The 54,968-nt window shown below is 60.3% G+C and carries 62 protein-coding genes and 2 riboswitches (1 of these 64 running past the window's edge); of the genes, 14 read left to right on the forward strand and 48 right to left on the reverse strand.

The features are described from left to right. The first annotated feature begins 339 nt into the window (after positions 1 to 339). Positions 340 to 1,788: a UDP-N-acetylmuramoyl-L-alanyl-D-glutamate--2,6-diaminopimelate ligase gene (locus B5F98_RS08480; protein WP_087371442.1), complete on the forward strand. Its 1,449-nt coding sequence runs from the start codon at positions 340 to 342 to the stop codon at positions 1,786 to 1,788. A gap of 73 nt (positions 1,789 to 1,861) precedes the next feature. Here B5F98_RS08480 and B5F98_RS08485 read toward each other — a convergent pair whose 3' ends face one another. From B5F98_RS08485 to B5F98_RS08650, 34 genes are all read right to left on the reverse strand, one after another. Then, positions 1,862 to 2,575, reverse strand: a complete 714-nt coding sequence (locus B5F98_RS08485) for a hypothetical protein (RefSeq protein ID WP_087371446.1) — start codon at positions 2,573 to 2,575, stop codon at positions 1,862 to 1,864. A 170-nt stretch (positions 2,576 to 2,745) separates the two neighbouring features. Next, positions 2,746 to 3,087, reverse strand: coding sequence for a 50S ribosomal protein L17 (rplQ, locus tag B5F98_RS08490; protein WP_087230477.1), 342 nt, complete (start codon positions 3,085 to 3,087; stop codon positions 2,746 to 2,748). Positions 3,088 to 3,247: 160 nt separating this feature from the next. Further along, positions 3,248 to 4,195 carry a DNA-directed RNA polymerase subunit alpha gene (locus B5F98_RS08495; protein WP_087230480.1) on the reverse strand — a complete coding sequence of 316 codons (948 nt, stop codon included), beginning with the start codon at positions 4,193 to 4,195 and terminating at the stop codon, positions 3,248 to 3,250. A 73-nt stretch (positions 4,196 to 4,268) separates the two neighbouring features. Beyond that, entirely contained in the window at positions 4,269 to 4,868 is a 600-nt protein-coding gene (gene rpsD, locus B5F98_RS08500) for a 30S ribosomal protein S4 (RefSeq protein WP_087230483.1), read from the reverse strand. 21 nt (positions 4,869 to 4,889) lie between these two features. Then, positions 4,890 to 5,285, reverse strand: a complete 396-nt coding sequence (rpsK, locus tag B5F98_RS08505) for a 30S ribosomal protein S11 (RefSeq protein WP_087230488.1) — start codon at positions 5,283 to 5,285, stop codon at positions 4,890 to 4,892. A gap of 15 nt (positions 5,286 to 5,300) precedes the next feature. After that, complete coding sequence (gene rpsM / locus B5F98_RS08510; protein ID WP_087230492.1) at positions 5,301 to 5,669, reverse strand: 30S ribosomal protein S13; 369 nt, start codon at positions 5,667 to 5,669, stop codon at positions 5,301 to 5,303. An 18-nt stretch (positions 5,670 to 5,687) separates the two neighbouring features. Further along, positions 5,688 to 5,801, reverse strand: coding sequence for a 50S ribosomal protein L36 (rpmJ, locus tag B5F98_RS08515; RefSeq protein ID WP_006573428.1), 114 nt, complete (start codon positions 5,799 to 5,801; stop codon positions 5,688 to 5,690). 81 nt (positions 5,802 to 5,882) lie between these two features. Next, the gene (gene infA, locus B5F98_RS08520; protein ID WP_087230495.1) at positions 5,883 to 6,101 is read right to left on the reverse strand and encodes a translation initiation factor IF-1; all 219 of its coding nucleotides are present in this window, start codon (positions 6,099 to 6,101) and stop codon (positions 5,883 to 5,885) included. Positions 6,102 to 6,105: 4 nt separating this feature from the next. Beyond that, the gene (locus B5F98_RS08525; protein ID WP_087371449.1) at positions 6,106 to 6,378 is read right to left on the reverse strand and encodes a KOW domain-containing RNA-binding protein; all 273 of its coding nucleotides are present in this window, start codon (positions 6,376 to 6,378) and stop codon (positions 6,106 to 6,108) included. Between the two features lies 1 nt (position 6,379). Then, positions 6,380 to 7,138 (reverse strand): type I methionyl aminopeptidase, encoded by a 759-nt coding sequence (gene map / locus B5F98_RS08530; protein ID WP_087371532.1) that lies wholly within the window; start codon positions 7,136 to 7,138, stop codon positions 6,380 to 6,382. A gap of 9 nt (positions 7,139 to 7,147) precedes the next feature. Continuing rightward, entirely contained in the window at positions 7,148 to 7,780 is a 633-nt protein-coding gene (locus tag B5F98_RS08535; protein ID WP_087230746.1) for an adenylate kinase, read from the reverse strand. Between the two features lie 18 nt (positions 7,781 to 7,798). Then, a complete protein-coding gene (gene secY, locus B5F98_RS08540; RefSeq protein WP_087371451.1) occupies positions 7,799 to 9,130 on the reverse strand; it encodes a preprotein translocase subunit SecY in 1,332 nt (443 codons plus the stop codon). 1 nt (position 9,131) lies between these two features. Next, positions 9,132 to 9,572: a 50S ribosomal protein L15 gene (gene rplO, locus B5F98_RS08545; protein ID WP_087371454.1), complete on the reverse strand. Its 441-nt coding sequence runs from the start codon at positions 9,570 to 9,572 to the stop codon at positions 9,132 to 9,134. Between the two features lie 13 nt (positions 9,573 to 9,585). Further along, positions 9,586 to 9,768, reverse strand: coding sequence for a 50S ribosomal protein L30 (gene rpmD, locus B5F98_RS08550; RefSeq protein ID WP_087230507.1), 183 nt, complete (start codon positions 9,766 to 9,768; stop codon positions 9,586 to 9,588). 14 nt (positions 9,769 to 9,782) lie between these two features. Further along, a complete protein-coding gene (gene rpsE, locus B5F98_RS08555) occupies positions 9,783 to 10,283 on the reverse strand; it encodes a 30S ribosomal protein S5 (RefSeq protein ID WP_087230510.1) in 501 nt (166 codons plus the stop codon). A gap of 17 nt (positions 10,284 to 10,300) precedes the next feature. Then, positions 10,301 to 10,660, reverse strand: coding sequence for a 50S ribosomal protein L18 (gene rplR, locus B5F98_RS08560; RefSeq protein WP_087230513.1), 360 nt, complete (start codon positions 10,658 to 10,660; stop codon positions 10,301 to 10,303). Positions 10,661 to 10,679: 19 nt separating this feature from the next. After that, positions 10,680 to 11,225 (reverse strand): 50S ribosomal protein L6, encoded by a 546-nt coding sequence (rplF, locus tag B5F98_RS08565; protein WP_087230516.1) that lies wholly within the window; start codon positions 11,223 to 11,225, stop codon positions 10,680 to 10,682. Positions 11,226 to 11,238: 13 nt separating this feature from the next. Then, positions 11,239 to 11,640 carry a 30S ribosomal protein S8 gene (gene rpsH / locus B5F98_RS08570; protein ID WP_087230519.1) on the reverse strand — a complete coding sequence of 134 codons (402 nt, stop codon included), beginning with the start codon at positions 11,638 to 11,640 and terminating at the stop codon, positions 11,239 to 11,241. A 234-nt stretch (positions 11,641 to 11,874) separates the two neighbouring features. Then, positions 11,875 to 12,060: a type Z 30S ribosomal protein S14 gene (locus B5F98_RS08575; RefSeq protein ID WP_080906393.1), complete on the reverse strand. Its 186-nt coding sequence runs from the start codon at positions 12,058 to 12,060 to the stop codon at positions 11,875 to 11,877. An 18-nt stretch (positions 12,061 to 12,078) separates the two neighbouring features. Then, a complete protein-coding gene (rplE, locus tag B5F98_RS08580; RefSeq protein ID WP_087230521.1) occupies positions 12,079 to 12,630 on the reverse strand; it encodes a 50S ribosomal protein L5 in 552 nt (183 codons plus the stop codon). A 21-nt stretch (positions 12,631 to 12,651) separates the two neighbouring features. Beyond that, positions 12,652 to 12,963, reverse strand: coding sequence for a 50S ribosomal protein L24 (rplX, locus tag B5F98_RS08585; RefSeq protein WP_087230524.1), 312 nt, complete (start codon positions 12,961 to 12,963; stop codon positions 12,652 to 12,654). 17 nt (positions 12,964 to 12,980) lie between these two features. After that, on the reverse strand, positions 12,981 to 13,349 hold the full coding sequence (rplN, locus tag B5F98_RS08590; protein WP_087230527.1) for a 50S ribosomal protein L14: 369 nt from the start codon (positions 13,347 to 13,349) through the stop codon (positions 12,981 to 12,983). Between the two features lie 15 nt (positions 13,350 to 13,364). Then, a complete protein-coding gene (gene rpsQ / locus B5F98_RS08595) occupies positions 13,365 to 13,628 on the reverse strand; it encodes a 30S ribosomal protein S17 (RefSeq protein WP_087230530.1) in 264 nt (87 codons plus the stop codon). Positions 13,629 to 13,641: 13 nt separating this feature from the next. After that, entirely contained in the window at positions 13,642 to 13,833 is a 192-nt protein-coding gene (gene rpmC / locus B5F98_RS08600) for a 50S ribosomal protein L29 (protein ID WP_143482197.1), read from the reverse strand. A 2-nt stretch (positions 13,834 to 13,835) separates the two neighbouring features. After that, positions 13,836 to 14,258 (reverse strand): 50S ribosomal protein L16, encoded by a 423-nt coding sequence (gene rplP, locus B5F98_RS08605; RefSeq protein ID WP_087230536.1) that lies wholly within the window; start codon positions 14,256 to 14,258, stop codon positions 13,836 to 13,838. Continuing rightward, a complete protein-coding gene (gene rpsC, locus B5F98_RS08610; protein WP_087230539.1) occupies positions 14,258 to 15,070 on the reverse strand; it encodes a 30S ribosomal protein S3 in 813 nt (270 codons plus the stop codon). Before rpsC ends, rplP begins: the two co-directional genes overlap by 1 nt. A 19-nt stretch (positions 15,071 to 15,089) precedes the next feature. Further along, positions 15,090 to 15,422, reverse strand: coding sequence for a 50S ribosomal protein L22 (rplV, locus tag B5F98_RS08615; RefSeq protein WP_087230542.1), 333 nt, complete (start codon positions 15,420 to 15,422; stop codon positions 15,090 to 15,092). 14 nt (positions 15,423 to 15,436) lie between these two features. Beyond that, on the reverse strand, positions 15,437 to 15,709 hold the full coding sequence (rpsS, locus tag B5F98_RS08620; protein WP_087230545.1) for a 30S ribosomal protein S19: 273 nt from the start codon (positions 15,707 to 15,709) through the stop codon (positions 15,437 to 15,439). 14 nt (positions 15,710 to 15,723) lie between these two features. Next, complete coding sequence (gene rplB / locus B5F98_RS08625; protein ID WP_087371457.1) at positions 15,724 to 16,557, reverse strand: 50S ribosomal protein L2; 834 nt, start codon at positions 16,555 to 16,557, stop codon at positions 15,724 to 15,726. 17 nt (positions 16,558 to 16,574) lie between these two features. Next, a complete protein-coding gene (rplW, locus tag B5F98_RS08630; protein WP_087371460.1) occupies positions 16,575 to 16,871 on the reverse strand; it encodes a 50S ribosomal protein L23 in 297 nt (98 codons plus the stop codon). After that, positions 16,871 to 17,485, reverse strand: a complete 615-nt coding sequence (gene rplD / locus B5F98_RS08635) for a 50S ribosomal protein L4 (protein WP_087230553.1) — start codon at positions 17,483 to 17,485, stop codon at positions 16,871 to 16,873. The genes rplW and rplD overlap by 1 nt, the downstream gene beginning before the upstream one ends. A gap of 18 nt (positions 17,486 to 17,503) precedes the next feature. Then, positions 17,504 to 18,226 carry a 50S ribosomal protein L3 gene (rplC, locus tag B5F98_RS08640; RefSeq protein ID WP_087230556.1) on the reverse strand — a complete coding sequence of 241 codons (723 nt, stop codon included), beginning with the start codon at positions 18,224 to 18,226 and terminating at the stop codon, positions 17,504 to 17,506. Between the two features lie 273 nt (positions 18,227 to 18,499). Further along, positions 18,500 to 18,814, reverse strand: coding sequence for a 30S ribosomal protein S10 (rpsJ, locus tag B5F98_RS08645; RefSeq protein WP_087230559.1), 315 nt, complete (start codon positions 18,812 to 18,814; stop codon positions 18,500 to 18,502). 763 nt (positions 18,815 to 19,577) lie between these two features. After that, the gene (locus B5F98_RS08650) at positions 19,578 to 20,111 is read right to left on the reverse strand and encodes a dCMP deaminase family protein (RefSeq protein ID WP_087371463.1); all 534 of its coding nucleotides are present in this window, start codon (positions 20,109 to 20,111) and stop codon (positions 19,578 to 19,580) included. A gap of 174 nt (positions 20,112 to 20,285) precedes the next feature. Between B5F98_RS08650 and B5F98_RS08655 the strand changes: the two genes are divergently transcribed. Further along, positions 20,286 to 20,681 (forward strand): hypothetical protein, encoded by a 396-nt coding sequence (locus B5F98_RS08655; RefSeq protein ID WP_087371466.1) that lies wholly within the window; start codon positions 20,286 to 20,288, stop codon positions 20,679 to 20,681. A 41-nt stretch (positions 20,682 to 20,722) separates the two neighbouring features. On the opposite strand, the gene B5F98_RS08660 is transcribed toward B5F98_RS08655, so the two are convergent. Next, positions 20,723 to 21,136 (reverse strand): protein-export chaperone SecB, encoded by a 414-nt coding sequence (locus tag B5F98_RS08660; RefSeq protein ID WP_158096737.1) that lies wholly within the window; start codon positions 21,134 to 21,136, stop codon positions 20,723 to 20,725. Positions 21,137 to 21,336: 200 nt separating this feature from the next. Between B5F98_RS08660 and mnmE the strand changes: the two genes are divergently transcribed. Both mnmE and B5F98_RS08670 read left to right on the forward strand, forming a co-directional pair. Then, entirely contained in the window at positions 21,337 to 22,704 is a 1,368-nt protein-coding gene (gene mnmE / locus B5F98_RS08665; protein ID WP_087371469.1) for a tRNA uridine-5-carboxymethylaminomethyl(34) synthesis GTPase MnmE, read from the forward strand. Positions 22,705 to 23,144: 440 nt separating this feature from the next. Continuing rightward, complete coding sequence (locus tag B5F98_RS08670; RefSeq protein ID WP_087371472.1) at positions 23,145 to 24,098, forward strand: hypothetical protein; 954 nt, start codon at positions 23,145 to 23,147, stop codon at positions 24,096 to 24,098. A gap of 40 nt (positions 24,099 to 24,138) precedes the next feature. On the opposite strand, the gene B5F98_RS08675 is transcribed toward B5F98_RS08670, so the two are convergent. Together B5F98_RS08675 and B5F98_RS08680 are read right to left on the reverse strand one after the other, a co-directional pair. Then, a complete protein-coding gene (locus B5F98_RS08675; protein WP_087371475.1) occupies positions 24,139 to 25,542 on the reverse strand; it encodes an NAD(P)/FAD-dependent oxidoreductase in 1,404 nt (467 codons plus the stop codon). 158 nt (positions 25,543 to 25,700) lie between these two features. Beyond that, positions 25,701 to 26,813 (reverse strand): metallophosphoesterase, encoded by a 1,113-nt coding sequence (locus B5F98_RS08680; protein ID WP_087371478.1) that lies wholly within the window; start codon positions 26,811 to 26,813, stop codon positions 25,701 to 25,703. Between the two features lie 166 nt (positions 26,814 to 26,979). Between B5F98_RS08680 and B5F98_RS08685 the strand changes: the two genes are divergently transcribed. Continuing rightward, the gene (locus B5F98_RS08685; protein WP_087230582.1) at positions 26,980 to 27,285 is read left to right on the forward strand and encodes a YerC/YecD family TrpR-related protein; all 306 of its coding nucleotides are present in this window, start codon (positions 26,980 to 26,982) and stop codon (positions 27,283 to 27,285) included. 439 nt (positions 27,286 to 27,724) lie between these two features. On the opposite strand, the gene B5F98_RS08690 is transcribed toward B5F98_RS08685, so the two are convergent. The 6 genes from B5F98_RS08690 to secA form a co-directional block, all read right to left on the reverse strand. Then, on the reverse strand, positions 27,725 to 28,330 hold the full coding sequence (locus B5F98_RS08690) for an N-acetyltransferase (RefSeq protein ID WP_087371483.1): 606 nt from the start codon (positions 28,328 to 28,330) through the stop codon (positions 27,725 to 27,727). A gap of 3 nt (positions 28,331 to 28,333) precedes the next feature. Continuing rightward, a complete protein-coding gene (locus B5F98_RS13065) occupies positions 28,334 to 28,504 on the reverse strand; it encodes a hypothetical protein (RefSeq protein ID WP_164488798.1) in 171 nt (56 codons plus the stop codon). A 208-nt stretch (positions 28,505 to 28,712) separates the two neighbouring features. Beyond that, the gene (locus B5F98_RS08695; RefSeq protein WP_087371486.1) at positions 28,713 to 32,411 is read right to left on the reverse strand and encodes a phosphoribosylformylglycinamidine synthase; all 3,699 of its coding nucleotides are present in this window, start codon (positions 32,409 to 32,411) and stop codon (positions 28,713 to 28,715) included. 14 nt (positions 32,412 to 32,425) lie between these two features. Continuing rightward, positions 32,426 to 33,913 carry an ABC transporter substrate-binding protein gene (locus B5F98_RS08700; protein ID WP_087371489.1) on the reverse strand — a complete coding sequence of 496 codons (1,488 nt, stop codon included), beginning with the start codon at positions 33,911 to 33,913 and terminating at the stop codon, positions 32,426 to 32,428. After that, positions 33,910 to 34,722, reverse strand: coding sequence for a peptidoglycan editing factor PgeF (gene pgeF / locus B5F98_RS08705; protein ID WP_087371493.1), 813 nt, complete (start codon positions 34,720 to 34,722; stop codon positions 33,910 to 33,912). Before pgeF ends, B5F98_RS08700 begins: the two co-directional genes overlap by 4 nt. Positions 34,723 to 34,756: 34 nt before the next feature. Beyond that, positions 34,757 to 37,546 (reverse strand): preprotein translocase subunit SecA, encoded by a 2,790-nt coding sequence (gene secA / locus B5F98_RS08710; RefSeq protein ID WP_087371495.1) that lies wholly within the window; start codon positions 37,544 to 37,546, stop codon positions 34,757 to 34,759. Between the two features lie 975 nt (positions 37,547 to 38,521). Further along, positions 38,522 to 38,621: riboswitch (glycine riboswitch) on the forward strand. A gap of 125 nt (positions 38,622 to 38,746) precedes the next feature. Here secA and B5F98_RS08715 point away from each other — a divergent pair. From B5F98_RS08715 to B5F98_RS08750, 8 genes are all read left to right on the forward strand, one after another. Further along, positions 38,747 to 40,156, forward strand: a complete 1,410-nt coding sequence (locus tag B5F98_RS08715; RefSeq protein ID WP_087371498.1) for a sodium:alanine symporter family protein — start codon at positions 38,747 to 38,749, stop codon at positions 40,154 to 40,156. A gap of 115 nt (positions 40,157 to 40,271) precedes the next feature. After that, a riboswitch (Lysine riboswitch) is annotated at positions 40,272 to 40,442 on the forward strand. Between the two features lie 109 nt (positions 40,443 to 40,551). Continuing rightward, positions 40,552 to 42,372, forward strand: coding sequence for an ABC transporter substrate-binding protein/permease (locus B5F98_RS13340; protein ID WP_242955067.1), 1,821 nt, complete (start codon positions 40,552 to 40,554; stop codon positions 42,370 to 42,372). Position 42,373: 1 nt separating this feature from the next. Next, on the forward strand, positions 42,374 to 43,114 hold the full coding sequence (locus tag B5F98_RS08725) for an amino acid ABC transporter ATP-binding protein (protein WP_087371501.1): 741 nt from the start codon (positions 42,374 to 42,376) through the stop codon (positions 43,112 to 43,114). 210 nt (positions 43,115 to 43,324) lie between these two features. Continuing rightward, complete coding sequence (locus B5F98_RS08730; protein ID WP_087230607.1) at positions 43,325 to 43,963, forward strand: helix-turn-helix transcriptional regulator; 639 nt, start codon at positions 43,325 to 43,327, stop codon at positions 43,961 to 43,963. Positions 43,964 to 44,050: 87 nt separating this feature from the next. Next, the gene (locus tag B5F98_RS08735) at positions 44,051 to 45,454 is read left to right on the forward strand and encodes a Sapep family Mn(2+)-dependent dipeptidase (RefSeq protein WP_087371504.1); all 1,404 of its coding nucleotides are present in this window, start codon (positions 44,051 to 44,053) and stop codon (positions 45,452 to 45,454) included. Between the two features lie 779 nt (positions 45,455 to 46,233). Next, the gene (locus B5F98_RS08740; RefSeq protein ID WP_087371507.1) at positions 46,234 to 46,764 is read left to right on the forward strand and encodes a DUF308 domain-containing protein; all 531 of its coding nucleotides are present in this window, start codon (positions 46,234 to 46,236) and stop codon (positions 46,762 to 46,764) included. A 19-nt stretch (positions 46,765 to 46,783) separates the two neighbouring features. Beyond that, positions 46,784 to 47,728, forward strand: coding sequence for an alpha/beta hydrolase (locus B5F98_RS08745; protein WP_087371510.1), 945 nt, complete (start codon positions 46,784 to 46,786; stop codon positions 47,726 to 47,728). A gap of 515 nt (positions 47,729 to 48,243) precedes the next feature. Continuing rightward, a complete protein-coding gene (locus B5F98_RS08750; protein ID WP_087371513.1) occupies positions 48,244 to 48,564 on the forward strand; it encodes a hypothetical protein in 321 nt (106 codons plus the stop codon). A 47-nt stretch (positions 48,565 to 48,611) separates the two neighbouring features. On the opposite strand, the gene B5F98_RS08755 is transcribed toward B5F98_RS08750, so the two are convergent. The 4 genes from B5F98_RS08755 to B5F98_RS08770 all read right to left on the reverse strand — a co-directional run bounded on the left by B5F98_RS08755 (position 48,612) and on the right by B5F98_RS08770 (position 54,109). Next, positions 48,612 to 49,937 carry a hypothetical protein gene (locus B5F98_RS08755; RefSeq protein ID WP_087371517.1) on the reverse strand — a complete coding sequence of 442 codons (1,326 nt, stop codon included), beginning with the start codon at positions 49,935 to 49,937 and terminating at the stop codon, positions 48,612 to 48,614. Beyond that, complete coding sequence (locus tag B5F98_RS08760) at positions 49,918 to 51,858, reverse strand: AAA family ATPase (protein WP_242961638.1); 1,941 nt, start codon at positions 51,856 to 51,858, stop codon at positions 49,918 to 49,920. Before B5F98_RS08760 ends, B5F98_RS08755 begins: the two co-directional genes overlap by 20 nt. Before the next feature lie 256 nt (positions 51,859 to 52,114). Then, positions 52,115 to 52,813, reverse strand: a complete 699-nt coding sequence (locus B5F98_RS08765; protein ID WP_087371523.1) for a DUF6320 domain-containing protein — start codon at positions 52,811 to 52,813, stop codon at positions 52,115 to 52,117. Between the two features lie 9 nt (positions 52,814 to 52,822). Further along, positions 52,823 to 54,109 (reverse strand): hypothetical protein, encoded by a 1,287-nt coding sequence (locus B5F98_RS08770; protein ID WP_087371526.1) that lies wholly within the window; start codon positions 54,107 to 54,109, stop codon positions 52,823 to 52,825. Between the two features lie 160 nt (positions 54,110 to 54,269). Here B5F98_RS08770 and B5F98_RS08775 point away from each other — a divergent pair, with 160 nt between their 5' ends. Continuing rightward, positions 54,270 to 54,722: a PH domain-containing protein gene (locus B5F98_RS08775; protein ID WP_087230627.1), complete on the forward strand. Its 453-nt coding sequence runs from the start codon at positions 54,270 to 54,272 to the stop codon at positions 54,720 to 54,722. 59 nt (positions 54,723 to 54,781) lie between these two features. Here B5F98_RS08775 and B5F98_RS08780 read toward each other — a convergent pair whose 3' ends face one another. Then, positions 54,782 to 54,968, reverse strand: the 3' end of a protein-coding gene (locus B5F98_RS08780; protein ID WP_087371529.1) for an Hsp20/alpha crystallin family protein. 260 nt of this gene lie beyond the right edge of the window; 187 of the gene's 447 nt are visible here — the last part of the coding sequence; the start codon falls outside the window, past its right edge — the gene reads right to left on this strand; the stop codon is at positions 54,782 to 54,784.

Genomic DNA, 54,968 nt, shown 5'->3' on the forward strand with positions numbered 1-54,968 from the left:
CAGAAAGGGCCGAAACCTGGAGAAACGTGCACTATCCCGGCAGTAATAGAGAAAATCAGAGCTTTTTACTCCCTTGGTATGGTACTTGCTTTTCGGCCCGGCCTGAGAACCACCGCAGGGACAGCCTCGTACCCCAGGGGGGTACTTAGGGGGGAACGCCCTAAGCGGGTTTTGGTTTCTTTTGACCGGGCAAAAGAAACCCCCAGCGGGTAGCGTCCCCACCAGGCTGGCAAGCCTGAACTAATCTATGGGAAAACGGGGTTTCCCTCCCCAGAAGGAACCCCCTTTTTCACCCCCGCATAGACTGGGTCAAAATCTCTCATCCAGAGGTGTTGACCCATGAAACTTGCCCCTTTGCTGGCCGTGCTCGGCCACTCCTGTGACCAGGATGTGGACATTTCCTCCCTCTCCTGCGACTCCCGTACCGTCACCCCCGGCGCCCTCTTCGTGGCCATTCCCGGCGAACACGCCGACGGCACCCAGTACATCCCCCAGGCCGTGGACCGGGGGGCCGCCGCCGTGGTCTCCCCCGTGTCCCTGCCCTGTCCCGCCCCCCTCTTTGTGGTGGAGGACCCCCGGGACGCCCTGGCCCACCTGGCCGCCGCCTTCTACGGCCACCCCGCCAAGAGCCTCACCCTCATCGGCATCACCGGCACCAAGGGCAAGACCACCACCGCCCACATGGTGCGGGACATTCTTCTAGCTGCCGGGCACACAGCGGGGATGATCGGCACCATGGGGGCATACATAGGGCGGGAGACGTGGGCCGACTGCCCCAACACCACCCCGGACCCCCTGCTCCTCCACCGCCTGCTCCATGATATGGTGGAACAGGGGTGCACCCATGTGGTGATGGAGGTGTCCTCCCAGGCCATGAAACACCGCCGGGTGGCGGGGCTCACCTTCGCCGCCGGGGTCTTCCTCAATCTCTCCCCCGACCACATCGGCCCCGGGGAGCACGCCGACTACGCCGAGTACGCCGCCTGTAAGGCCGCCTTCTTCGCCCAGTGCGCCGGAGCGGTGGGCAATGGGGAGGACATGGCCTGGCCCCAGATGGCCGCCCAGCTGCCCCCAGAGGCCCCGGTGGCCACCTTCGGGTTCTCCCTCACCTGCGGGGTGCAAGGGGGCACCGTGGCCCCCATAGAGTCCCCCAGCGCCCTTGGAAGCCGCTTCACGGTGGCGGACTGTGACACCCCCTATACCATCCCCCTCCCCGGGCGGCACCACGTCCAGGACGCCCTGGCGGCGGTGGCGGTATGCCGCCAGCTGGGTCTGCCGGAAGAGGCCATCCGCCAGGGGCTGGAGGAGGCCGCCGTGCCCGGGCGGGCCCAGGTGTTCCCCAATGACCGGGGAATTCGGGTGGTGGTGGACTACGCCCATAACGCCGCCAGCTTCCGGGCCATTTTGAGCTGCCTCCACTGCTACCCCCACGGGAACATCATTGTGGTGTTCGGGGCCGGGGGCAACCGTCCCCCCATGCGGCGGCTGGACATGGCCCAAGTGGCGGCGGAACTGGCAGACTGCGCCATCGTCACCACCGACAACCCCCGGTGGGAGCCGGTGGAGGACATCTGCCGCTCCATCACCCAGGCCCTGGGCCGTCAAATCCCCTGGGAGGTGATCTACGACCGGAGAGAGGCCATTTTCCGGGCCCTGGACCTGGCCCAGCCCGGAGATATGGTGGCCCTGCTGGGCAAGGGCCACGAGGGGTACATTGAGACCTGTGGGCTGCGCCTGCCCTTCTCCGAGTGGGCGGTGCTGGAGGAATACTTCCACAAAAACCCCTGAGGGGTGTGGAAGTTTCGAAGGAAAACAGCGGCGGGTGGAGTTCTTCCACCCGCCGCTTATCTGTCTCGCTTCGTCAATATCCAAAGTTGCTGTAGTCGATCATGGCCAGATCAATGGAGTTAAAGTCGTCCTGGGAGGGGGTCCAGATGTTCCCGTCGTCCTCAATCTGCACGGTGAAGGTCTCCGCCTCCCCGTTTCCGGTGTTGGGCAGCTCCTTCTCCAACAGGTCCACGATCTTCTCGGCGTACACCGCGTCGATCTCCTGGTACTCCTCCTCGCTGAGGGCCTCCAGCTGCTCCTGGGTGGTGATACCCCGGTCGGAGAGAATCTGGTCAAAGATGGCCTGGAAGTCATCCGAGGTCACCTTGGTCATGAGATCAATGGGGCGCACCGTCACCTCCACGGCGTAGTTTCCGCTGTCCAGCTTGGTGGCAGCCCCCACGGTGTAGTCGCTGTGGCTGTAAATCTCCTTGTACAGCTCAGTCAAACGCTGGGTGATCTCCTCGGTGGGGTAGTCAATGAGGCCAATGCCGCTTTCAAAGAACTCCACCTCCACCTGGATGCCCTCTTCGTACTGCTGTTGGGCCTCCTCCTCGGACAGCTCCATTTCGGTCTGATAGTCCTTGTTGAGCTTGCCCAGGTATGTCAGGTCCAAATAGCCCTGGACATAGCCCTCCATGCGGCTCTTCTCGCTGCCCAGGTTCAGGCTGATGCTGCCGCAGGCGGTGAGAGACAGGGCCAGTACCGCTGCCCCGGCCATGGCCACCCATTTCATACGCTTTTTCATGATGACGCCCCCTTTTCTTCCCAATTCTCACAACAGAAGGCGGAGAAATCCGTCCTCTTTTTGTCAGTATAGCACAAAAGCGCCCCCTTGTACAGATGCAAAAAAGCCTGGGCCCACGAGAACTCGTGAGTCCAGGCTCTTTTTGTTCTAATACGGTAGCCCGTATTCCATTACACCAGCTGGATGATGGCCATCTCGGCGGCGTCGCCGCGACGGGGACCCATCTTCAGCACACGGGTGTAACCGCCATTGCGGTCGGCGTACTTGGGGCCGATCTCGTCGAAGAGCTTCTTAGCCACATCCTCCTTGGTGATGTAGCTGAGCACCTGACGGTAAGAAGCCAGGTTGTTCTTCTTAGCCAGGGTGATCATCTTCTCGGCAATGGGGGCGACCTCCTTAGCGCGGGCGTAGGTGGTCTTGATCTGACCATTCTCCAGCAGGTAGGTGGTCATGGCGCGCAGCATGGCGCGGCGCTGATCGCTGGTCTTACCCAGTTTACGGTTCTGAGCCATTTTTAACACTCCTCCGACCTCGCGTTGCGAGATCTCATTCAAATTCGTTCTGGCACCCGGATGGGGACACTTGCGTGTGGGTGAGGAGGAACGTTACATACCCTCTACCCTGCCTCCAGTGGGCCCCCGTGGATTTCTCCACGGGGAATCCTCACATTTTTTAGTTTTCCTCGCTGGCCAGGGACAGACCCATCATCGCCAGCTTGTTGATGACCTCTTCCAGGGACTTGCGGCCCAGGTTGCGCACCTTCATCATCTCGTCCTCGGTCTTGGAGATCAAGTCCTCCACGGTGTTGATGTTGGCGCGCTTGAGGCAGTTGAAGGAACGGACGGACAGGTCCAGCTCCTCGATGGTCAGCTCCAGCACCTTATCGCGCTGGGTCTCAGCCTTCTCCACCACGGTGGACTTGGAGCCCATGGTCTCAGAGAGATCGGTGAAGAGGGTGAAGTGGTCCAGCAGGATGCGGGCGCCCAGGGACACGGCGTCCCGGGCGGAGATGGTGCCGTTGGTCCAGACCTCCAGGGTCAGCTTGTCGTAGTCGGTGGCGTCTCCCACGCGGGTGTTCTCCACGGTGTAGTTGACCTTGCGCACAGGGGTGTACACAGAGTCCACGGGAATGACGCCGATGACCGTCTGAGCATTCTTGTTCCGGTCGGCGGTGACGTAGCCACGGCCCTGGGACAAGGTCAGCTCCATGTTCAGAGTGGCATCGGGGCCCAGAGTGGCGATGTGATGCTCAGGATTGAGAATCTCCACATCGCTGTCGGCCTTGATGTCACCAGCCGTCACGACCCCCTCACCGGAGGCCTCGATATAGACGGTTTTGACCCCTTCGCTGTACAGCTTGGCAATGATGCCCTTGATGTTCAGAACGATCTGGGTCACGTCCTCCTTCACCCCGGGGATGGTGGAGAACTCGTGCTGGACGCCGGCGATTTTCACCGTGGTCACTGCGGTGCCGGGCAGAGAGGACAGAAGGATGCGGCGCAGGGAGTTGCCAATGGTGGTGCCGTAGCCCCGCTCCAGAGGCTCTACGACATACTTGCCGTAGGTCTCCTCACCCACGTTTTCGATGCACTCAATGCGCGGCTTCTGAATTTCTACCATATCGTGAATACCCTCCTTTTACTGTGGCGTAGCTTCCAAAACGGTTGCGAACTGCTTGAGTTGAGGGTGACGATTACTTGGAGTACAACTCCACGATCAGGTTGACAGCGACCTCGAAGTCGATATCCTCACGGGTGGGCATGGCCACGACCTTGCCCTGGAGGGGGGCGTTCTTGGTCTTCTCCAGCCAAGCGGGAGCGGCCACGAACTTATCCTCCTCCACCAGCTTCTTGAACTTGGCGGAAGAACGGCTCTTCTCGCACACGGCGATCTCCTCGCCCACCTTCACCAGGTAGGAGGGGATGTTCACGCGCTTGCCATTGACGGTGAAGTGGCCGTGGTTGACCAGCTGACGGGCCTCGCGGCGGGTGCTGGCCAGACCCAGACGGTACACCACGTTGTCCAGACGGCGCTCCAGCAGGGTCATCAGCTCGTCGCCGGTGTTGCCCTTCATGCGGGCGGCCTTCTCGTAGTAGGAACGGAACTGCTTCTCCAGCACGCCGTAGATGAACTTCACCTTCTGCTTCTCAGTCAGCTGCAGAGCATACTCGCTCTTCTTGCTGCGGCGCTGGGGGCCGGGGTTCCGGTTGGACTCCTTATTCACGCCCATGGTGGCGGGAGAGATGCCCAGGGTTCTGCAACGCTTCAGATAGGGCTGCATATTCTTAGCCATATTGCTTTTCCTCCTTCCAGATTACACGCGGCGGCGCTTGGGGGGACGGCAGCCGTTGTGGGGCACGGGGGTCACGTCCTTGATCAGGGTGACTTCCAGGCCCACGGCCTGCAGAGCCCGGATGGCGGCCTCACGGCCCTGGCCGGGACCCTTGACGTACACCTCAACGCTCTTGAGGCCGCACTGCTCGATGGCAGCGTTGGCGGCAGTCTCAGCAGCGGTCTGGGCGGCGAAGGGGGTGGACTTACGAGAGCCACGGAAGCCCATCTCGCCGGAGGAAGCCCAGGACAGGGCGTTGCCCTGCATGTCGGTCACAGTAACCATGGTGTTGTTGAAGGAGGAACGGATGTGCACCTGACCCTTCTCCACGTTCTTGCGCTCACGACGGCGCTTGATCACTTTCTTAGCAGTAGCCATGTGTCTAATCCCTCCTTACTTCTTCTTGTTCGCCACAGTGCGCTTGGGACCCTTGCGGGTACGAGCGTTGGTCTTGGAACGCTGGCCGCGGACGGGCAAGCCCTTGCGGTGACGGACACCACGGTAGCAGCCGATCTCGGTCAGACGCTTGATGTCCATAGCCACATTCCGGCGCAGGTCGCCCTCCACCACGTAGTCGTGGCTGATGATCTCACGCAGCTTGGCCTCATCGGCGTCGGTGAGGTCCTTCACGCGGGTATCAGGGTTAATGCCAGCCTTCTCCAGAATCTTGGTAGCGCTGGTACGGCCAATGCCGTAGATATAGGTGAGTCCGATCTCGACTCGCTTCTCCTTAGGCAGATCAATGCCTGCAATACGTGCCATATTCTCCTTGCCCCTCCTTTAACCTTGTCTCTGCTTGTGCTTGGGGTTTTCACAAATGACCATTACTTTGCCCTTGCGCTTGATGATCTTGCACTTCTCGCACATGGGCTTGACAGACGGTCTTACTTTCATATCGGTTAACCTCCTGTGAATGCCTGATGGCCCCGAGTTGGGCGGAGGCAAGGCCCCGGCCCTTCTCGGTCGTGTTATCTCTTACTTGCTTCGCCAGGTGATGCGACCCCTGGTCAGGTCGTAGGGCGACATCTGTACGGTGACCTTGTCGCCGGGCAGGATGCGGATGAAGTTCATGCGCAGCTTGCCGGAAATGTGGGCCAGGATGATGTGTCCGTTCCCGATGTCCACATTGAAAGTCGTATTGGGCAGGGCCTCGGTGACGACGCCCTCCAGCTCGATCATATCGTCCTTCGCCAAAGCTTCATACCTCCATTTCGTCCCGGATGGCCGCCAACGCCGCCCGCAGCTCGCGGTTGCGGACAGGTTCGCCGGCCCGGACTTTTTCGATGGTTGGGTGGTGAAACTCTCCCACGCACTGAACGTGCTTGACGTTTTTGCGCTTGGGGTTCTCCACCCGCCGCCGCTTCCCATCTGCCAGCAGCACGAAGCTGCCATCTAAGGCCAGGACACAGAACAGCTGGTCCTTGTCGTGGCCGCTGAGGGAGCGCACGATTTGGGCTTGTTGGAAACTCATGTCACATCTCTCCGCATTGGGTGAGAATCTCGACCTCTCCGTCGGTGATGAGTACGGTGTTTTCGTAATGGGCCGCCAGAGAGCCGTCCACCGTCACGGTGGTCCAGCCGTCCTTGAGCACCTTTACCTGCCAGTCACCGGCACACACCATGGGCTCCACGGCAATGGTCATGCCGGGTTGGAGCCGGGGGCCGTGGCCAGCGGGACCGTAGTTGGGCACCTCGGGGGCCTCGTGGAGTTTCGCGCCCACACCGTGGCCAACGAAGTCGCGAACGACCGAGTAGCCGAAGCTCTCCACATACTTCTGAACGGCATGGGAGATGTCGGACACTCGTTGGCCGGCCTTGGCGTGCTTCATGCCTTCCCAGAAGCTCTGCTGGGTGACCTCGATGAGGCGCTGAGCCTCTTCGGAGATCTTCCCGCAGGGATAGGTGGCAGCACAGTCGCCGTGGAAACCATCGATGCAGGCACCCACGTCTACGCTGACGATGTCACCCTCTTTCAGCACCACCTTCTTGGAAGGGATGCCGTGGATGACCACGTCGTTGACCGAGATGCAGGCAGATCCGGAGAATCCGCCGTAGCCCAGGAAGGAAGGTTTCGCTCCCTGGCTCTCGATGAACTTGCGTACCGCGGTATCAATGTCTAAGGTCGTCACGCCGGGGGCCACCATCCGCCCGGCCAGCTCTCTGGCCTGGGCGGCGATGCGGCCCGCGCGGCGCATTGCGTCCAGCTCTCTGGACGACTTGAGCGTAATCAGCTCCATCGTTTAGATCCCCAGAGCCTTCTCGATGACCTCAGTGGTGGCCTCGATGCTGGACTGATTGTCCACAGAGCAGAGCAGATTCCGCTCAGCATAGAACGCCTTGAGAGGCTCGGTCTCGGCATGATAGACCTCCAGGCGGTGCTGGACGGTCTCGGGCTTGTCGTCGTCCCGCAGCTCCAGGGTGCCGCCACACTTGTCGCACACGCCCTCCACCTTGGAAGGAGCGTTGACCACGTGGTAGGTGGCGCCGCAGGAAGCGCAGAAGCGGCGGCCGCTCATGCGCTTCTTGATCTCCTCGTCGGAGATCTCGATGGACAGGACGTGGTCGAACACCACGCCGGCCTGCTCCAGAGCCTCAGCCTGGGCGATGGTGCGGGGCACGCCGTCCAGAATGTAACCCTTAGAGCAGTCATCTTGGGCCAAGCGCTCAGCCACGATGCCGATGATCACCTGGTCGGGGACCAGTTTCCCGGCGTCCATGTAGCTCTTGGCCTCCAATCCCACGGGGGTGCCGTTCTTCACGGCAGAGCGCAGGATGTTACCAGTGGAAATGGTGGGGATCCCCAGCTTTTCGCTCAAGATAGCGGCCTGAGTACCCTTACCGGCGCCAGGGGCGCCCAGCATAATCAGCTTCATCTCGTTCACCTTCTCCAATTACTCCAGGAAACCCTTGTAGTGACGCATCATCAGCTGAGCCTCCAGAACCTTCACGGTCTCCAGGGCGACGCCCACCACGATGATGATGGAAGTACCGCCGATGGCCAGGCTGTTGCCAGCGGAGCTGCCAAAGGCCAGCATGATGTTACCGGTGATGGCGGGCAGCAGGGCTACCACAGCCAGGTAGATGGCGCCGAACATGGTCAGGCGATTGATGACGCGGGCCAAGAAGTCAGCGGTGGGCTTGCCGGGACGGAAGCCGGGCACGAAGCCGCCGTTCTTCTTGAGGTTGTTGGCGATCTCCACGGGGTTGAACTGAATGGTGTTGTAGAAGTAGCTGAACACGATGATCAGCAGGAAGTACACCACGCAATAGATCAGGCCGTTGGAGTCAAACACCTTCAGGAAGGTGTTCCAGCCAGAGCCCTCGGTCTGAGCAGAGGGCACGAACATGCCGATGGTGGCGGGGATGGAGGCGATGGCCTGAGCGAAGATGATGGGCATCACGCCGGACATATTCACCTTGATGGGAATATGGCTGGACTGACCGCCGTACATCTTGCGGCCCACCACCCGCTTGGCGTACTGCACGGGCACGCGGCGCTCGGAGTTGGTGATGAACACGATGAACACCACCAGCAGCAGGATACCCACCAGAATCAGGGGGATGAACGCGGGGTGCAGGGAGGCGGTGGTGGTGCTGGTGGAGCCGGAGGCCCACACGCGCACGCCGTTGATCATGGAGGAGACCATGTGGGGTCCCCGGGCAATGATACCGCCGAACAGGATGATGGAAATACCGTTGCCCACACCGAACTCGGTGATCTGCTCGCCCAGCCACATCAGGAAGGCGGAGCCGGCGGTGAAGGCAAAGATGATGACGAAAGCGGGCCACAGGCCGTCAGCCACCAGTTCGTAGTAGCTGATGAGCTTGTAGTAGCCAAAGGCCTGAAGCAGGGCGATGGCCACAGTGGCGTAGCGAGTGATGGCGGCGATCTTCTTCTTGCCCTCCTCGCCCTCGTCCCGGGCCATCTTCTCCAGAGCGGGGATGGCGATGGTCAGCAGCTGCACAATGATGGAGCTGTTGATATAGGGCTGGATGGACAGAGCGAAGACGGTAGCCTGAGCAAAGGCGTCGCCGCTCATGACATTGAGCAGACCAAAGATACTGGAAGACTGAGAGGCCATGTAGGTCTTCAGAGATTCGGTATCAATGAAGGGGACGGGAATGGCAGAACCAACCCGGAAAATCAGCAGAGCAAAGATGGTAAACAGCAGCTTGTTGCGCAGCTCTTGCACCTTCCAGGCACTACGGATGGTCTGAATCATGTCAGATCACCTCCGCTGTACCGCCTGCCTTTTCGATCTTCTCTTTCGCGGAGGCGGAGAACGCGGAAGCACGCACGGTGAGCTTCTTGGTGATCTCGCCGTTGCCCAGCACCTTAACGCCGTACTCGCACTTGGAGAGGATGCCCTGCTCCAGCAGGTCGCAGACGTTGACGGTGGCGCCATCCTCGAACTTGTTCAGAGCGGAGACATTGATGGTCTCCAGACGCTTGGCAAAAATGTTGTTAAAGCCGCGCTTGGGCAGACGACGAGCCAGAGGCATCTGGCCGCCCTCGAAGCCCACACGGACACCGCCGCCGGAACGAGCCCACTGACCCTTGTGTCCACGGCCGGCAGTCTTGCCGTTACCGGAACCGGGGCCGCGGCCCTTGCGCTTGCCCACCTGAGTGGAACCAGCGGCGGGAGAGAGAGTATGCAGATTCATGTTGGGCACCTCCTTAGGCGTTCTCGGTGACCTGGAGCAGGTAACCGATGGCGGCAATCTTGCCGCGGGTAGCAGCGTTGTCGGGCTGCACGGTCACATCGCCGATGTGACGCAGGCCCAGAGCCTCGGCAGTGGCCTTGTGCTTGGCCAGACGGCCGTTCAGGCTCTTGACGAGCTTGATTTCAATGTTAGCCATAGTCGTGAGCCTCCTTAACCGATGATTTCTTCCACGCTCTTGCCGCGGATACGAGCGACTTCAGCGGGGCTGCGCAGAGCCTTCAGGCCAGCCATGGTGGCAGCCACCACGTTCTGGGGGTTGTTGGTGCGCAGGCACTTGGCACGGATGTCGGAGACACCCGCGGCCTCCATCACAGCACGCACGGGGCCGCCGGCGATGATACCGGTACCCTTGGATGCGGGCTTGAGGAGCACGCGGCCGGCGCCGAACTCACCGATGACCTCGTGGGGAATGGTGGTGCCGGACAGGGTCACGGTCACCATGTTCTTCTTGGCATCCTCGATGCCCTTGCGGATGGCCTCGGCCACCTCAGCGGCCTTGCCCAGGCCGTAGCCGACCTTGCCCTTCTCGTCGCCCACAACAACCAGGGCGGAGAACTTGGCCACACGGCCGCCCTTGACGGTCTTGGAGACGCGGTTGAGGTACACAACCTTCTCTACGAACTCCTTGGGTTCTTTCTCAAAACGAGCCATACTTTCTTCCTCCTCCCTTAGAACTGCAGGCCGCCCTCACGGGCGCCCTCGGCCAGAGCCTTCACGCGGCCGTGGTACAGGTAGCCACCACGGTCGAACACAACAGCCTCGATGCCCTTGGCACGGGCGCGCTCGGCAATGGCCTCGCCCACCTTCTTGGCAGCTTCGCAGTTGCTGCCGGAGCCTTCAAAGCCCTTCTCCAGGGAAGAAGCGGAAACCAGGGTCACACCCTTGGTGTCGTCGATGATCTGAGCATAGATGTTGGTCTCGCTGCGGAACACATTCAGACGGGGACGCTCGGAGGTGCCGGACACCTTACCACGAACGCGCTTATGACGATGCAGGCGCTGAGCCTTAGTGTTGGGTCTGTTAATCATAATCGGCACACCTCCTTAATTACTTCTTAGCACCGGTCTTACCAACCTTGCGGCGGATGACCTCGTCAGAGTACTTAATACCCTTACCCTTGTAGGGCTCGGGGGGACGCTTCTCGCGGACCTTGGCAGCGAACTGGCCGACCAGCTGCTTGTCGAAGCCTGCGATGATGATCTGGTTCTGGTTGGGAACCTCGATGGTGATGCCCTCGGGAGCCTCCATGATGACCTGGTGAGAGAAGCCCAGGTTCATCACCAGCTTGCCGCCCTCCAGAGCCACACGGTAACCTACGCCGTTGACGTCCAGGGACTTCTTGTAGCCCTCGGTGACACCCACGATCATGTTGTGCACCAGGGTGCGGGTCAGACCGTGGAGGGCACGGTTCTCCTTCAGATCGTTGGGACGGGTGACGGTGATGACGCCGTCAGCCAGAGTGATGGTCATGTTGGGGTGGAACTGCTCCACCAGGGTGCCCTTGGGGCCCTTGACGGTGACCACGTTGTTGTCAGCAATGCTTACCTCCACGCCGGCGGGGACGGCGATAGGAGCTCTACCAATTCTAGACATTCCTATACCCTCCTTACCAAACGAAAGCCAGGACTTCGCCGCCGACATGGGCCTCGCGGGCCTTCTTGTCGGTCATGACGCCCTTGGAAGTGGACACGATAGCAATGCCCAGGCCACGGAGCACGCGGGGCAGCTCCTCAGCGCCAGCGTACACACGCAGGCCGGGCTTGGACACCCGGCGCAGACCAGTGATGGCCTTCTCCTTGCCGGGCTGCACATACTTCAGAGTGATGCGGATGACACCCTGGGTACCATCGTTGATGGTCTGGAAGTTCTTGATATAGCCCTCGTCCAGCAGAATCTGAGCGATGGCCTTCTTCATGTTAGAAGCAGGAACATCCACGGTGTCATGCTTTGCGTTGTTCGCGTTGCGGATGCGAGTGAGCATATCCGCAATGGGATCGGTGATTTGCATGATTTTTACCTCCTATAAAATTTACGGGCTTGATGCCCGTACAGGCGGAAAGGTATCGAAGGCTAGGTTGGTTCCTCCGACCTTTTGTCCGTCTTTTCCCACGCTGGGGGTCTCTTTTACCATTGGCACGGTGGCCAACGATTTATTATAACATGCCCATAGGCGGGGGTGCAACCCCCCGCCTGGGACTTGTTATCCAAATTTTTCTCCGGTATTCGACCGTTTTGCGGCAAATTACCAGGAGGCCTTCTTCACGCCGGGAATCTGGCCCTTGTAGGCCAGCTCGCGGAAGCAGATACGGCAGATGCCGTAGTCCCGGAGGTAAGCGTGGGGGCGACCGCAGATCTTGCAGCGGTTGTAGCGGCGGCTGGAGAACTTGGGCTCAGCCTGCTGCTTGAGAATCATAGACTTCTTAGCCATAGCTGGTTTCTCCTTCCATTAACCGTTGGTGGTGAAGGGAGCGCCCAGGAGAGTCAGCAGCTCCTTGGCCTCCTCGTCCGTCTTAGCAGTGGTGCAGATGACGATGTCCATACCACGGATCTTGTCGATCTTATCGTACTCGATCTCGGGGAAGATCAGCTGCTCCTTCAGGCCCAGGGCGTAGTTGCCGCGGCCATCGAAGGCGTTGGGGTTGATGCCACGGAAGTCACGCACACGGGGCAGGGCCACGTTGAACAGACGATCCATGAACTCCCACATCTTGTCCTGGCGCAGGGTGACCTTAGCGCCGATGGGCATGCCCTCACGGAGCTTGAAGTTAGCCACGGACTTCTTGGCCCGGGTGATGACGGGCTTCTGGCCGGTGATGGTGGCCAGGTCGTTGACCACGCTCTCCAGCACCTTGGCGTTGTCGCGGGCCTCACCACAGCCCACGTTCACCACGATCTTGTGGATGCGGGGGATCTCCATGGTGGACTTGTAGCCGAACTTCTGCATCAGAGCAGGAGCGATCTCGGCATTGTACTTAGCCTTCAGATTGGGGTTAGCCATTTTCTATACTCCTCCTCTTTCTCAGATTTCAGCGCCGCAGTGCTTGCACACGCGCACCTTCTTGCCGTCCACGATCTTGTGGGCGACGCGGGTGGCCTTGTTGCACTTGGGGCACACGGTCATAACCTTGCAGGCGTAGATGGGGGTCTCCTTCTTGACGATGCCACCCTCCTCGCCCTGACGGCGAGCCTTCTGGTGACGGGTAGCGACGCTGACGCCCTCCACGACCACCTTGCCGGCCTCGGGGTTGACGGACAGGACCTTGCCCTGCTTGCCCTTGTCCTTACCGGACAGGACAACCACGGTATCGTTCTTCTTTACGTTCATACTCATACCTCGTAACCCCCCTCTTACAGCACTTCGGGAGCCAGGGACAGGATCTTCATGTAGTCCTTGTCACGCAGCTCACGAGCCACTGGGCCAAAGATACGGGTGCCGCGGGGGTTCTTGTCGTCGCGGATGATAACGGCGGCGTTGTCGTCGAAACGCACATAGCTGCCGTCGGCACGGCGCACGCCGCGCTTGGAGCGGACGATAACGGCCTTGACCACTTCGCCCTTCTTCACGGTGCCGCCGGGAGCGGCCTTGCGTACGGAGGCGACCACCACGTCGCCGATGTTACCAAACTTGCGCTTGGAGCCGCCCAGTACGCGGATGGTCTTGATCTCCTTGGCGCCGGTGTTGTCGGCAACCTTCAGATAGCTTTCTTCCTGAATCATACTGGCACCTCCTTCTTACTTCGCCTTCTCGATGATCTCAACCACGCGCCAGCGCTTGTCCTTGGACAGGGGGCGGGTCTCCATCACACGAACACGGTCACCTACGCCGCACTGGTTCAGCTCGTCGTGAGCCTTCAGCTTGTAGGTGCGCTTGACAATCTTCTTATACAGAGGGTGGGCCACGCGGTCGGCGATGGCGACCACCACGGTCTTATCCATCTTATCCGAAACCACCAGGCCGACTCTGGTCTTACGAGAAGAGGTTCTCACTTCGCTCATCGTTTACTCCTCCTTATCGGCCCTGCTGCTCACGCAGGATGGTCTTGACTCGGGCAATGTCTTTCTTAACCTCTGCGATGCGGATGGGATTTTCCAGCTGATTGGTGGCGTGCTGAAGACGGAGGTTGAACAGGTCCTTCTTCAGCTCCACCAGCTTGGTCTCCAGCTCGGTTGCGCTCATCTTACGGACTTCGTTAGCTTTCATCTTCATTCACCACCATTCGTCTCTTTCTTGATAATCTTGCACTTGACAGGCAGCTTGTGGCTGGCCAGACGGAGGGCCTCACGGGCGACCTCCTCGGAAACGCCGGCGATCTCGAACATGACACGGCCGGGCTTGACAACGGCAACCCAGTACTCGGGAGCGCCCTTACCGGAACCCATTCGGGTACCCAGGGCCTTCTTGGTCACGGGCTTGTCGGGGAAGATCTTGATCCAGACCTTACCGCCACGCTTGGTGTAACGGGTCATGGCCACACGGGCGGCCTCGATCTGGTTGCCGGTGATCCAAGCGGGCTCGGTGGTCACCAGGCCGAACTCACCGTAAGCGATGGTGTTGCCACGGGTGGCGACGCCGGTCATACGACCACGGTGCACGCGGCGATATTTCACTCTCTTAGGCAGCAGCATTACTGGGCGCCTCCTTCCTTAGCAGCGGGACGGCCCTGGCGGTTGCCACCATTGCGGTTGAAGCCGCCCTGGCGACGATCACCACCGTTGCGGCGATCGCCATTGCGGCGGTCACGACGGGGGCGCTGCTCACGCTCTTTGTAGTTCTTGGTGTCGATGGTGCGGGGAGTGGTGCGCAGGGTCTGAGTCAGAACCTCGCCCTTGTAGATCCACACCTTGATGCCGATGCGGCCATAAGTGGTGGCAGCCTCAGCAAAGCCGTACTCGATGTCGGCACGCAGGGTCTGCAGGGGGATGGTGCCGTCGTGGTACTGCTCGGTGCGGGCGATCTCAGCGCCGTTGAGACGGCCGGAAGCCTGCACCTTGATGCCCAGGGCGCCCATGCGCATAGCGCGGCCCATGGCGTTCTTCATCGCGCGGCGGAACGCGATGCGCTTCTCCAGCTGCTGAGCGATGTTCTCAGCCACCAGCTGAGCGTTGGTGTCCACGTTCTTGACCTCAACGATGTTGAGAGCCACGGGCTTGCCCAGCTTCTTCTCCAGCTCCACGCGCAGCTTCTCGATCTCCTCGCCGCCCTTGCCGATGACGACACCGGGACGGGCGCAGTGCACATAGATGCGGATCTTGGCGTTGTCACGCTCGATCTCGATCTTGGGCACGCCGGCGGAGTAGAGCCGCTTCTTCAGATCGCGGCGGAGATTGTAGTCCTCAACCAGGAGGTCGCCCACTTTCTCATTGCGGGCATACCAACGGGAGTCCCAGTCTTTGATGACGCCCACGCGAAGGCCGTGGGGGTTAACTTTCTGTCCCATTACTCTTTGACCTCCTTACTTAGCGCTCTTTGACCACAACGGTCACGTGAGAAGTTCTCTTGTTGATGCGATAGGCACGACCCTGGGCCCGGGGCATGAAGCGCTTGATGATGGGGCCGGGGGTGGCGAAGGTGGCAGCAACGTACAGCTTCTCGGGGTCCATGCCGTGGTTGTTCTCGGCATTGGCGGCGGCGCTGTTGACCAGCTTCATCAGGGGCTCAGCAGCGGCCTTGGGGGTCAGAGCCAGGATGGCGTTGGCCTGAGCAATGCTCTTGCCACGGATCAGGTCGCACAGAATGCCGACCTTGCGGGGAGAGATACGAATGTATCTCAGTGTTGCTTTAGCTTCCATTCTATCTCTCCTCCTTACTTACCAGTCTTGCTGCCAGCGTGACCCTTGAAGGTACGGGTGGGAGCAAACTCGCCCAGCTTGTGGCCGACCATGTCCTCGGTGACGTACACGGGCACGTGCTTGCGGCCATCATGCACAGCAAAGGTGTGGCCCACGAAGGAGGGGAAGATGGTGGAGGCGCGGCTCCAGGTCTTCAGAACCTTCTTCTCGTTGGCCTTGTTCATTTCGTCGACCCGCTTCAGCAGCTCGGGAGCGCAAAAGGGGCCTTTCTTGATACTTCTGCTCATCTTTTACTGCCTCCTTACTTACCGTTACGACGCTTGACGATGAACTTGTCGGTGGGGTTCTTCTTCTTGCGGGTCTTGTAACCCATAGCAGGCTTGCCCCAGGGAGTGACAGGACCGGGACGGCCCACGGGGCTCTTGCCCTCACCACCGCCGTGGGGGTGGTCATTGGGGTTCATGACGGAGCCACGCACGGTGGGACGCCAGCCCATGTGACGCTTACGGCCGGCCTTACCGATGTGGATGTTGGCCCAGTCGGTGTTGCCGACCTGACCGATGGTGGCCTTGCACTCCTCACGGATGAGGCGGACCTCGCCGGAGGGCAGACGCACCTGAGCCATGCCGTTCTCCTTGGCCATCAGCTGAGCGGCCACGCCAGCGGAACGAACCAGCTGAGCGCCCTTGCCGGGATACAGCTCGATGCAGTGGATCATTTCACCCACGGGGATGTTGGCGATGGGCAGGCAGTTGCCGGGCAGGATGTCGGCGTCGGCGCCGGTCATGATGATGTGGCCGGCCTTCAGGCCCACGGGAGCCAGGATATAACGGCGCTCGCCGTCCTCATACTCGATGAGGGCGATGTTGGCGGAGCGGTTGGGGTCGTACTGCAGGTTGATGACGGTAGCGCTGCCCACCTTATCACGCTTGAAGTCGATGATACGGTACTTGCGCTTGTTGCCGCCGCCGCGGTGGCGGACGGTGATGCGGCCGTAGCTGTTACGGCCGGCGTGCTTCTGGAGCACCTCGGTGAGGGAGCGCTCCGGCTTGGCCTTCTTATCAATGCCCTCGAAGGCGGACACAGTCATGTGACGGCGGGAGGGCGTTGTGGGCTTGTATACGCGAATAGCCATAGTTCAATTTCCTCCTCTTACACCATACCCTCGAAGAACTCGATGGTCTTGGACTCCTCGGTCAGAGTCACAACGGCCTTCTTCCAGCTGGCCCGACGGCCCTCGGGATAACGGCCCATGCGCTTGACCTTACCCTGCATGTTCAGGGTGTTAACCTTCGCCACGTTCACGCCGAAGATCTCCTCGACTGCCTTGGCGATCTCGATCTTGTTGGCGTCCTTGGCGACCTCGAAGGTGTACTTCTTCTCGGTGGCCAGCATCATGGACTGCTCGGTGACGATGGGGCGCTTGATGATATCGTAAGCGGTCTTCATTAGGCGAACACCTCCTCGATGGTGGCCAGCGCAGCCTTGTCGATGATCAGCTGGTTGGCGTTGACAATGTCATAGACATTGATCAGGTTGGCGGGAGTGGTGACCACGCCGGGAATGTTGCGGGCGGACTTGACCACGTTGGCGCAGCTGGTGACAACCACAGCCTTGTCGGCCTCCACGGCGTTCAGGAAGCCCTGGAAGGTACGGGTCTTAATCTCGTTCATGCCCAGGCCGTCCACCACCAGCAGGTTGCCGGAGGCAGCCTTAGCGGACAGAACGGACTTCAGGGCCAGACGCTTCACCTTCTTGTTGAGGGTGTAGCTGTAATCCCGGGGCTTGGGAGCGAACACGATACCGCCGTGGGTCCACTGAGGAGCACGGGTGGAACCCTGACGGGCGTGACCGGTGCCCTTCTGGCGCCAGGGCTTGCGGCCGCCGCCGGAAACCTCGGCACGGGTCAGAGCGCTCTGAGTGCCCTGACGGCAGTTGGCCAGGTGATTCTTGACCACATCGTGAACGACGTACTGGTTGGGCTCGATGCCGAAGATGGACTCGGAGAGCTCGACCTCGCCGATCTGCTTACCGGCCATATCATAAAGGTTAGCTTTAGGCATTTGTCATTCTCTCCTTTCTTACTTGTTACGCGCAGAGGCCTTCTGGGGATTGACACGGGCGGAAGCCTTCTGAGGATTGACGCGGCCAGCCTCGGTGACCTTCTTCTCCATGACCTTCTTGACGGAGCTGCGCAGAGCGACCACGCCGCCCTTGGGGCCGGGGATAGCGCCGCGCACGGCAACCAGGCCCATCTCCTCGTCGACCACCACAACGTCCAGGTTCATCACAGTGACCTGCTCGTTGCCCATCTGGCCGGCGCCGATCTTGCCCTTGAAGATGCGGGAAGGATCGGTGCTGGAGCCCATAGAACCGGCGTGACGGTGCACAGGACCGGTACCGTGGGTATTCTTCAGGGTGTGAGCGCCCCAGCGCTTGACGACGCCCTGATAGCCGTGACCCTTGCTGATGCCGGTCACGTCCACGCGATCGCCCACGGCGAACACGGTGGCGTTGATCTCGTCGCCCACGTTGAGCTCGGCGGCGTTATCCAGCTTGAACTCCTTCAGGACGCGCAGGACCTTGCCGGACTTCTTGCTGTGGCCCACCTCGGGCTTGGACAGCTTGCGCTCGGGAACTTCCTCAAATCCCAGCTGAACGGCGGTGTAGCCGTCCTTTTCCTCGGTCTTCTTCTGCACCACGGTGCAGGGGCCTGCCTGGATGACAGTGACCGGGATGACCTTGCCGGCTTCATCGAAGATCTGGGTCATGCCCAGCTTCTTGCCGATAATGGCCTTTTCCATGTGTATTCCTCCTTAATAAGGTTATTGGTTGAAAAACGTGAGACATTGGGTGCTCATTGGTTTTCCAACATGACCCGCTCACCTCAATTTCAGCGGTGAGCTGCGGGTACAACAAAGTTGTGTGAGAGTCAGTTGTAATGTTGTCACGTTCCAAAGCCTTCGCGACGGCCGCTTTCCCTTCGACTCGCTTTCCAAACTCGAAGTGCTGCTCACTTCTCCTTTGAAACGCTCGCTACGGTCCAAGCTTCCTGCTCCCGGCTTTTCCACGCTTCCTTACAGCTTGATCTCGATGTCCACGCCAGCGGGCAGGTCCAGGCTCATCAGAGCCTCCACAGTCTTGGCAGAGGGCTTCACCACGTCGATCAGACGCTTGTGAGTGCGACGCTCAAACTGCTCACGGCTGTCCTTGTACTTGTGGACAGCGCGCAGGATGGTGACCACTTCCTTCTTGGTGGGCAGGGGGATGGGGCCGGAGACGGTGGCGCCGGAGCGCTTGGCGGTCTCCACGATCTTCTCGGCGGCCTGGTCGATCAGCTGATGATCGTAAGCCTTGAGCCGAATGCGAATCATTTCTTTCTGAGCTGCCATTTGGGTTTTCCTCCTTAATAACATACGAAGTGATGATTGGTCGTCCCTTCGTACGGTGAAAAACTCCGTCCACGTTTCCGTGCGTATCACTCTGGGACATGAATAAAACCGGCACAAAAGCTGGCCGGTTTCACCCATTTCCCGGCGATATACGCCGTGAACTGAGTCTCTCAGCCGCCCGATTCTCGGACATACTCCGCGGAAGTTACCTCGTTTTCACGAGCAATCTCCCGCATCATCGCATAGTGCACCCTTTGCAGGCGCTTGGTTATTGTACTATATACACTTTGTAAAGTCAAGGGAAAATTCAAGTTTTTTCGCTGCAAACTCCGCCAGTTCCCGGGGAAAACCAGGGGGTTTTTGTGTGCAATTTGACCTTTGCTTTTCCGGCCTCCAGGCCCTCAAAACGCCTCCGGCTCTTCGGACGTTTCCGCACCCCATGCGGCGCTGTGGTAGGGGCCGTGGCTTGCCCGGCCCGCTTTGCCGGGGGCCTGTTCTTCTCCCATGTCTCAGGCGCAAACCTGCGCCCCAACGGGGGACGCTCCGCCGGGAGCATTTCCGCCCCCCTGTGGCGCTGGGGTAGGGGCCGCGGCTTGCCCGGCCCGTGGCTACCCTGGTATTGCCCTGGAGGATTCGGGAGGGGCAAGCCCCTCCCCTACGCCCATCAACGCAAGAAATGCACCGATGTTAGGGCTGCCTCAATTAAAATCCGTGCCGCCCAGCGGCACACCACAATTCTTCATTATTCATTCTTCACTATTCATTACCCACAACAGCCGCCGCTGCAACTGCAAGAACTCCCCTGCCCCTCTCTCAGGTGGCTGGGCAGAGAGTCGTCTTCCTCAATCCACTCCTTCTCCACATCCACAATGCGGTACTCCGTCTCCGTGTCCCGGATGACCAGCCGGGAGATACCCGCATTGATGATGAGGCGGCGGCACATGGAGCAGGAGGTGGCCCCGGCCAGAAGGGTGCGGGTCTTGGGGTCCACGCACACCATATATAAGGTGGCCCCCAGCACTTCCCGGCGGGAGGCGGAGATGATGGCGTTGGCCTCGGCGTGCACCGAACGGCACAGCTCGTACCGCTCCCCGGAGGGGATGTTCATGGCCTCCCGGGTGCAGTAGCCCAAATCAATGCAGTTTTTCCGGCCACGGGGAGCCCCGTTGTAGCCGGTGGACACGATCTCGTCATTCTGGACGATGATGGCCCCATAGTGGCGGCGCAGGCAGGTGGAGCGCTCGGACACCGTCTGTGCAATGTCCAGATAATAGTTTGTCTTGTCAATGCGTGGCATGGGACCATCCCTCCATATTTCGTACTGCCTGCCATTATATCAGCCTTTTTTCCGTGACACAACGGTCAAATTCACATTTTGTTTACCGTTACCCCATTGACGTTGCCAAGGGTTGCGATTATCATAATAGTAAACAATACAGCGACGCCTTAGGCTGTCAGGAGGTAAGAACCTGTGATTCGTCAATATCTCAGCCGTTTTATGACTGGCCGCTATGGCATGGACCAACTCAATCTGTTTCTCATGGTCACCTATCTGGTGCTCTACCTGGTGTTTTTCCTCACCGGGCTGTGGGTGCTGGACATGATCGTACTGGTACTATTACTGGTGGTGCTGTTTCGGATGCTGTCCCGGGACATCTACCGCCGTCAGGCAGAAAACACCCGGTTTCTCCAGATTGTCCGGCCCATCCAACATAAATTCCGCACCTTCCGCACCCGGATGAAAGACCGGGAGCACCGTTACTTCAAGTGCCCCAGCTGCGGCCAGCAGATGCGGGTGCCCCGGGGCAAGGGACGCATCACCGTCCACTGCCGCTCCTGCGGGGCCACCTTCGAGGAAAAAAGTTAAAAAAATGGGTCGGACCAAGGTCCGACCCATTTTTTATGGAATTACTTGTTCTGGTTGGGCTGCTTGACCTGCACAGAGTCCTTGGTCATGGGACGGCGCAGCAGGCGGAAGTTGGGCATACCGCCGGCCTCGCACACCCGGCTGACCAGGGTGTCGGCGTAGCAAAACAGCTGCTCGTAGCAGCGCACGTGGAACTCCTTCTTATCGTCGTCGGTGACCTCACCAGTGACCTGGAACAGGCCCACCAGCTCCACAGAGGCGAAGAAACGGTGATCGGGGTTGTCGGTCTTGTCCTTCACGCACTGATACAGCTTGGCCACGCACTTGGTGGAGTCGGCGTTGTACTTGACGGTGAAATTGGAGTTGTTCTCCAGCTGGACCTGCCCAGCCTTGTCCAGCTTGTTGAAAAACTGGAGGTCCTCCAGCTTGTAGGAAAGCATTTGCAAATCTGCCATGGTTGGCACCTCGCCCTTCTTGTTGATTTTTCCTGTGTTCCATTGTACCATAGAGATACCATGGCCGGACGTCTCTGACGCCCCTCGCCTTTGGCGACACTGCCGCTATTGTACCATAACTTGACAGGGTGTGCAACCGTCCTTGTGTAAATTTCTCTCTCTTTTGCACACACGCTCCCTGGCTTTTCGAGGTGATTTTTATGAATGATACCATTGCCGCCATTGCCACCGGGCACCAGGCCACTGCCATCGGCATCCTCCGCCTCTCGGGGCCCCAGGCCATTTCCGCCCTGGACCAGGTGTTTACCCCCGCCCGTGGCAAGCCCATGGCAGAGCAGCCCAACCGCCTGCTGGTGTACGGCACCCTCCACGACGCCCAGGGCAAGGCCCTGGACCACTGCCTGGCCACCGTCTCCCGTGGCCCCCACAGCTATACGGGAGAGGACACCGCCGAGCTGCAATGCCACGGCTCCCCGGTGCTGCTGACCATGGCCCTAGAGGCCCTGTTTTCCTGCGGGGTGCGCCAGGCCCAGGCGGGCGAATTCACCCGGCGGGCCTTCCTGGCGGGAAAAATGGATTTGACCCGCACCGAGGCGGTGGCAGACCTCATCCACGCCGAGACCCAGGGGGCGGTGTATCAGGCCGCCGGACAGCTGGGCGGGGCCCTGGCCCAGGTCATTGAGGACATCTACCACCAGCTCACCGCCCTCATGGCCCACTTCCACGCCGTGCTGGACTACCCCGACGAGGACATCGACCCCTTCGAGGCCCAGGAGATCAACCACACCCTGGGCCAGACGGAGAAACAGCTGGACCAGCTCACCGCCACCTACCAGCGGGGCAAAGCCCTGGTGGAGGGCATCCCCTGCGCCATCGTGGGCAAGCCCAACGCCGGAAAATCCACCCTGTTCAACGCCCTGCTGGGCTATGACCGGGCCATCGTCACCCCCATTGCCGGCACCACCCGGGACACCGTGGAGGAGCGGCTGAATATGGGCGGGGTGCTGCTGCGCCTCATCGACACCGCCGGACTGCGAGACAGCGACGACCAGGTGGAGCAGTTGGGGGTGGAGCGCAGCCGGGAAGCCCTGCGCCGCTCCGAGTTGACCCTGGTGGTGGTGGACGCCTCCCGGCCCCGGGACGAGGAGGAGGAAGAGCTGCTGCGGCTGGCCGCCCAGAACGGCCCCACCATCCTGGTGTACAACAAGGAGGACCTGCCCTCCGCCGCTCCCCTGCCCCAGCCCCCCGCCGGGGTGGAGACGGTGACCCTGTCCGCCCTCACCGGGGACGGCATCGACCAGCTGGAGCTGGCCATTGGCCGCCTGTTCCCCCACGACCCCGGCCTGCGCCCCGGTGCCCTTTTAACCAATGCCCGCCAGGCCCAGGCCGCCGCCCAGGCCCGGGACTGTCTCACCCGTGCCCAGCTGGCCCTCCAGGCCGGGCTCTCCCCCGACGCCGTCCTCACCGATGTGGAAGACGCCCTCCAATATCTGGGCCAGCTCACCGGGCGTGTGGTGCGGGACGACATTACTTCCCAAATTTTCCATCGCTTTTGCGTGGGTAAATGACAGTTTTTGTCACTTTTTAGGGGTTGACACCATATCTATGGATAGCCTTCCACAACTCACACACCATGTGGAAAACTTTGTGGAAGCTGTGGAAGTCTCTCTCACCGGGAAAGGCAGACCGCCTTTCCCGGTGTCTTTTTTTGCACCCTGCTGCGCGCATTTTTGTCCGCCACAGGCGGCCAAAACCACACTTGCAGGGCGAGAAGTATGGGATCCCATGCGCATGTCCTGGGCTCCCATGTATTTCCATGTTTCCCGCCTGGCGGCGGGAACTCTGCGAGGCTTTTCCCCCCTTCCCTGCCACACAGGCCGCTATAGGTGGTGGGTTGTTTCCCGTTTGTTGCCGATGTTTGGCTATCCTGGGGGGATACTGGACTTTTCTCTCCCCCTGTGCTAAGATGCTCTCATCCCCACCCAGGGGAGAGAAAGAGAGAGAGTTTATGAACAAGAAAATTTCCAACGCCTACGCTGGGTTTGCCCAGCGCCTGGGGTTGCAGATGGACCCCAGCGGTGGCCTGTACGGCCAGCGGGGCGGCTACGCCTGGACCATCTTCGCCCCGGACCCCCGCTACCCCTATCAGCTTTTGGTGACCACCCCCGTCCACCGCACCGCCGGACCTCTCAGCAAAGAGGAGGTGCGCCAGTTCAAGCGGGAGCACAAGGAGATTTTTCTCCTCCACCAGCGTCAGAACGCCATCTCCATCACCGTCCGGGTCAAGGGCTCCAAGGGGGCAGAGCGGCTGGAGTCGGCTATGAACGCCTTCATCGAGCTGCTGCGCACCCAGTCCTTCCGGCCCTGCTGCCAGAACTGCGGCCAGGAGTTGCCTGTGGAGGGCTACTTTGTCTCCGGCGGCTACATGCAGGTGTGCGACAGCTGCGCCCAGGCTCTGAAGCAGTCCCACAACACCGCCCAGACCCAGAGAGCCCAGAAGAGCGAAAATGTGGCGGGCGGCATCGTGGGCAGCCTCATCGGCTCCCTGTTGGGAGTGCTGTGCATCGTCCTGCTCAGCCAGTTGGGGGTTGTAGCCGCCCTGTCCGGCCTCATCATGGCCGTGTGTACCCTCAAGGGCTATGAGATGCTGGGGGGCAAGCTGTCCAACCGGGGCATCGTCATCAGCATTGTGGTGATGATCGTCATGACCTTTGTGGGCGACCGGATCGACTGGGCCATTCTGGTGTCTCAGCAGCTGGAAATGTCCCTGCCCATGGCCTTCCAGGCCGTGCCCGTGCTGCTGGCCGAGGAGATCATCGTGCCCTCTGCCTATTGGACCAACCTGGTGCTGCTGTATGTATTCATGTTGGGCGGCGCTGTGCCCACCATCCGCAGCTCCATCCGCAACCGCCGATTTGTGGATGTGGTGTACCGCCTGGGCCACCCGCCTGTGGAACTGTAAGAAAAAATCCGCTGTGCATGGTTGCACAGCGGATTTTTTGTCAGTTGCGGGTTGTTAAGCGGTCTGCCACCACTCGGGCGGCCTTGACGCCGGAGGCGCCGGCCTGGGCCAGGCCACGGGTGACACCGGCGCCGTCGCCCACGGCGAAGAAGCCGGGCAGGGCGGTCTCCAGCTGGTTGGACAGGGAGATGCGGGCGGAGTAGAACTTCACCTCGGCACCATACAGCAGGGTATCGTAGTTGGCGGTACCGGGGGCCAACTTGTCCAGGGCGTAGATCATCTCGATGATGTCGTCCAGCTGCCGCTTGGGCAGAGCCAGGGACAGATCGCCGGGGACGGCGGCGGTGAGGGTGGGCCGCACAAAGGACTTGGCCAGCCGGTGCTCATTGGTGCGGATGCCGGACACCAGATCCCCGAACCGCTGCACCAGCACCCCGCCCGCCAGCATGTTGGACAGAGAGGCGATGTGCTTGCCGTAGCGGTAGGGCTCGTTGAAGGGCTGGGTGAACCGGTTGGACACCAGCAGGGCGAAGTTGGTGTTGCGGCTTTGCAGCTTGGGGTCGGAGTAGGAGTGGCCGTTGACGGTGTTGATGCCCTCCACGTTCTCCGCCACCACGTGGCCGTAGGGGTTCATGCAGAAGGTGCGCACCGAGTCGCCGTACTGCTTGGTGCGGTAGACCAGCTTGGACTCGTACACCACGTCGGTGATGTGCTCGAAGACGGTGGCGGGCAGCTCCACCCGCACGCCGATGTCCACCTGGTTGTTGATGAGCTCCAGCCCCAGCCCCTTGCACTGGTTGGCAAACCACTCCGCGCCGGAGCGGCCGGGGGCAGCGATGAGATAGGGGGCGTTGAAGGTGTCCCCGTTCTCGCTGGCCAGGGTGTAGGTGCCGTCGGCCTCCACGGTGATGGAGCGGATGGCGGTGCGGAACCGGAAGTCGTGATTGTCCCGGATGTGCTCATAGATGTTGGTCAAAATGCGCAGGTTGTTCTCGGTGCCCAGGTGCTTGCACCGGGCCTGGAGCAGGTGCAGGTCGAACTCCAGGGCCTTTTTCTCCAGCTCCCGGGCCTGGGGGGTGGTGGTGGAGAAGCACTGGGTGGTGGCGCCGTGCTGGACATTGATGGAGTCCACGTAGTCGATGAGCTCCATCACCTCTTCCTGGCTGAGGAAGTCGGTGAGCCAGCCGCCGAAATCGGTGGTAAAGTTAAATTTGCCATCGGAGAAGGCCCCGGCTCCGCCGAAGCCGCACATGGTGTCGCACACCTTGCAGTTGATGCAGGCCTTCACTTTGCCCGCCACAATGGGACAGCTGCGGTGGTAAATATCGGCGCCCTGGTCCACCACCAGCACCTTGGCCTCGGGGCAGCGCAGCGCCAGCTCATAGGCGGCAAAAATGCCCGCCTCTCCGGTGCCCAGCACCATAACATCATAACGATTGGTCATGAACGTTCCTCATTTCCGTAATAGTAGGGGCAAAGCCCCGATGCAGTATAGCAGAGGTTTGGGATTGTTGCAATGGAGTTTTCTGTCAAGAAAGGCCCCTTCGACTAAAATCCGTGCCGCTATGCGGCACACCTTACTTCTTCACTCTTCACTATTACCTATTCCCTGCCCTTTATCCTTCCCCGGTACCAACCCGTCACCCCGTGTTTTTTCACCAGGTAGCCCCGGCTGCATTCGGTAACCAGGGCCAGCCGGTCCCCGGCCTGGATGGGGAGCTCATAGTCGGTGGTGTCCTCGGTGTGGGTGAGGCCGTCGCTCTGGCGGGTGTACAGGTAGTGGCGCAAAATCCACATCTCCCGCCCGGTGGACACATGGCGGCACCAGCACACGTCCTCCCCCTCCTCTAAAATCTCCACCACGCTGTCGCTCCAGCGGATGTTAAAGGAATCCTGGGATGGCGCCTGGTCATCCAGGGCCGTCACCACCGGCAGGCCGTCATAGGCCACATAGTCCATGTGCTCCTGGGTGATGTCGGGGATGATGAGGGCGTTGAGCTGGCCGTCCACCTTGAGCACACAGCCGCCGTCAATGGAGACGATGTGCTGGTCCTCTTTCATCCAGGGCCGGGCCACGGGAATGTCGGTGCGGTAGAGGGTCACCGGCCAGTGGCCCACCACCACCCAGTGGTGGAAGTTCCGCCCCTGGCCCACAAAGTTGTCGTTTTTCATGCAGCCGTAGGCGGGCAGGGACTCCATGTCCTCCTCCCGGTCAATGCCGCCGTGGACAAAAATGTACCGCCCTGCCTGTAGGATGTGGGCCATCCCCCGCAAATATGCCACCTCCCGGGGCATTTTTTCCAAAATCTCCGCCCGCAGCCGGGGCAGGTCCTCCGGCCCCTGGGGATGCAGCCCCAGCTCTGCCCCCATCTGGAGGATGAGAGAGCGTTGGTCCCAGGTGCGAAACACCGGCCACAGGGCCTCGTCAATGCCCGGCCGCCCCTCCAAAAAGATGAGGTCCAGGTGGTCGCAGTTGCCGCACAGGGGGTACACGGTGTGGGTCTCCCCCAGCTCCATGAGATAGCGCAGCAGGCCCAGGCTCTCCTCCCCTTTTTCAAACAAGTCTCCCACCAGGATGAGCACATCTTCAGGGGTAAATTCGGCTTTTTTCAGTACGCCACGAAAAAAGGGCAGGTTTCCGTGGATATCGCTGATGGCCAGCACCCGTCTGCCCGGGGCAATGTCAGGCCGTAGAAGCTTAGCTGTGGAACTCATGGGACTCATCCTTCCGTGTGGCATGTATTCCCTTTTATCATATCACGACTTCTCCCCCGGTGCAAAAGAAACCCGCCGCAAGGCGGAGTGAAAAAACCGTTTACTTCATCGCTTCAATGTGTTAGGATAAACGTATCAGAAACTACCCATCCACAAGGAGGAGCCTATGCCCAAAGTAGCGAGCAAGGAGCGCAGCATGGCGCTGTATGAGAGCATTGTGCAGCTGAAGAGCGTGGAGGAGTGTTGCGCCTTTTTTGATGATTTGTGTACCGTGGGAGAGCTGCGGGCCATGGAGCAGCGGTATGACGTGGCCCGCCTGCTGGACCAGGGGCTGGTGTACACCGAGATTCTGGAGAAGACCGGGGCCAGCTCCGCCACCATCAGCCGGGTCAACCGGATTTTCTCCTTCGGCACCGGAGGCATGCACCGGATGATTCAGCGGCAGAAAGAGGACCAGGAGCCCTCAGAATAACGTCCCAACAACAAGCAGGAGGAAGAGCCAGCTTTGGCTCTTCCTCCGATTGTCCATACACAGCCCGGTCTTCATCTTGACATTCCTCCGAAAACGGGCTATCATATAAGCGAAGGGTGCTACCGGTGACGGTTGTCCCCCAGCGTTTACTTAAGAAGTAACCGGAAGTTTGGGAGACTGGCGGTTACTTCTTTTTTATGTTCTGAAACAGAGCAATTATCCCCACGACTAAAATGCCAATCTGAATCAAATCAGAAAATGTCACATATGTCACCGGGACCACCCCCTTTCTCAGGGGGCAAGAAGCACCCCCTTATGAAGCAGGGGGGACAAACCGCCAACCGTATGGTAGCACCCACATCATGATACCGGATACGACACAAAATAGCAAGCCCCCAGGCCGTTTGGCCTGGGGGCTGTTTAGTTTAGTTGTTTTCTCCTAGTGTATGTACTTCAACATCTGCACAAGATACTCTCCAGCAAGACCGGTTTCATCTCGATCCAATGTTCTTCTGTCAAATTCACAAAATCCATTGGAAGAATAAAACTCAATTAACTTCGGCTTGTCCTCACATTCCACATAAGTTACCCTGCCTCCCAGCTCCAGCTGAATTTTGGACACCTTATCGCAAGCTAACTTCAGTAACTCGTCTCCTGTCATCAAGCAGTTCAAGCCATTGGTGTAGTTCTTTCCCAACTGGGCAATCAGTGGAGCGGATAACGTGTAAGAGCGAATCGTTGGGTCATATACTGCAAACTTGGCAATTCGTTTCGCCAACGACCCAGATAAGCGATTTTTCTTGACGGTAATATACTTATTGGCCAAGGTAAAATACCCGGCTATCTCTGCCTTTCCCCGATAAGATGCATACACAATGTGTGTTTGAGACAAGCTGCGTTTAGAAAACTCCACTGCCTTCTGAGTGAAGAAATTCTCCACATCTTCATTAAGCGGGCACGAAAAAGAGGAAAGGAGCTCTTTGGTACGTTCTTCTCCAAGCTCCTCCACCATAAGTTTTAAATTGACAACTTTATACCCCGTCATCTCTCATGCCCCAAACATCTTGCGAATATCCTCTCGGGACGCCTCAGAATGGGACCGTTGCATAACAACGTCTTTCTGTGACTTTCCTCCTGCATTCTCCAAAGCCCGTACCAGTGCAAGTGCAGATTTTCTGTCCTTGATGTGAATGGTTTTCAAAATGCTCTTGGTGGACATACCTTGCACCTCCTATCTTACTTTGCTTATCTCTCCATGATATGAATCACAACCTTTAGTTGTGTTCTTATTATATCAAGATTGTTGATATTTTACATGCACGTATTGTCCAAATTTATCACATATTTGTTGTAAACAATTTCTGTAAAACCTATCTTTCAAAAGCAAGCCCCCAGGCCGTTTGGCCTGGGGACTTGTCTTATTTTGTTTATTTGAAGTACAGAGCGCCGGACTCGAAGATGGGCTGCATCTTGTCGCCCACGATGTTCACGCCCACATGGGCGCCGCACCGCTCGGAGTGGCCCATCTTGCCGAACACCCGGCCATCGGGGGAGAAAATACCCTCAATGGCGCACACCGAGCCGTTGGGGTTGCCCACCATGTCCATGGTGGGGGCTCCGGTGAGGGGGTTGACGTACTGAGTGGCCACCTGGCCGTTGGCGATGAGCTCCCGCACCACACTCTCGGGGGCCACGAAGCGGCCCTCGCCGTGGGAGATGGCGATGGAGTGCAGGTCGCCCACCTGGCTCTTGAGCATCCAGGGGGACTTCACGGAGGCCACACGGGTGGTGACATAGCGGCTCTGGTGGCGGCCAATGGTGTTATAGGTCAGAGTGGGGCAGCTGTCGTCCATGTCCCGAATCTCGCCGTAGGGCACCAGACCCAGCTTGATGAGAGCCTGGAAGCCGTTGCAGATGCCCAGCATCAGGCCGTCTCGGTTCTTCAGCAGGTCGTGGACCGCATCGGTGAGCCGGGGGTTGCGGAAGAAGGAGCAGATGAACTTGGCGGAGCCGTCGGGCTCGTCGCCGCCGGAGAAGCCGCCGGGCACAAAGATGATCTGGCTTCTGGCAATGGCCTTCTCCAACTCCACAGCGGACTGCTGGAGATCCTCGGCGGTGAGGTTGCGCACCACCACGATCTCCGCCTCCATGCCGGCCCGCACACAGGCCCGGGCGGAGTCAAACTCACAGTTGGTGCCGGGGAACACGGGGATGACCACCCGGGGCTTGGCAATGGAGCCGCTGAACACGGCGGGAGAGCGCTTCTCACAGGAGATGGTCTCCACGTCGCCGGACAGGCCCGCGTCGGTGGGGTACACGGTCTCCAGCACGCTGTCGTTGAGCTCCAGCAGCTCGGCGATGGGGGCGGTATCGTCGCCAATGGTGACGGCACCGGACTCGTCGGTGTAGCCCAGCAGCACGCCGCCCTCCACTTCCTCGGTGCACTCGGCAATGATCATGCCGGGACAGGGCGTGTACCAGGGGGCGTTGACGCCGCTCTCAGCGGTAAAGCCCACGCCGTTGCCGAAGGCCATCTTCATGACGCCCTCGGCCACGCCGTTCTCCACGGCCCAGGCGGCGGCCACCTTTCCGGTGCGGCACAGGGCGTGGAACTTCTCAAAGGCGGTGCGGTGTCCGGCGTAGTCGGTGAGGTCGGCCCCGCCGAAGAGGTACACGGGGTGGCCAGCGGCCTTAAACTCCTGGGTGATGACCTCGCCCGCCTTCACGGGAGCGATGGCAAAGGAGATGAGGGTGGGGGGCACGTCCAGTTCCATGAAGGAGCCGGACATGGAGTCCTTGCCGCCGATGGCGGCACAGTTCAGGCCCAGCTGAGCGTCCAGAGCGCCCAGCAGCGCCTGGAAGGGCTTGCCCCAGCGCTTGGCCTCGTCCCGGAGCTTCTCAAAGAACTCCTGGAAGGTGAGGTAGGCACGGGTGTAGTCGGCGCCTGCGGCCACAATCTTGGCCACGGAGGTGACCACGCTGGCCTGAGCACCCAGATAGGGGTCGGCGCTCATCCAGTCGGGGTCAAAGCCCCAGGCCATCAGGCTGGCCTGGTCGGTCTCCTGGCCGGGCTCCACGGGGAACAGGGCGGCCATGGCCTGGGCGGGGGTGCGCTGGGTTTTACCGCCAAAGGGCATGAGCACGCTGCCAGCCCCGATGGAGCCGTCGAACCGCTCGGTGAGGCCCCGGCGGGAGGCGCTCTTCAAGCTGCCGGCCATATCCCGCAGGGTATTGGCCCCGGCCACAGGCTTCACGGTGCCCTGGGGCACCTCCACCTGGGCGTGCTTGACAGCGCCATTGGTGTTCAAAAAGTCTCGGCTCAGGTTGGCGATGGTCTGGCCCTTCCAGGTCATGACCATGCGGGGGCTCTCGGTGACCACGGCCACCTGATAGGCCTCCAGGTTCTCGCTCGCTGCGGCGGCCATGAAGGCGGCGGCGTCCTCGGGGGCCACCACCACGGCCATACGCTCCTGGCTCTCGCTGATGGCCAGCTCGGTGCCGTCCAGGCCGTCATATTTCTTGCGCACGGCGTCCAGGTCGATGGTCAGGCCGTCGGCCAGCTCGCCGATGGCCACGGACACACCGCCGGCGCCGAAGTCGTTGCAGCGCTTGATGAGGCGGGTCACGTCGCCCCGGCGGAACAGGCGCTGAATCTTCCGCTCCTCGGGGGCGTTGCCCTTCTGCACCTCACTGGCCATGGTGGACAGAGAGGTCATGTTGTGGCTCTTGGAGGAGCCGGTGGCACCGCCGATGCCGTCCCGGCCGGTACGGCCGCCCAGCAGGATGACCACGTCACCGGGGGCGGGCACTTCCCGGCGCACGTGGCTGGCGGGAGCGGCACCCACCACAGCGCCGCACTCCATGCGCTTGGCGATGTAGCCGGGGTGGTAGACCTCGGCCACGTGTCCGGTGGCCAGGCCGATCTGGTTGCCGTAGGAGGAGTAACCAGCGGCAGCGGTCTGGGCAATCTTGCGCTGGGGCAGCTTGCCGGGGATGGTGTCGGAGAAGGGCACGGTGGGGTCGCCGCCGCCGGTGACACGCATGGCCTGGTGGACATACACACGGCCGGACAGGGGGTCCCGGATACAGCCGCCGATACAGGTGGCAGCGCCGCCGAAGGGCTCAATCTCGGTGGGATGGTTGTGGGTCTCGTTTTTGAACATGAGCAGCCAATCCTGCTCGGTACCGTCCACCTGGGCGGGGACGTGGATGGAACAGGCGTTAATCTCCTCGCTCTCGTCCAGCTCGGGGAGCATGCCCCGCTTTTTCAGGGTCTTGGCGCCGATGGTAGCCAAATCCATGAGGGTCTGGGGCCGCTTGTCCGCCTTCTCCTGGCCGTACACCTCCACCCGGGCGTCCAGGTAGCGCTGATAGGCGGCCTTCACGTCGTCCCGCTTGACGCTGACGCTGTCCAAGTGGGTGGAGAAGGTGGTGTGGCGGCAGTGGTCGGACCAATAGGTGTCCACCACCCGCACCTCGGTGAGGGTGGGGTCACGCCCCTCCTCGTCCCGGAAATAGGTCTGGAGGAAGGTCAGATCCGCCAGGTCCATGGCCAGGCCGTACTGGGCCAGCAGCTCTTCCAGCCCCTCCCGGTCCAGCTGGGTGAAGCCGTGGAGCACAGGCACCGCCTCGGGCACGGGGTACTGGCCCTGGAGGGTCTCGGGCTTGTCCAGACTAGCCTGACGGCTCTCCACGGGGTTGATGAGGTGGCCACGAATCTTGTCCAGTTGCTCCTCGGTGAGGGTTCCCTCCAGCACGTACACGGTGGCGCAGCGCACGGTGGGGCGCTCGCCGCCGGTCATCATCTGGAAGCACTGGGCGCAGGAGTCCGCCCGCTGGTCATACTGGCCGGGCAGGGCCTCCACGGCCACGATGGTGTGGGGCTCCTGGGGCAGCTGGGGCATCTCCTCGTCCCAAATGCCGTCCACCTGGGGCTCCGAGAGGATGGTGGTGCGGGCGGCGTCGTAGACGCTGCGCTCCACTCCCTCCACGTCGTAGCGGCGGATGACCCGCACCCCGGTGAGGGAGTCCACCCCCAGGGGGCCTTTCAGCTCTCCCATCAGGTGCCCTGCCTCCACGTCAAAGCCGGGCTTCTTTTCCACAAAGCAGCGAAATACCTTGCTCATTGCCACACTCTCCCTTATTTATCTTTGTCTTGCTGTTGGATACCAGCGTTTTTATCTTCCACGGACGACCAGATCGTCCACTGATCCACATTCGCATAGAGATTTGACTGGGTGGGGGTCACCCCCGTCACCAGGCCCCACCGCACCAGCAGGGAACCCCGTAAAAAACAGATGGGAGCCAGCGGGGTCTGCTGGGCAAAGCCCGCCAGATAGGCCTCCAGCTCCGTCTCTCCCCCGGTCCTGCGCCAGGCGTTGAGCAGCTCCTGCACCTCGCTCTGGGTGCCCCCATAGCTCAAGGACCCGGTGAGCAGAGCGGTGAGGTCAAAATCCGAAGTGAGCTGCACCTGGCCTAGGTACAAATCAAAATTGCCCCGCTCCAGGGCGGACACATAGTCCTCCCAGGCCAGGGACTTCACGGTTACGGTAAACCCCGCCCCCTCCAGCTGATTGGCCACAGCCTGGGCCACCTGCTGCCGGGTGGAGTTGTCCTCGTTGACGATGAGGGTGAGGCTCCCCCCGGTAGTCTCCTCCGTGCCCCCCTGGGTCCATTCGGGCAGCTCTCCCCACGCCGGGGAGATGGGCCATGGGGTGGGGTCCCCATGGCCGGACAGCTGCACCTGCACCAGGCTGTCCCGGTTCAGGGCCGAGGAGATGCGCTGGCGCACCGCGGCGTCGGCACACACCCCTCGCTGGGTCTGGAAGCCCAGGTAGAGAAGCTGGCTGGTGGGGTAGTCGAACACCTCACAGGTGCCGGAGTAGCCCACCGCCTGGGGGTCGGAAAACTGGGTGGTGGCCATCCACACCTCGCCGCTGTCAAAGGCGGCCTTGCGCCGGTCCGGGGTGCTCACCTCCACCAGGGGGATGGTCTGGGCGGGCAGGGCGTCCACCTGGCCGCTGTAAGGGTTGGCCACCAGGGCCCCATCCTGCAACAGGTAGGGCCCGGTGCCCAGGGGGTCCTGTCCCTCCCGCTCCAGCACCACCGGAATATCCAGCAGGGCGGGCAGGTTGGCGTTGGGGCGGGACAGGGTGATGGTGAGGGTATAGGTCCCGGTCTGGGCCACCCCAGTGACGCCGGACAGGCGATTTTGGTACCGGGTGGCGGTGCGGGCGGTCTCCAGGGAGGAGACCACATGGGCGGCAGTGAGGGGGGTGCCGTCGGAGAAGCACACCCCCTGGGCCACCTCCACCGTCCAGGTCAGGCCATCGGACCCGGCGGTGGCCCCGGCAGCCAGCCGGGGCTGGGGCTGGAAACTCTGGTCCAGCTCATACAGGCCCTGGTACACCAATCCCCCCAGCTCCAAATTCGCCCCGTTGGTGCCCGTGATGGGGTGCATGGTCTGTTTGGGGTCATAGGCCAGGGAGAAGGTCCCGGTCTGGACCGGCTGCACCGTCCCGGTGGGGGCGGCAGACTGAACCGGGTTCTCCTCCGTGGCGGCGGTACAGCCGGACAGGAGCAGCGCCCCCGCCACGGCCAGGGCCGCTAGTTGGGTCTTGCGTCTCATTTCAAACCAATGGCGGCGGCCATGGAGCCCCGGTTGGTGCCCACCTGGCGGTGGCTCCAGAACAGGTCCGGGTGGCAGCTGGTGCACAGCTCACACACGCCGATGTTCTCGGTGGGCACGCCCGCCTTTTCCAGGCGCATGGCGTTAATTCCCTTCAAATCCACGGAATACTTGCCGTTTTCCTGGATGTGCAGATACTTGAGCACCGGGGTGGAGAAGGCGGACATCATGGCGTTGGGCACGTCCTCATGGGTCTCAAAGCAGCAGGGGCCGATGCCCGGGCCGATGGCGGCCAGGATGTTCTGGGGGTCACAGCCGTACACCTCTTCCATCTTGCGCACCACCGCCCCGGCGATGTCGGCGGCGGTGCCCCGCCACCCGGCGTGGGCGGCGGCCACCACCTGGCGCACCGGGTCATAGTACAAGATGGGCAGGCAGTCGGCGGAAAAGATCACCAGGGTCACCCCGGGCAGGTCGGTGACCAGGCCGTCGGCCTCATAGGACACCTTCTCGTAGGGGTCCTCTTTCACGTCCGCCTTGGTGATTACCCGCACATGGTTTTCATGGACTTGATTGGACATGGCCATCCGGGGCCCTTGGGCCCCGATGGCGGTCAAAAACCGGCGGTAGTTCTCCCGCACATGGTCCGGGTCGTCCCCCCGGCTTACGCCCAGGTTCAGGGACGCCCACATGCCCTCTGAGATGCCGCCCAGGCGGGTGGAGAAGCCGTGGGCCACTCCCCCGGCCTGTTCCATCTCCTCAGAGGCCAAAAAGACCACAGATTGATGTTGCTTCTGGACAATTGTCATGGTGGGTTACCTCCCGGTGATTGGGTCACAAAGGTTACTCTTCCCCGTGGTGGTACTGCTCGCAGGTGCACTTCTTCCACTTCAGGCCGGACCCGCAGGGGCAGGGGTCGTTGCGGCCGATCTTCACCGTCTTCTTGGTGGGCTGCTGGGTCACGGTCTTGTCCGAGCCGCCGGACTCGCCGGTGACCTTGGCCACACGCTGACGCTGGATGCCCTGGTTGGTGCGGATGCGGGCGGAGTACAGGCGCCGCAGAGTCTCCTCCTGGATGGCGGCGATCATCTCCTCGAACATGTCGTAGCCTTCCCGCTTGTACTCCACCACGGGGTCAGACTGGCCGTAAGCCCGCAGGCCGATGCCCTGGCGCAGCTCGGTCATGGCGTCGATGTGGTCCATCCAGTACTCATCCACCACGCGCAGCAGAATGACCCGCTCCAGCTCGCCCATGGGGTTGGAGATAGCGGTCTGGCCCAGTTCCGCCAGCTGCTGGGCAATGGAGTCAGCCTGGTGCTCGTAGTTGGCATGGGCCAGCTCCAGCAGCTTGTCGGTGAGGGCCTGGGTGGACAGGCTCCCCAGCTGTCCCTTCACATCGTCCAGCTGCTGGGCGGTAAACATCACGTTGACCCAGGGGGCCATAGCCACCTTGAAGCCAGCCTCGTCCAGCTTGCCCTGCTCTCCGGTGTGTCCGGCGATGAGGTTGGTGACGGTGGTGGTGAGCATATTCTCAATGGCGGCGTGGACGTCCTCGCCGTCCAGCACCTGGCGGCGCTGCTTGTAGATGACCTCACGCTGGGTGTTCATCACGTCGTCGTACTCCAGCACGGTCTTACGGATCTGGAAGTTCTGAGACTCCACCTTCCGCTGGGCCTTCTCGATGGCGTTGGACAGCATCTTCTGGTCCAGGGGGGTGTCCTCGTCCACGCCCAGCTTATCCATGACGCTCTGAATCCAGTCGGAGGCGAACAGGCGGAGGATATCGTCCTCCAGGGACAGGAAGAAGCAGCTCTCGCCGGGGTCGCCCTGACGGCCGGCACGGCCGCGCAGCTGGTTGTCGATGCGGCGGGACTCGTGGCGCTCGGTGCCCAGGATGTACAGGCCGCCCACTTCCCGGACCTTCTCGGCCTCTTCCTTGATCTCGGCCTTGAACTGGGCCTCGGCCTGGGCGAAGGCCTCACGGGCGGCGAGAATCTCCTCGTTGTCGGTGTCGGCGTGGCCGTCGCACTCGGCTAAAAGCTCGTCGCTCATGCCCTGGCGGCGGAGCAGCGCCTTGGCCATGTACTCGGCGTTACCGCCCAGCATAATATCGGTACCACGGCCGGCCATGTTGGTGGCCACGGTGACGGCGCCCAGCTTACCGGCCTGGGCCACGATCTCCGCTTCCTTGTCGTGGTGCTTGGCGTTCAGCACGTTGTGGGGAATGCCCTCCCGGGTCAGCAGCTTGCTCACCAGCTCGGAGATCTCAATGGACACAGTACCCACCAGCACAGGCTGGCCCTTCTCGTGGCACTCCTTGATCTGACGGACCACAGCCCGGTACTTGCCGGCCTGGGTCTTGTACACCTGGTCGGGGTGGTCCACACGGGCCACGGGGCGGTTGGTGGGAATCTCCACGATATCCAGGGAGTAGATCTGGCCGAACTCCTCCTCCTCGGTCATGGCGGTACCGGTCATACCGGACAGCTTGTCGTAGAGGCGGAAGTAGTTCTGGAAGGTGATGGTGGCCAGGGTCTTGGACTCGTGGGCCACGGTGACGTGCTCCTTGGCCTCGATGGCCTGGTGCAGGCCCTCGTTATAGCGGCGGCCGTACATGAGACGGCCGGTGAACTCGTCGACGATGATGACCTCGCCGTCCTTCACCACGTAGTCAATGTCCCGGCGCATGACGCCACGGGCCTTGATGGCCTGGTTGATGTGGTGGGACAGGGTGGTGTTCTCGGGGTCGGACAGGTTCTCCAGGTTGAACTGCTGCTCGGCCTTGGCCACGCCACGGGCGGTGAGGGTGGCGGTGCGGGCCTTCTCGTCCACGATGTAGTCGGCGTCGATGTTGACGTCCTCTTCCTCCTTGGCGTCCACGGAGGCCACCCGCTGGCAGGTCAGACGGGCCACGAAGTTATCCACCAGCTGGTAGAGCTGGGTGGACTTCTCGCCCTGACCGGAGATGATCAGAGGGGTACGGGCCTCGTCGATGAGGATGGAGTCCACCTCGTCCACGATGGCAAAGTTGTGGCCACGCTGCACCAGCTCCTTGCCGTAGATGGCCATGTTGTCTCGCAGGTAGTCGAAGCCGAACTCGTTGTTGGTGCCGTAGGTGATGTCGGCGGCGTAGGCCTTCTTCTTGGCCTCCTTATCCACGCCGTGGATGACCAGACCCACAGACAGGCCCAGGAATCGGTACACCTTACCCATCCACTCCGAGTCACGCTTGGCCAGGTAGTCGTTGACGGTGACGATGTGCACGCCCTTGCCGGACAGGCCGTTTAAGTAGGCGGGCAGGGTGGCCACCAGGGTCTTACCTTCACCGGTGCGCATCTCAGCGATACGGCCCTGGTGGAGGATGATGCCGCCGATGAGCTGCACCCGATAGGGACGCATACCCAGGACACGCCAGTCTGCCTCCCGACACACGGCAAAGGCCTCGGGGAGGATGTTGTCCAGCGTCTCGCCGTTGGCCAGACGGGCCTTAAACTCGTCGGTTTTTGCCCGCAGCTGCTGGTCGGTGAGGGCCTTCATTTCCTCTTCCAGGGCCTCAATTTTATCCACGAGGGGGGTGAGCGCCTTGACCGCCCGTTGGGACGGGGTGCCAAATATTTTCGTAAACAAACCCATGTTGCGCGCTTCCTTTCTGGTTCAGTGCTTGGGTAGAAAAACCCATTTTAACTTATGTAGTATACCATACTCCCCCACGAGAAAAAAGAGGAAATTGAAATTTCAGTATGTTTTGGGCGTTGCCCCACCCAAAAGCCCCCTGACTGGGGCGTGTGGGTGGGCTTGTCCCTCTGTCTGAGGTGAGTTTAGACCCTGCCAGCCTGTTTTTCGCTCCGCTGGGGTTACTTTCTGATGGGCAGAAAGTAACCAAAGACCCACCAAAGGGAGATCCCTTTGGAAACCCCATGTTTTTATGTTTTGTACCGGGTCGAGGCTCAAGTCGGCCCTGGGCCTGGTGGGGCTGGTTGGATGGCTGGGCATATCTCTGGGCAATTTCTGCTCCGCTGGCAGTTCCCGCTCCTTCCACCAGGGCCTCAGGTCTGGGGGAGCGGCCTCGCCCGGCCGCCGTCGGCCGGGGTGCGCCACAGGTAGGGCCGAAAACAAGAGAATGGCGCACCACCCCAGCAGCGACCAAAAAGAGAAGCGCTGCTTTCCCTCTTGGTATGGCAAACGCCCTTCGGCCCGGCCTGGGAAGCAACTCCTCACAGCCCAGAAAAGCGGGGTGGATTCCACAAGGAGGGGGAAGGCCCCTCCTTTGGCGATTCTTTGGTGGCTTTCTCATCGCTGAGAAAGCCACCCTGCGGAGCAAACCCCGGCTGGCAAGCCTGAAACAGGGGCGGTTCGACGGGTCTGCCTAGCGGCAGACAGCTCCCCCTGCACCGGGGGTGCTCTGCGCCTGGAGGTGCATCTAAATTCCCACCCCTTTATGCACCACTTTACTGTACAAAATTCCCCTTGACACTGTCCGCATGTGGCGGTATAATGTCCATCACAACAAAACAAAAGCAGACGAAGCGTGCAGGAAAAGGCCAGGGTCGGCCTACCGAAGGAGTGACACTCTCAGGTTCCCCGGGACACGGGGTGAGGACTGTACGTGGATGTAACTCTGGAGAAGCTCAGCAATGAGTGCCGAAGGTGCAACGTGGGGACCGCTGGTTCCCGCCAATCTCTCAGGCAAAAGGACAGAGGAAATCATACGCCGACGCACCCGCTCCCCCGTTGGGGAGTCGGTGCCAGCACCGTCATTTCCTCAGGTTGCGGAGTATTCCATCCGCAACCTGTTTTTGTTTTGTCAAAAACAGCTCGAGGAGAGGATTCAACATGGTTCAGCAATTGGAAGCCGCACTTTTACCCGTGGTCAACGCCTTAAATGACTACCTATCCAGCTACATTCTGGTGTTTCTGCTCATTGGCGTTGGCCTGTTCTACTCCATCCGCACCCGGTTTGTGCAGGTGCGCTGCTTTGGCGAGGGCATGAAAAAGGTCTTTGGCAACCTGTCCCTGCGGGGCGGGGCCCAGGCCCAGGGCATGAGCTCCTTCCAGGCCCTGGCCACCGCCATCGCCGCCCAGGTGGGCACCGGCAACATCGTGGGCGCCTCCGGCGCCATCCTCACCGGCGGCCCCGGGGCCATCTTCTGGATGTGGATCATCGCCTTCTTCGGCATGGCCACCATTTACGCCGAGGCCACCCTGGCCATCCACACCCGGGTCATTGACCAGGACGGCCACATCCACGGCGGCCCGGTGTACTACATCACCACCGCCTTCCGGGGCGCCTTCGGCAAGTTTCTGGCCGGGTTCTTCGCCGTGGCCATCATCCTGGCCCTGGGCTTTATGGGCTGCATGGTCCAGTCCAACTCCATCGGCTCCACCTTCCAGACCGCCTTTGGCGTGCCCTCCTGGGTGATGGGCGTGGTGCTGGTGGTCATCTGCGCCTTCATCTTCCTGGGCGGCGTGCAGCGTCTGGCCGCCGTCACCGAGAAGCTGGTGCCCATCATGGCCGCCATCTTCCTGCTGGGCGCTGTGGCGGTGCTGGTGGCCCGCATCGCCTACCTGCCCGAGACCTTCGCCATGATCTTCCGCTACGCCTTCCAGCCCCAGGCTATCATCGGCGGCGGCTTTGGCTACGCCATCAAAACCGCCGTCAGCCAGGGCGCCAAGCGTGGCCTGTTCTCCAATGAGGCGGGCATGGGCTCCACCCCCCACGCCCACGCCCAGGCCAACGTGAAAGACCCCCATGAGCAGGGCGTGGTGGCCATGGTGGGCGTGTTTATCGACACCTTCGTGGTGCTCACCCTCAACGCCCTGGTGGTCATCTCCACCCTGTACACCTCCGACGGCCCCCTGGCCGGCGGCTATGTGGGGGACGTCACCGCCACCCTCAACAGCGCCAACCTGGCCCAGACCGCCTTCGGCACCGTGTTCGGCGCCCACTTCGGGGCCATCTTCGTGGCCATCTGCCTGTTCTTCTTCGCCTTCTCCACCGTGCTGGGCTGGAACCTGTTCGGCAAGATCAACGTGATGTACCTCTTCGGCAAAAAGGCCGCCCCCGTCTACGGGGTGCTGGCCCTGGTGTTCATCTTCCTGGGCACCACCATGTCCAACGACCTGGTTTGGGGCCTCACCGACCTGTTCAACAACCTCATGGTCATCCCCAACGCCATCGCCCTGTTTGCCCTGTCCTCCATCGTGGTGGGCATCGCCAAACGCCGGGGAAACGCCCTGAAATAATGGGAATTTCCCTATAGTTTCTCTGTCCCCCCTCCACTCCCCCGGGCAGGTTTGCCAAAAATCTTCGGATTGGTTGACAATTCTGCCCGGGGGAGATATAATACCGCCAAAATGAACCACTGATAGAGGCGCGGTGCCAATGGGTGCCCCACATGAGCCTGGAAGGGCGTGGGGTGCGAGGTGTCACCGCCGAAGGGCAAAGGGGCTTCCACCCGCTTTGTGCCTGGGTCGTCGGGAAATACCCGGCGGACTGTCACACCCCCTGGTGTGAAGCGCTATCATGGCAAGCCAAAAGTTCCCGTCCCTCTCGTGGGCGGGGGTTTGTTGACCATGATCGCATCACGCGGTTCATGGTCTTTTTGTTTATTCGAAAAAAGAAGGAGAGAGGAACCCCCATGAAACAGAAACTCTTTGCCCTGCTCCTGGCGGTGGCGCTGGTGCTGTCCCTGGCGGCCTGTACCGCCAGCCCTTCGGACTCCGGCTCCAACACCTCTGCCAGCCAGGCACCGGCCGCGGACGTCCCCGACGTCCCCGACTTCACCGACGTGGACACCTCCACCATCCCCGGATTGGAGGACGGCGTGCTCACCGTGGGTATGGAGTGCGCCTACGCCCCCTACAACTGGATGCAGATGGACGACTCCAACGGAGCCGTGCCCATCTCCAACGTGTCCGGGTCCTACGCCAACGGCTATGACGTGATGATCGCCAAGCGCATCTGTGAGGCCTACGGCTGGGAGCTGGAAGTGGTGTCCAGCTCCTGGGACTCCCTGACCCCCGCCGTCCAGGCGGGCACCATGGACGCCAACATCGCCGGCCAGTCCATGACCGCCGACCGGATGAAGGAAGTGGACATGGCTGGCCCCTACTACTACGCCACCATCGTGTGCCTGACCTCCAAGGACAGCCCCTACGCCTCCGCCACCTCCATTGCCGACCTGGCCGGGGGCATCTGCACCGCCCAGTCCGGCACCATCTGGTATGACTCCTGTCTGCCCCAGATTCCCGACGCCAACATCCTGTCCCCCGCCGACAACGCCCCTGCCATGATTATGCAGCTGCAAACCGGCATGGCCGACTTCATCTGCACCGACATGCCCACCGCCAAGGGCGCCGCCGCCAAGGACGACAACCTGGTGGTGCTGGACTTCTCCGGCACCGACGGGGACTTCCAGTTTGAGACCGAGGCTGAGCGGGCGGAGAACGTGAACATCGGCATTTCCGTGAAGAAGGGCAACACCCAGCTCAAGGACGCCATGGACGCCGTGCTCTCCCAGCTCACAGCGGAGGACTTTGACGCCATCATGGACCAGGCCATCGCTGCCCAGCCCGCCACCGACGACACCGACGCCAACCTCTTTGTCAAGCTGGGCCACGACATGGCCCAGCTGTGGAGTGAGTACCACACCGGCTACCTCAAGGGCATCTTGAACACCCTAGTGCTGGCCGTGGCCGCCACCGTCATTGGCTGTATCATCGGCCTGGTGTGCGGCATTCTGAACACCATCCCCTACGCCAAGCAGGACCCCCTGCCCAAGCGGGTCATCCTGAAGGTGATTCGGGCCCTGGTGCGCATCTATGTGGAGGTATTCCGCGGTACTCCCATGGTGCTGCAAGCGGTGTTTATCTACTATGGCCTGCCCTACTTCACCAATGGCTCGGTGGCCTTCCGGGGCTCCTCCGGCATCTGGCTGGCCTCCATCATCGTGGTGTCCATCAACACCGGCGCCTACATGGCCGAGTCGGTGCGTGGCGGTATCATCTCCATTGACCCCGGTCAGACTGAGGGCGCCCGGGCCATCGGCATGAACCACTTCCAGACCATGACCTCGGTGATTCTGCCCCAGGCCATCCGCAACATCATCCCCCAGATCGGCAACAACTTCATCATCAACATCAAGGATACGTCCGTGATGTTCATCATCAGCTTCACCGAGTTCTTCGCCTTCCACCGCTACATCGTGGGCGTGAACAACATGTACTTCCCCTCCGCCGCCATCGAGATGATCGGCTACCTGACCATGACCCTCATTGCCTCCGCCCTGCTGCGCCTCATTGAGAAGCGCATGGACGGCTCGGACAACTACGAGCTGGTGCAGGTGGATGCCCTGACCATGGCCGCCGGGACCTACAGCCACCCCAACCGGGGCACGCCCTTTGACGAGCACAGCAAGGAACAGCGGGACCGCAACGGCAGCACGAGAGGAGAGCGGTAATATGAGCGACGCCATTTTACAAGTCAAGCACCTGTCCAAGTCCTTTGGCAGCCACCAGGTGCTGAAAGATATCGACTTCACCGTCCGGCCCGGAGACGTGACCTCCATCATCGGCGCCTCCGGCTCGGGCAAGTCCACCCTGCTGCGGTGCATCAACCTCCTGGAGACCCCCTCCGCCGGAGACATCCTCTTCCACGGGGAGAACATCACCGCCCGGGGCTTTAACCCCTGCCGCTACCGCTCCCAGGTGGGCATGGTGTTCCAGTCCTTCAACCTGTTCAACAACATGACCGTGCTGGAAAACTGCATGGTGGGCCAGGTGAAGGTGCTGAAAAAGTCCAAGGCCGAGGCCAAGGAAAACGCCATGAAGTACTTAGAGCAGGTGGGCATGGCCCCCTACATCAACGCCCGCCCCCGGCAGATCTCCGGCGGCCAGCGCCAGCGGGTGGCCATCGCCCGGGCCCTGGCCATGGAGCCGGAGGTGCTGCTCTTCGACGAGCCCACCTCCGCCCTGGACCCGGAGATGGTGGGCGAGGTGCTCTCCGTCATGCGGGACCTGGCCTCCCAGGGCATGACCATGCTGGTGGTGACCCACGAGATGGCCTTCGCCCGGGACGTGTCCAACCACGTGGTGTTCATGGCCGATGGAGTCATCTGCGAGCAGGGCGACCCCAAGGACGTGTTCACCAACCCCAAGCAGACCCGGACCCGGGAGTTTTTGTCCCGTTTTATGGGAGAATGAGAAACCCGCCCCGGCAGAGTGCAAACGTTGTACTCCGCCGGGGCGGGTTTTAATGAATAATGAAAAATGAATAGTGAATAAGTATGGTGTGCCCCACAGTGGCACGAATTTTAATTTGAGGTGGAGACTTGAGGGCAGTTTCCCCTTGCCAACTTGGCCGCGATTTAGTACAATAAAGGTTGACAGTTTGTAAAGAAGGAGGGCTTCCATATGACGAGAGATGAAGCCTTTGAATTTTTAGACCGCACCGCCCGGGGCATTGCCGAGATGTTCGGCTCCTCCTGTGAGACGCTGGTGCACGACATGGGAGTCCCCTCCCATCCCATTTTGTCCATCTATAACGGCCATGTCTCCGGCCGAGAGGTGGGCTCCACCATGGATATCCTGGGCATCGGCCTGGAGCTGGATGCCGACTCCTCGGTGACGGATTTTGTCAACCTGGCCGCCACCACCCCCGACGGACGCCAGACCAAATCCTCCACCTTCCACATGATCGGCGAGGACTACAACCTGGCCCTGGGCATCAACTTCGACTACACCTCTCTGGTGTTTGCCAACCGCATTCTGGTGGACCTGATGAGCGCCAGCTCGGACTTGCAGTCCGCCCTGTGGCAGGAGGGGGACTCCAAGCAGCTGGCCGACCTCTTCGAGCGGTGCCTGGCCGCCCTGGGCAAGCCGGTGGACGCTCTGAATAAGAAGGACCGCCTGCGCATGATTGCCATGCTGGAGCAGAAAAACGCCTTCTCCTTCCGCAAATCCGTGCCCTATGTGGCCAAGCACCTGGGGGTGTCCCGGTACACGGTGTACAAGTACCTGGGCGAGCTGGCCGAGCACAGCGAGGAGGAATAATCCCCCTTTCTTCCCTTGTTTTTTCCGCCTCGGTGGACTACAATGTGGAATAGTTATACATTCGTTTACATAAGGAGATCATACATCATGTATCGTGAACAGTTAGAAGCTTATTTTCAGGACAAGCAGGACATGCTGGTGGACGCCGTGTGCCGCCTGGTGTCCATTGACAGCGTGGAGGGCGAGCCCGCGCCCGGCGCTCCCTTCGGCCCCGGCCCCGCCGCCGCGCTGGAAGAGGGCCTGAAGCTGGCCCAGGAGTGGGGCCTCATCACCCAAAACCACGAGGGCTACGTGGGCACCGCCGACCTGTGCGACAAGGAAGACGCCCTGCACATTCTGGGCCATCTGGACGTGGTGGCCCCCGGCGAGGGCTGGACCGTCACCCAGCCCTATCAGCCCAAGGTGGTAGATGGCCTCATCTATGGCCGTGGCACCGACGACGACAAGGGCCCTGTGGTGGCCTCCCTGCTGGCCATGAAGGCGGTGAAGGACCTGGGTGTGCCCCTGAAGTCCAACTGCCGCCTCATCATGGGCACCAACGAGGAGAGCGGCTCCGGGGACATCGCCTGGTACTTTGCCCGCCACCCCTTCGCCCCCGCCACCTTCTCCCCTGACTCCGGCTACCCCGTCATCAACACCGAGAAGGGCGGCTTAAAGCCCACCTTCTCCCGCTCCTGGCCCGTCCAGGAGGCTCTGCCCCGGGTGAAGTGGCTCCACGGCGGCTTCCGCATCAACGTGCTCCCCGGCGACGCTGAGGCAGCGGTGGAGGGGCTCACCCTCCACGACGTGCACCCCTTCGCCCGGGACATCACCGCCCGCACCGGCATCACCTTCACCTGCACCAGCCAGGACGGCTGCACCGTCATCCACGCCAAAGGCGAGGGCAGCCACGCCGCCTGGCCTGAGGGGGGCAACAACGCCGTCACCGGCCTCATCGCCCTGCTGTGCGCCCTGCCTCTGGCCGAGGGTCCCTGCAAGGAGGCCCTGAACCAGCTCAACACCCTGCTTCCCCACGGGGACTACCACGGGCGGGCCCTGGGCATCGCCCAGTCCGAGCCCATCGCCGGGGATTTGACCGTGGCTTTCACCCTGCTGGAGGTCACCGAGACCGGACTCACCGGCCGCTTTGACTCCCGGGTGCCCCTGTGCGCCACCAAGGAAAACTGTGAGGACGTGGCCCGGGCCGCTTTTGAAACGAGTGGCTTCACCTTTGAAGGTGAGCAGGAGGAGGCCCACCACACCCCCGCCGACTCCCCCTTCGTGCAGACGCTGCTGAAGCGGTACGAGGAGTACACTGGACAAAAGGGCGAGTGCCTGTCCACCGGCGGCGGCACCTACGTCCACGAGATTCCCGGCGGCGTGGCCTTCGGCTGCACCATGCCCGGGTTTGACACCCACCTCCACGGGGCGGACGAGCGGGTGAAGATCGCCGACCTGATGCTGTCGGCCAAGCTCTTTGCCCACATTATCCTTGATATGTGCGCTGAATAATCTTCTGGGGCCGCTGCACCATGCAGCGGCCCCTTTGGTTTTTCGGCACACTGGGGAAAAAGTTTCCCCTTCTCTTATTTCTTTGTTCCAGCCCTCCGGCCTGGTGGGGACGCTCCCCGCTGGGGGTTTCTTTTGAGCGGGCAAAAGAAACCAAAACCCGCTTAGGGCGTTCCCCCCTAAGTACCCCCCTGGGGTACGAGGCTGACGTGCGTCAAGTCTATGGTCGTCCCGTCACCCTTGCTGTGGCTCCTGTCGCTGCCACCACACCAGGCAACCTTGGGCAGCTGGCCCTATAGCCAGGCAATTTCCACGTCCGGGCCTATCCTGGCCAAGCGGCGTTCCCGCCGCCGGGAGCCTAGCTTCCGGTCGCTGGGAACAGCGGCTCACCAGGGTAAGGCCCTGGGGACAGAAGCATTGTCTGCCAGAGAAGTAGGTACTTTCTGTAGAATTTCCACGCCATCCATGTGACCCCACCAGGCCAAGGGCCGAAACAAGGAGAACGCAGGGGCATCCAGTACCGCGGGGTGGATTCCACAAGGCGGGGGAAGGCCCCGCCTTTGGCGATTCTTTCCCCAATTTCTCATCGCGGAGAAATTGGGGAAAGCGGAGCGTCCCTGCCAGGGGCGCTGGTTTCCGCCTGAGAAATCGGAGGAGAGCAAGCCCCTCAGGTCAGAGACAAAGAATTGCACCATTCTTCCCTGGCCCTTGTCAGGTGGATGTGGTACAATGAACTCAGATCTGCGGCCCGCCCGTTTGCGGGCCATTGAGGAGGTCATACTATGTTCAACTACTTCTGGTCCCGCAACGCCTCGGTGGGCATGGCGGTGCTCTACATCGCCCTGGGCCTGCCCCTGGTCCTCTTTCCCGCCGCCGTGGGTACCGCCTTTGTCTGGGCCCTGGCCATCGGCTGTGTGGTGTACGCCATTCCCCACCTCATCCGCTACCTCCAGGGCCGGAAAGTGGGCCAGTCCTTCGGAGGCGACCTGTTTCTCACCGTTTTACCCCTGTTCTTCGCCCTGTTCGCCCTCTTCCGCCCCCATGTGATTCTCTCCTTTCTCCCCTTCGTGCTGGGCGCTCTGCTGCTCATGGACGGGGTGGGAAAGCTGCCCCTGATGCTGGCGGCCATCCAGGACCACGCCCCCGGCCTGGCCTTCTGCGTCATCTCCACTCTGGTGCCCCTCATCGTGGGTCTGGTACTCATCGTCAACCCCTTCCAGGCCGCCCAGATGGTCATCATGGTCTTTGGCATCGGCCTCATTGTGGACGGCATCGGCGACCTCATCACCGCCCTGTCCGCCCGTCACCCCTGATACCTGGAGGTCCCTTTATATGAAATACCACTCCCTGCTCCCCCGGGAGCGCGCCGAGCGTCTGAATAAGCGGATTACCGAAGGCATGATGTCCGCTTTGAAAACCATCCACTCCGCCACCTCCCCCGACTCCATGGACCCCGCCGACCTGAACCGTCAGCGCAGAGGCCAGGAGGTGCTGGGGCGGCTGGCCTCTCCCCCCATCGGCTTTAGCTGGGAGCCCTTTACCCACCACCAGATGTCCATGGCCTGGGTGCGCCCCGAGCGGGGCCACCAGCGGCGGCGGGTCATCCTCTACTGCCACGGCGGCGGCTACACCAGCGGCAATCTGGGCTACGCCCGGGTGCTGGCGGCCAAACTATCCGCCGCCACCGGCTGTGAGACCCTGGCCTTCCAGTACCGTCTGGCCCCGGAGCACCCCTACCCCGCCGCCTTAGAGGACGCCCTCACCGCCTGGGACTACCTGATGCACCTGGGGTATGGCGCCCGGGACGTCATTGTGGCCGGGGACTCCGCCGGGGGCAACCTGGCTTTGGAACTGACCTTGAAGCTGAAAGAGTCCGGGCGGTTCCTACCCGGGCGGCTGGTGCTCTTCTCCCCCTGGACCGACCTCACCGCCTCCGGGGAGTCCTACCAGAGCGCCCGGGACTTAGACCCCATGCTCACCATGAACTACATCCAGGCGGTGCGCTCCGCCTACGCCCCTCAGACCGACTGGAGCGACCCGCACCTGTCCCCCCTGTTTGCCGATCTCCACGGCTTTCCCCCCACCCTCATCCACGTGGGAGAGCGGGAAATCCTCCGGGACGACTCCACCGCCCTGGCTCAAAAGCTGCGGGAGGCGGAAGTGCCCTGCGTCATCCGCACCTGGCCGGACATGTGGCACGTGTTCCAGATGTTCCCTCTGAAAAGCGCTGGGGAGGCCATGGAGCACGTGGCGGATTTTTTACAGCGTTACGATTAAATGCCCTTTCCATTTGGCAAGTTTTCCAACAAAGAAATAAGGAGAGTATCCTATTATGACGGATGCCCAGTTAAACTATCATCTTCGATATTGTGGTAAAGGTTTTTTTGTGGAATTTTTTCCAAATTTAAATTCTATTCTATGGACAGACTCAACCCAAGTTCATGCAGCCACAGAGGAAATCTTCCATAAGCTGATAACAAAACAGCGGCCCGATGGGCGGCCATACACACTCAGTGGGCTAGCCGCTCGCATGTCTCATTGCCGCTACATCTTTTTAGAACAACAGCAGTGGGCCGCTTTGCGCAATATTACTCACTCTAAAGTTACACCCAAACAAAGACAGCTAGCTCACACATATCTTAGTCTAATTCCTTCACATACTTGTTAAGATCAAAAATGCGTCTATATCAAATGCAGGCCCCCCAACTTCCCACCAGCCCAAATGGCTAGGGGAATCCTGGAGCGCCTGCATTTTTATCTATTTAACTGCAGTTAATCCCGCCGCCCGCTCCGTGGCGGAAACCTCCCAGGCCCTGGCCCAGGCTCTGGCGCTGTGGCCGTACCACCAGTACACCGCCCTGTGGCAGGTGGCGGTGCACAACCGGGACGCCCAGGAGGCCCTCACCCGGTTGGAGCAGATGCTGGAGACCCTGGAGCAGCCCTGGCAGCTGGGGGACACGGTGCTGTACCGCCGCATGGCCCCCCAGGCCAAGGAGTTCCAGCCCGGAGAACTGCGGGCCCTGCTGCTGGGCCAGCTGGAGCAGGACCCGGACCTCAGTTGGCTGCGGGAGCACCCCCGGGCCCAGGCCCTTCTCCAACGCATTCACCCATGAGGAAACCCCCGGCGGCTCAATTCTTGAGCCGCCGGGGGTCTTGTGTTTCAAGTATATTCCGCAAACAGCACTTGTCGAAATTCTTGTTCGCTTACCTTCATTTGCTCCACAAAGCTCTGGTAATTCTCTGCATTCTGTGGAATCTTCAGGCCGTGTTTCACCACCGTCACGTCCTCTCTCGGCTGGACGTTTCTCTCATAGGTACAGCCCCGGTTCATGTGCAGAACCACGTCTTTGTTCTGGTCTGCCTCGGGATAGAGATAAAATCCTTTTTGGGCCTCAAAGCGAAACAGATAGGCCAACAGCTGCAAATAGTCTCGGTTCCCGATATTGGTGGACGGCTTGTATTTTGCGTCTGCAATCACACGATGTTTTCTGTCTCTGCCAATAAAATCAGGGTAAATCCAACCACTGTTTCCGGCAAACAGTCGCTGAGCACCCTCCCTGCTCCGGTTCATGGGGTGGTAAAACCGCTCCTGGATGAGGGTATTGACATATTCCTCCCACAGCCATGCACCATCAAACAAAATTCCATACACCTGCCGTGACCCGCTGCCAATCTGATGTTTCTGATGCTGCAAAATCAACAGGCACAGGAGCTGCAAGGCCCGGTATTCATGATAATAGGCGTGTCTGACGATGTTGTGCTTATTTTCGGCAATCAGTTTTCCCCGATCATAGGGTTGGTAGCGGGCCGTTGCGTCCACCACCATCTGGACTTCATCCTTCACCTTTGCCAGGATTCCTCGTCCATAGGGTTTCTTGCGAATGTATTCGATGGTATGCCGTACCAACTCCATCAATCCATTGTCGTAGGAATACTCCCTCTGGTTATAGGCCACACGTCCGGTAAAGGGTGTATTCCTCTTAATATGCCTGGCAATATCAATAGCTCCTTTGATATGGCTGTCATTGTACGGATTGTGGATATAGGTTTTGTAAATTCCCTTCCGCATTGCAGTCCTCAGATAGTGTGGAAAGAGAAACAGAAGGAACTGGAACAGTTTATTTTCATGATCCGCATCGGTTTCTAAGTTTACCAAGTTGGGAAAATCCAGCACACGATCCAGCAAATATTGAAAGAAATAGTCGTGACGAGATGTGGAAAAACGGGATTCTATCACCAGTCTCTGATTCCCACACCCCAGATAGCCCATCACATTCCCGGAACAATAGCAGTCATTGACGCTTTGTAGCACCATTTGATCGGCCACCATATCCTCTGCATCTTCCATCACCGCAGGAAAGACAAAAACTCCCTCGTATTCCAGCTGTTTGAGGGTCTTATCTGCAATTTTTTTGGTAAGCAGCGGGATGTCCGAAAAGGCCTCTTTCCTGGTGGAGGTATTGTCCTTAATTTTCAGCGGCTTCATCGCTCTTCTCACCATCTGGCTGTTGGTAGCCGTATGCCTTGGCTAACCGCTGCATGATACTCTCCTCGTCGTACATTCCCCGGATGTAGTCTTGCAGCAGGGGCTGGAGATAATCGGTCCACAGTTGATCAAAGGTCAGAGTCTTTAATTTGAGGAAATAGGCAGCGCCGATTTGATAGTTTTCGTTCAGGTCCTCCACCTTGACAATCTCCTGGTTCAGGGCCGACATGCGCCGAATCGCCTCGGCCTCCAGCACTTCATCCTCCAACTGATCCAGCATATCCAGGCATTCGTCCGCTTTCAGCTCCACAAACCGGAACCTGCGCCGCATGGCAAAGTCAAAGCTATCCACCGATCGGTCAATGTCGTTCATGGTTCCAATGATGTAGACATTCTCGGGGATAAAGAACTTCTCGTCGGGGTCCGCATGGAGATTTGCATATTGGGTGGAAACCTCCCCCGCTCTGCCACGGTAGCCGGGGTCTATGGCAAAAAACAGCTCGCCAAAAATTTTGGATATCTCGCCACGGTTGATTTCATCCATGATAAACACATACTTTTTCAGTGCTTCCTGCCCAGGCACCCGCTTGGAGGCCGTATACTTGGTTGCCTGAATGGCCTTATAAATGGCAAAGTCATAGGAAAATTCCTGTGTGGCAAACCGCTTTCCAAAAAAGTTGGTCACATCCTTGATTTTCTCAAATCTCTGGCCAGACTCCAGCATGCTGCTAATCTCGTCGATGTTAAGACGCAGCCGCTTCACTGTGGCATTACCAGGAATGGAGACCTGCACATGCTGATCGTCCACACTGGTAATATAGAACTCGTTTCCGCTGATGGTTTGAAAGCGCGTCCCGTCCAGCTCGATGCTGGAAAAGAAGTTCTCCATGGCGTCCTGTGCAGATACCTCTTTCTGGATGACCTCCTTGGGCTTTTGGGAGTCCTCATAGTTCTTTCGGGCCCGGGAAATAAACTTCTTAAAGACGCCATCTTGAAGCTCAAAGCCCATGGAACCGTCCTCATTTACCTTGGGCCGGAGGCCCTCCACAAAGTCGGAGTAGTCATAGCTGGGGTGGAACTGTACAAACTCCACCTGCTTTCTCTGCTCTGGCGTCAGTCTGTTATAGTCACTTGTCTCCCCGTTGCTGATGATATCGGCGGCCATGGACCGGGCCAAATAGGACTTTCCAGTGCCGGGAGCCCCTCGAAAGATGACGTTTTTCGACTCCAACAGCATGGAGGAATAGGGATTTTGATACCCCGGCCCTGGAGGAACGATTGTTTCTTGCTGTTCCCCTCCGCCGGAAGGCAAAGCAAGCTCTTTCTCATCCTTTTCCCGATACCGAAGCACGAACTCATCTCCCGGTGCTCCAAATCGCTTCAGACACTCCTGCACAAAGAGGAGGGTTGAGAAGATATTCCAGCGATAGAACACAAACTTCTCACCGTTATTACAGTGATATACTAGATATTCATATGTATTCCGGTATCTTTTGAACTCCTCCACACTGGGATAAATGCCGCAAATCATCATATGAGTGGGCTTATATTGACAGATCGGAAAATTTTGTTTTTCTTCCATAGACAAGGCCTGTAGCTGTTTCTCAAACACCTGACAGGCCAGACGTGGCAACGTCATATTGGAATTTCTCTGCTCTGCTTTTTTTCGTTTTCTTGTAATTCGCCGTCCATCTGCCCTTTGAAAGTACACTTCCAGCGGCCTATAGTAGTCCCCCAAACCCAATTCCTCCATGGAAAACTCCTCATCTGTGGAGGTGACCTCCTCTGCGGTGATGGTGAGCTGGTAGGTCTGCTGCTTTACATCCACCCGGAAGCCCTGTTTCAGCAAAAACGCCCTGGCCTCTGAGCCATGGAACGTCGCGGTGGAAATTTCTCCCCCGTTGGCCAGGTGATTTGCCACAGCAATCACATATTTGGGGGGATATTTCTTCCCATTCTCTCCAATCAGCTCATATCTCACACTTTGATGATTGGAAGGGACTTTATGGACATCAATGTATTTTAAAGCCTCCACGATGTCCTGATAGTTTAACTTTGGAATTGCCATAAGACACCTCAAGTACAAGTTTTTTCTCTATAACTTCGCCCTCTTGGCACAAGCAGCGTTTCCTCCTTGGAGAAAACGCTGCTGAGGCCTCATATTTCGGGATTTATTTTTAGAAGTGGAATCTCCGCCGTACCTCCCGGCGCAAATCCGGCCGATAGCGGATGATGAGCAGGGGCACCATGAGGGTCACCCCCACCACCGCCACCACCAGGGACCACATGGGCCGATAGCCGCCCAAAAACAGGTCAATGCACAGCTCCAGCCACAGCATCAGCACCACGCAGCTGCCCAGCACCAGCATACACCGGCTCAAAATGGAGCGCAGGGGGAGAATATACCACAAAAACAGGATGACCACCGAGCACCCCCACCAGATGGGCAGGGCCAGCCGTCCCAGCCAGCTGCCCCCATGCACCGCCATAGCGATGACCCAGAGGAAGCCCGCCACCGCCAGCAGGTCCAGCCCCACCAGGAAGATGGAGTGCAACGAGCGCAGCAGCAAGGGGAGCACCGTCCACACCCACAGCATGGCACAGGCCCCCGCCACAATGGCGGACCAGGGCATCCCCCGCCACCAAAACAGCAGGTTGAGCACCACACAGCACAGGCCCACCACCCCGTACAGAGCGGAGAGCAGCACCGCCACCTCTCTGTGATTCACCGGCTCCACCTCCCGCCGCTCCACGGGGAAATTGGGGGGAATGGTGGTGTCCACCGGACACACCGGGTTGACCACCGGGGTCTGGCACAGGGGACACTTGGCAGCGTCCTTGTCCAGCTCCACCCCGCAGTTGACACAGTATGACATGGCCTGATTTCACTCCCTTCGATTGGATGTAATCTTCACGTGGAGCCCATCCTGTACCAGCGTGCGGAAAAAGTCCCGCTCCACGTCCGTCTCCTTCACCGTCCCGGCAAAGGTGATCTCCATCATGTCCCCGTAGCTGATGGAGGCGCAGTTCACCCGGGGGGTGTAGGACTGGCCCAGCACCACCTCCATGTGCTGGATGTGGGGCTCCATCTCTTTGGGCACCCGGAAGGCCCCGGGGTTGGTATACGTGGTGGAGTAGGGGCGGTTGCCCGCCAGACGGTACCCTAAGTCCACGGCAAAGTTCTTCACTGGCACCGGAATGAGCTGGAGGGGCAAAAACCGCTGGAGAAACACGTTGCAGGTGATGACTCCCTGCATCTCCTGGCGGGTGATGTGCAGCCGCATGTGGTGGTGCACCTGGGAGATGATCTCCTCCAAGGTGTAGTCCCCCAGCTCGGGGTCAATGGAGGGGCGCACCGTGAGGATGAAGTTGCGCATGCTGCGGGTGGGAAAATAGGGGCGCAGGTTGATGGGGATGGCCAGAGCCACCGGCAGCTCCCGCCGCCGCCCCTCCCGGCGCTGGCGGGCCAGAATGGACTGGATGAGCACAGCGGCCAGATACTCGGTGATGGAGGCCCCATGGCCCTTGGCCACCTGGCGCAGGGCCTGCACCGACACAAAGCCCATGGTGACGTTGAGGGTGTAGAAGGGCTCCGGGGTTCCGGTACAGGGGTAGGCCTTGGGCTCGGACTTGCCCAGCCGCACCCGGGACCGGGCGTACCGGGCGTAGGCGTCCTCCCACTCCTGGGGGTCCGGGGCCTCGTCCACGTCCAGAATCCCCTCCTCATTGGGGATCTCCTCCCCCAGCTCCCGCAAGTACACCGCCAACAGGGTCTTGAAGAGCACCAGCGCCCCGCCGCCGTCGGCCAGGGCGTGGAACACCTCCATGGAGATGCGGTGGCGGTAGTAGAAAAACCGGATGAGCTGGTCCTTGTTCTGAAAATACACCGGCTGACAGGGGTTTTGAATGTCCGGCTGCAAAAAGGGCCCGGGGGTGTCGTCCGGCTCGAAGTAGTACCAGAATACCCCCTTGCGGATTTTCACATGGAAGCCGGGGAACCGGGGCATGGTGCGGTCAATGGCCCGCTGGAGGGCCTGGGGGTCCACCTCCTGAGTCATGACGGCGGAAAAGCGGTACACCGCCGAATAGGTGCCGCTCTGGATGGCAGAGTACATCATGGCGGCGTTATCCAGCTGAAACCAGCCCTTGTCCTGTCCTCTCCGCCTAACCATACTCCACCCCCCTTTCGTTTGCTTTATTATAATACGCCCTTTTGACCGTGGCAATACCGCAAAACCTGCCGACTGCGTTGACACCCACTCGCTCCGCCTGTTACAATGGCCTCACAGGCGGCTCCTACGCCGTCAATTCCTCTCAAGGGGGTTTTTACAAATGGGACTCATCAATAAACTGGGCGGCTCCATGCTGCAAGGGATGGCTGGCAACCTCAACGAGGTCTCCCCCGAGGCCCTGAACCAGGAGTTCGGCATGTATCTCATGGACGGCGAGACCATCGCCATGGGCTTCCGGCTCATCCGGGACGTGGTGATCTTCACCGACAAGCGCATCATCGACTTTGACAAGCAGGGCGCCACCGGCGTGAAAATGCGGGTGGATTCCATCAACCTGAGCACCATCATCCACGTCTCTGCGGAGACGGCGGGCTTTGGCGCCGACGACAGCGAGATCAATGTCCACTACATCGCCTCCCCCTACTTCAAGTGCAGCGGCGGCGTGGAAGTGGCGGAAAAGAAGTTCGAGTTCCCCAAGAAATACAACATCCAGCCCCTGTACAAGTATTTGCAGGAGATCGCCTACCACAACCACGAGACCCTGAACCACTAAACAGCAAAAAACACCCCGGAGAACTCCGTTCTCCGGGGTGTTCTGTGTCTTTCTGGTGTTTAGCCGATGGCAATGGTGGTGCTTCTGGGCAGCTCCTTCTTCACATGCTTGGGCATGGACAGCTTGAGGATACCGTCCTCATATTTGGCGGAGATGTCCTGGGGCTCCACATCCCCCACGTAGAAGCTGCGGCTGCAGGCGCCCACATACCGCTCCTGGCGGATGTACTTGCCCTTCTTGTCTTCC

Source organism: Pseudoflavonifractor sp. An44 (assembly GCF_002161675.1).
GTDB classification, from domain to species: domain Bacteria; phylum Bacillota; class Clostridia; order Oscillospirales; family Oscillospiraceae; genus Enterenecus; species Enterenecus faecium.

Bases quoted from the DNA above. Each gene is read 5' to 3' on its own strand.
- B5F98_RS08480 (WP_087371442.1), top strand. From the start codon at position 340: ATGAAACTTGCCCCTTTGCTGGCCGTGCTCGGCCACTCCTGTGACCAG.
- B5F98_RS08485 (WP_087371446.1), bottom strand. From the start codon at position 2,575: ATGAAAAAGCGTATGAAATGGGTGGCCATGGCCGGGGCAGCGGTACTG.
- rplQ (WP_087230477.1), bottom strand. From the start codon at position 3,087: ATGGCTCAGAACCGTAAACTGGGTAAGACCAGCGATCAGCGCCGCGCC.
- B5F98_RS08495 (WP_087230480.1), bottom strand. From the start codon at position 4,195: ATGGTAGAAATTCAGAAGCCGCGCATTGAGTGCATCGAAAACGTGGGT.
- rpsD (WP_087230483.1), bottom strand. From the start codon at position 4,868: ATGGCTAAGAATATGCAGCCCTATCTGAAGCGTTGCAGAACCCTGGGC.
- rpsK (WP_087230488.1), bottom strand. From the start codon at position 5,285: ATGGCTACTGCTAAGAAAGTGATCAAGCGCCGTCGTGAGCGCAAGAAC.
- rpsM (WP_087230492.1), bottom strand. From the start codon at position 5,669: ATGGCACGTATTGCAGGCATTGATCTGCCTAAGGAGAAGCGAGTCGAG.
- rpmJ (WP_006573428.1), bottom strand. From the start codon at position 5,801: ATGAAAGTAAGACCGTCTGTCAAGCCCATGTGCGAGAAGTGCAAGATC.
- B5F98_RS08525 (WP_087371449.1), bottom strand. From the start codon at position 6,378: ATGAGTTTCCAACAAGCCCAAATCGTGCGCTCCCTCAGCGGCCACGAC.
- B5F98_RS08535 (WP_087230746.1), bottom strand. From the start codon at position 7,780: ATGAAGCTGATTATGCTGGGCGCCCCTGGCGCCGGTAAGGGTACTCAG.
- secY (WP_087371451.1), bottom strand. From the start codon at position 9,130: ATGATTCAGACCATCCGTAGTGCCTGGAAGGTGCAAGAGCTGCGCAAC.
- rplO (WP_087371454.1), bottom strand. From the start codon at position 9,572: ATGAATCTGCATACTCTCTCTCCCGCCGCTGGTTCCACTCAGGTGGGC.
- rpmD (WP_087230507.1), bottom strand. From the start codon at position 9,768: ATGGCTAACATTGAAATCAAGCTCGTCAAGAGCCTGAACGGCCGTCTG.
- rpsE (WP_087230510.1), bottom strand. From the start codon at position 10,283: ATGGCTCGTTTTGAGAAAGAACCCAAGGAGTTCGTAGAGAAGGTTGTG.
- rplR (WP_087230513.1), bottom strand. From the start codon at position 10,660: ATGATTAACAGACCCAACACTAAGGCTCAGCGCCTGCATCGTCATAAG.
- rplF (WP_087230516.1), bottom strand. From the start codon at position 11,225: ATGTCTAGAATTGGTAGAGCTCCTATCGCCGTCCCCGCCGGCGTGGAG.
- rpsH (WP_087230519.1), bottom strand. From the start codon at position 11,640: ATGCAAATCACCGATCCCATTGCGGATATGCTCACTCGCATCCGCAAC.
- B5F98_RS08575 (WP_080906393.1), bottom strand. From the start codon at position 12,060: ATGGCTAAGAAGTCTATGATTCTCAAGCAGCAGGCTGAGCCCAAGTTC.
- rplE (WP_087230521.1), bottom strand. From the start codon at position 12,630: ATGGCTAACCCCAATCTGAAGGCTAAGTACAATGCCGAGATCGCTCCT.
- rplX (WP_087230524.1), bottom strand. From the start codon at position 12,963: ATGAGTATGAACGTAAAGAAGAACGATACCGTGGTTGTCCTGTCCGGT.
- rplN (WP_087230527.1), bottom strand. From the start codon at position 13,349: ATGATTCAGGAAGAAAGCTATCTGAAGGTTGCCGACAACACCGGCGCC.
- rpsQ (WP_087230530.1), bottom strand. From the start codon at position 13,628: ATGAGCGAAGTGAGAACCTCTTCTCGTAAGACCAGAGTCGGCCTGGTG.
- rpmC (WP_143482197.1), bottom strand. From the start codon at position 13,833: ATGAAAGCTAACGAAGTCCGTAAGATGAGCGCAACCGAGCTGGAGACC.
- rplP (WP_087230536.1), bottom strand. From the start codon at position 14,258: ATGCTGCTGCCTAAGAGAGTGAAATATCGCCGCGTGCACCGTGGTCGT.
- rpsC (WP_087230539.1), bottom strand. From the start codon at position 15,070: ATGGGACAGAAAGTTAACCCCCACGGCCTTCGCGTGGGCGTCATCAAA.
- rplV (WP_087230542.1), bottom strand. From the start codon at position 15,422: ATGGAAGCTAAAGCAACACTGAGATACATTCGTATCTCTCCCCGCAAG.
- rpsS (WP_087230545.1), bottom strand. From the start codon at position 15,709: ATGAGCAGAAGTATCAAGAAAGGCCCCTTTTGCGCTCCCGAGCTGCTG.
- rplB (WP_087371457.1), bottom strand. From the start codon at position 16,557: ATGGCTATTCGCGTATACAAGCCCACAACGCCCTCCCGCCGTCACATG.
- rplW (WP_087371460.1), bottom strand. From the start codon at position 16,871: ATGAAGACCGCTTACGATATCATCAAGCGCCCCATCGTCACCGAGCAG.
- rplD (WP_087230553.1), bottom strand. From the start codon at position 17,485: ATGCCTAAAGCTAACCTTTATGATATGGCCGGTAAGCAGATCGGCGAG.
- rplC (WP_087230556.1), bottom strand. From the start codon at position 18,226: ATGGAAAAGGCCATTATCGGCAAGAAGCTGGGCATGACCCAGATCTTC.
- rpsJ (WP_087230559.1), bottom strand. From the start codon at position 18,814: ATGGCAGCTCAGAAAGAAATGATTCGCATTCGGCTCAAGGCTTACGAT.
- B5F98_RS08650 (WP_087371463.1), bottom strand. From the start codon at position 20,111: ATGCCACGCATTGACAAGACAAACTATTATCTGGACATTGCACAGACG.
- B5F98_RS08660 (WP_158096737.1), bottom strand. From the start codon at position 21,136: ATGGCAGATTTGCAAATGCTTTCCTACAAGCTGGAGGACCTCCAGTTT.
- mnmE (WP_087371469.1), top strand. From the start codon at position 21,337: ATGAATGATACCATTGCCGCCATTGCCACCGGGCACCAGGCCACTGCC.
- B5F98_RS08670 (WP_087371472.1), top strand. From the start codon at position 23,145: ATGAACAAGAAAATTTCCAACGCCTACGCTGGGTTTGCCCAGCGCCTG.
- B5F98_RS08675 (WP_087371475.1), bottom strand. From the start codon at position 25,542: ATGACCAATCGTTATGATGTTATGGTGCTGGGCACCGGAGAGGCGGGC.
- B5F98_RS08680 (WP_087371478.1), bottom strand. From the start codon at position 26,813: ATGAGTTCCACAGCTAAGCTTCTACGGCCTGACATTGCCCCGGGCAGA.
- B5F98_RS08685 (WP_087230582.1), top strand. From the start codon at position 26,980: ATGCCCAAAGTAGCGAGCAAGGAGCGCAGCATGGCGCTGTATGAGAGC.
- B5F98_RS08690 (WP_087371483.1), bottom strand. From the start codon at position 28,330: ATGACGGGGTATAAAGTTGTCAATTTAAAACTTATGGTGGAGGAGCTT.
- B5F98_RS13065 (WP_164488798.1), bottom strand. From the start codon at position 28,504: ATGTCCACCAAGAGCATTTTGAAAACCATTCACATCAAGGACAGAAAA.
- B5F98_RS08695 (WP_087371486.1), bottom strand. From the start codon at position 32,411: ATGAGCAAGGTATTTCGCTGCTTTGTGGAAAAGAAGCCCGGCTTTGAC.
- B5F98_RS08700 (WP_087371489.1), bottom strand. From the start codon at position 33,913: ATGAGACGCAAGACCCAACTAGCGGCCCTGGCCGTGGCGGGGGCGCTG.
- pgeF (WP_087371493.1), bottom strand. From the start codon at position 34,722: ATGACAATTGTCCAGAAGCAACATCAATCTGTGGTCTTTTTGGCCTCT.
- secA (WP_087371495.1), bottom strand. From the start codon at position 37,546: ATGGGTTTGTTTACGAAAATATTTGGCACCCCGTCCCAACGGGCGGTC.
- B5F98_RS08715 (WP_087371498.1), top strand. From the start codon at position 38,747: ATGGTTCAGCAATTGGAAGCCGCACTTTTACCCGTGGTCAACGCCTTA.
- B5F98_RS13340 (WP_242955067.1), top strand. From the start codon at position 40,552: ATGAAACAGAAACTCTTTGCCCTGCTCCTGGCGGTGGCGCTGGTGCTG.
- B5F98_RS08725 (WP_087371501.1), top strand. From the start codon at position 42,374: ATGAGCGACGCCATTTTACAAGTCAAGCACCTGTCCAAGTCCTTTGGC.
- B5F98_RS08730 (WP_087230607.1), top strand. From the start codon at position 43,325: ATGACGAGAGATGAAGCCTTTGAATTTTTAGACCGCACCGCCCGGGGC.
- B5F98_RS08735 (WP_087371504.1), top strand. From the start codon at position 44,051: ATGTATCGTGAACAGTTAGAAGCTTATTTTCAGGACAAGCAGGACATG.
- B5F98_RS08740 (WP_087371507.1), top strand. From the start codon at position 46,234: ATGTTCAACTACTTCTGGTCCCGCAACGCCTCGGTGGGCATGGCGGTG.
- B5F98_RS08745 (WP_087371510.1), top strand. From the start codon at position 46,784: ATGAAATACCACTCCCTGCTCCCCCGGGAGCGCGCCGAGCGTCTGAAT.
- B5F98_RS08755 (WP_087371517.1), bottom strand. From the start codon at position 49,937: ATGAAGCCGCTGAAAATTAAGGACAATACCTCCACCAGGAAAGAGGCC.
- B5F98_RS08765 (WP_087371523.1), bottom strand. From the start codon at position 52,813: ATGTCATACTGTGTCAACTGCGGGGTGGAGCTGGACAAGGACGCTGCC.
- B5F98_RS08770 (WP_087371526.1), bottom strand. From the start codon at position 54,109: ATGGTTAGGCGGAGAGGACAGGACAAGGGCTGGTTTCAGCTGGATAAC.
- B5F98_RS08775 (WP_087230627.1), top strand. From the start codon at position 54,270: ATGGGACTCATCAATAAACTGGGCGGCTCCATGCTGCAAGGGATGGCT.